Below are 57671 nucleotides of genomic sequence, written 5' to 3' on the forward strand. Positions count from 1 at the left end.
GTTGCTGGTGGCACTCCCGCGGGCCAGGACTGTCGATGACTACGAGGCCTTGCTGCCCTGGCGCATCACTGCGCTCAAGATCTGAACTGCGGGACAGCGCAAGGGGTGCGGTCTATTGACCGCTTACGGTTGTCTGACACGCTCACCCAGGGGTGAATCGTCGTCAGGAGACTCGGTATGGAACCCTCGTCACGAGACCGCATCAGCGTGGAACTACATGGCCTCAAGGCCCCGCTGATGGAGCGAGCGCAGGCCGTCGGCCTCTCGCCTTCCCACCTGGTGCGCCAGGTGCTGGCCGACGCGCTGGGGCGTCCTGCGCTGCAGAACGCCGAGGCCTGCCGCACACCTGTCCAGACTGATCAACCCTCCCGCACACGCCTGTGCCTGCGCATGCGGTCTGAAGACGCCGCAGCCACGCTGCAGGCCGCGCTCCGAGCGAGCATGGCCACCGGTGACTATGTCGCGGCCCTGGTGGCGGGTGTGCCGGTGGTCCTGGACGGAACAGGGTACGCGCAGACTTTGCAGGCGCTCACCGCATCCACGGACGAGCTGGCCCACTTCGGTCACCGCCTCTACCAGCTGAATGCACTGTTGCGCCGGGGTGATGTGGAGCCCATCCGCCCCTACGTCGGCATGCTCGAAACGCTGGCCCGTGACGTGCGCCGCCACCTTGACCATGTCTCGTGCGCCCTGGCCGACCTGCAACCGCGCCGCCCCAGCGCATCACCACTAGCCAGAAGAACCCATGCGGGCACCCGAAGGAGCCGACCATGAAAACATCCACCGGCGGCCGGCGTGCTGCCTTGTCCGTCACTTCGACCGTGCCTTCGTCCCTGGCCAGCGCTCCCCATGCACCCGACCTCGACGGCATCCTCATCACCTGGGGCGACCGCCTGTTCTATCCGGGCAACCGCATCGTCCAGGTTCGGCCCCAGCCCAAGCTGGGCGCTTCGGGCGCGCACCAGCGTGCCAACGCCATCCGCAATCGCATCGAACCCACCGTCGTTCGGCGTGCCCCGCAGGTCATGGTCAAAGTCACGGGAGGCGGGCGGAGCATTGCGGCCATTGCGGCGCACTTTCGCTACATCAGCAAAAACGGACGGTTGGAGATCGAGGACCAGCGCGGGGAAACCATGCAAGGCAAAGACAGCCTGCACCACCTGGCCGATGAGTGGCGCATGGGCGGCGCGCGCATTCCAGAAGACGCAGAGCCAGGCCAGCGGCGCCAGGCCTTCAACATCATGCTGTCGATGCCCCGCGGCACCGATCCGTTGATCGTGCAGCGCGCCGCACGGGAGTTTGCGCAGGCCGAGCTGGCTGACCACAAATACGTCATGGTGCTGCACGACCACCAGGCCAACCCACATGTGCACATCAGCGTGCGTGCCGTATCCAGGCTGGGCAAGCGCCTCAATCCGCGCAAGAACGACCTGCACCGCTGGCGCGAAACCTTCGCTGAGAAGTTGCGAGGCTATGGGGTGGAGGCAGAGGCCACGCGGCAAGTCACTCGCGCCAAATTCCACCAACCCGATCAGCTGTGGCGCCTGAAGGCACAAGAAGCTGGGCGCTTGCGCAAGGTCCGATCCAACGGGACCGAGGGGCCGAAGTTGCGTGCCTCCAGGGCCGCTGCTGTCGATGCATGGGTTCAGATCGGGCTGGCGCTCGCCGGATCGGGCCAGGCGACGGATCGACAACTGGCGAAACACATCGCCAGCTTCGTGAGGGGCATGGCGACCACTGACCAGACGGACGATCCGAAACGGAGCCCACGGATCCAAGAGCAGCAAGGGCAGCGCGACTCACGTCAAACCGATCCCCAACCTCAGCCTCCAAATTTGCCGCGAGACATTGACTATCCGCGTTGACGCAACCGCAGCAATCTGGGCAAGCCCACTGCGCAAGACGGTGACTTCAGTTCAGGCAGGGGCTCGCCCCTCGTATGCCGCTGCCAGAATCGGCTTGATCTCGTCAAACTCTTTCATTGTGGTCAAAGTGATTTCCACATCACCTGTTCCCCAATGCCCAATGGCGCTCACGTCCCTGGCGTTTTTCAACGCCTTCACCACCGGTGCAGGGTCAAGGTGCAGGTACAAAAGGACCCCCTTTTTTGCGAGCACCACGGTGGCGAAATTTTTCAGCCGTTTGAAGGCTACGTACAACTTCAGTTCTTTGGGCTGGACGTCATCACCCAGCGAAGTTGCATAGTTCACCAGTGAGGTCAACACCATCTTCAACTCTGGCGACAACGTGCTCAGGTGTTCGGCGTATGTTTTGTCGGTACCCCCGGTAACAGCCGACACCGGAGCCTTGCTGCCTTTGGTGATCTTGACTTTGCTGGCGGATGCAGTGCTTGCGTTGGCCAATTCAAACAACAGCAAGTCGTCACCAAACTTCCGGTAGCGGATCAGCTCGATGTTGCGGTTCATCTGTTGCACGGCGTGGCCATCGAACTTGGTGAAGTCTGCCGCGATGCACACCAAACGCGGGGCGCTCCAGTCGATGGCATCGGCAGCCGCTTTTTCCACCTTCTCTAGCACCAACAGCTTGAACTCGGCCTGGTGGTCCATCAGCCAGTCCAGGTAGTAAAGCCCTTGGTTGATCACGTTCTCACCCACCGAGCGCTTGTATTCGATGATCACCGGGCAGTGGTTTTCATCCAGTCCCAGTGAGTCGATGCGTCCGCCATGGGTCTTGCCGGTCCAGTACTCAGAGGCCAAGAAGCGGATGCCGAGAAAAGTTTGCAGGTTGCCCTCAATCAGGTTCTGCATCGGCTTTTCAAGGTCGGAAGCCGAGCCTTGCAGTTCAGCAGCTTGGCCTTTGGCGATTCGAAAGAGTTTGATGTCACTCATGCCACAGCCCCTGCCTGCTCCACCGGAACGCACAACTCTCCATAGCCCATGAGTCGCAGTTGTGCGCGCGCGGCTGAGGCGTACGGTCGCTGGGGTCCGGTTAGTCGTTGGAGCATGTCAATCTGTCCCGCTGCGGGCATATTGGTGGTGATAAAGGCTGAGGCGGCTTCGCTGATTTCGGCAGCTGAACGCTTCTGCTCCAACAGCTCGACAAGCTCCTGCACGAGACGCATTGCCTGCTTTCGCGCCGACACCAGTCCTGGCAGATCAAGGCTCAGTCGCTTGACTGTTTCTTCGACCCTTGTTCGGTCGGCGGCGCCCAAGCAGAGCTTAGTCGGGCCCATCCTTCCCTCCGCTGTGACCTCTATGAGCCTCACGTCGGCAAGGCGGGCAGGATCCAACAGCAGCGGACGCTCGACATCGAGACAGCGGTCATCCCATGTCGCGCGCATACTGCCCTGCATCAGAGGGAACCATGCGCCTTTGCCCACCGACTCCTCGGTGTCGTCATCACGGTTGATCTGATTCGAGCGTTGTGCCGCAAGCCGGAAGTTGTCCCACGAGAAAGAGAGCCAGGGGTAGCCGTCATCGCTCTCGGTGTCGCTGCGTTTGGCCTGCTTCTTCGGGCGGTAGTGGTCCACATCCTTAAAAGACTGGACACAGTCGCTCTCCGAGTACCAGCACTTACCGTATGACATTTTGGCCAGGTAGCGAGCGAACCCGCGCCACACATGGGACTTCTTTTCTATGAACTCCGAGCGCTTGTCCGGCGCGAGTATTTCTAACTGTGCTTGCGCGCGCTCAGCGACGCGCAACACTTTCTCGGGAATCAGGCTCGGATCTCGGCGGACGTAGATCACGGCTTGGCCTCTGAGGTAGTGAGCTTTTGGATTAGCGCCTTCATCGCACGCTGCCGTACTTCGACATCGGCGGGGCTCAGGGGCGGCCTGTCTGCGTAGCGCAGGTCATGCCAGGTGCGCAGGAAGTCTTGGTACAGCGGCTCCCGGTCTTCATTCAGGAACCCAAGTCGGGCAAGTTGGTCGTTCAATGCGATCAGCCTGCGCTGCTGCTCGTCGGTGCTGTCGGCCAACTGCACCAGCTCGTTGCGTTCGTCCACCAAGCGCTGGGTTTCTATGTCCAAGCTGCTCGCAAGGCCGAAGATCTCGGTCAGCGTGGCTGTGAAGCCCATGCCCCGCGGGTCGGCATAGGGCGCGGTTGCGGTCACGCAGCCATCGTCGGTTTGGGCAATCACGCGCACCTCATCCCGCGACAACGCCGAAATCGTCAGCGGGTTGTGCGAGGTCAGGATGATGTGGCAGTTGTCGGCTTCGGCAGCGATGCCAGTCCAGTCTTCAATCAGTTTGAGGTAGCTGTGTTGCCAGTGCGGGTTGAGGTGTGTGTCAGGCTCGTCTAGGAGGAACAATGCGCGCTTGCCGCGCGACACCCGAATCAAACCCAGCACCATCAGCAGCTGGCGCTCTCCGTCGGACAGATCGGCAAATCCCACATCGCCTGTTGCGTCGTTGTTGCGGGTCACCCAGACTTGCACTTCACGAATGAGATCGGAAATATCTACAGCCTCCAAGGCGTAAAACATCTCGCGCTCGTCAGCGAACAGCTCTGCTAGTTGCGTCAGGTGATCCAGCGTTGGCAAAAATGTTGCGTACTGTGCCTCCACCTGCCTCTTGTCCCGGTAGTCATCGATTGCGTCACCCTGCAGCGGGAACGGGTGAAATGCCAGACCCTTGAGTCGGCGAGCCGCACTGCCCGCCGGACCGGCAGCACCCCATAGCTCTTCAGGTTGGAGTTTCTGGCTTTTGTCGTACCAAGAAGGCTCCCTAAATAAAGCCAGAAGTGAATGAAAACCTGTAATCCCCAGCTTGCTAGCCAGCTCCTGCTTCACCTTGGGAGCGGGAAATGCAAACAATGCCATTAGCGCTAGGACTCCATGGATTGGGCGGCAATAGAACAATCGCCTTTTCTCTTGTGCTTCCGCGACTTTCGCTACAACGTCTTGCCGTTTGATCGCGTCGTAGTAGCGCCGCTGGTGCGCATCAAATAGTGTCTCCAAGCGACGGCTTCCCCCAGAGTAGTAGCCGAAGACCAAGTCAGGAAACCAATCGCGCTTCCTTGCTTCAAAGACCGACTTTGCGACTTTTACCCCGTCGACCAAGACTGTGAGTGTTTCCGTCTCGTTTGACGCGTTAACTGTGACACCACCAATCCTGTAGGTAATACGAAACTTGAAGTTTGGTTTGAACTGGCTCAGACCTCCCACCTTGGGAGTGGTGTGTACGAAATCTACCCATCGAAAAATCTGGGTGATGGCTTCAATCAGGTTTGACTTTCCCGCGCCGTTTTGGCCGATCAGAACGGTGGTCAGCTTGCCCTCGTCAAAGTCCACCTCCAACTGCCTGAGGTTCTTGAAGCCGTCGATGTATACCTTATCCAGCCGCATGACCGGGCTCCAGCGAGGTGGTGTTGTCCTTCACCAGGCCCTGCTCCACTTCCCAGGCCAGTTGTTTGTAGAAATCGGCCACAGGCAATTCGGAAACCTTGAACAGCACTTGGGCCGCCACCGGCTCGCCCAGGCGGCGCAGGTGCCCGGCCAGATAGGGTTTGCCTTTTACGTCGTCGTCTTGTCTGCTCTTGGTCATGTCGGCGGATTCCTTGGGGACACGCGCAGCACGCGGCGCACGCGGTTGGCGAATCTTGGCAACGAGCGTGGCACTTTCGCGTTGAGCTGCAATGCGCGCGAGCAACGCGCTGGCCGGTTCGTCGCTGGGATCTTGTGGCAACAGCTCGCCACGGAAGGCTTTGGCCAGCACCAAAGGGGTCAGGCGCTGGGCTTGGGCACAGGCTGCGTTGTAACAGGCTTCTATTCTGTCGGCCAACTTAAACAGCGCCTCAACTCGGCGAACTATTTGTGCTTGCTCAATTAGCGGCGGCAATTGAATTGGAATGCCTTTAACCTTGGAGAGGTTCAAGTTGGGCTGATTGCCACCTTCAGCCAGTGCACGCATCTGCTCGTACTGAACCAATAATGCCAACTTCACAAACGCTGTGCTTGCTTGAGACTCATCAACGCTTACAGCTGCACACGCTTGATTGATCGTGGCGTGAATTCGAAGCTCTGTGATCTGACCTCGCGTTTTCCCCTCGCCATACATAGCCACCAACAGTGTTCCCGGCGCATACACCTTGAGACGATGAGCAGTAATGGCTGCGGGTGTCACATACTCTCGCGCCTCATCCACATATGGTCGCCCCGTCGCGGCACTCGTGATCCAAGGTGTTCCCGAATCCGCAAAGTAGCTGCTGTTTGATCGCAGAGGCGTTGACCCCGTACCTACATCCGCAATATTTCCGAGCGTCGTCGACTGCGAAGCATTCATCTCAATGGCAGCACCATCACGCCACTCAGCAGTGAGCTCTCCCGTCAAAGCAAGCTCCAATACAGCTTGCCGAAACCGTTTGAGAAGACTAGGGATGGTGTCGAGGCGGTGATGGCAAGCGTTGATCCGGGCCAGCAGAGAGTCGAGTTGGTCGGCGATGCGGGTTTGTTCTGCAGACGGTGCTATGGGGGCGACATATGCGCGGACATCCTTTGTTCGGATCGCTGGGTACAGAGCACCCTGAACAAGTTCGGACATTGCGGATACGAAATGCTCCGTCCGCACTTGGTAGGCCAGCCACCGTGGATCAATTCCGTCGAGAGGCCTCAAAACGTCGAAACCTGTTGAGGCGATTTGTCCATCCAACGATGGTGGTACCAAAGCCACCGTATTCAAGTTGGGCCGTGTCATTGATACTAGGGTGTCGCCCTTTGCGACTTGCTTGCGAGCCCTGCTTGGTGCATCTTTGCCAAGCAGCACCTGTGGTGTAGTGATGGTTTTCGTGTCCCGATCAACAGACCCGATGTCGATGTAGGTGAATGTTTCAGTCTCGCCAGGGACGCGCTGAGGTACTTCGCTTGAAATGGCAGACAGCGGCGCTGTGGTCCAGCTTTCTGGCAGTTCATTCATCGTTGCCACCTTCCAGCAGCAACCCGCGCCGCGCCAGTCGCTCACGTGCTTCCACCAGCGCCTCGTGCAACCGCTGTTCCAGTTCGGCCTTCGGAGGCAGCTCGGTCCAGTACTCGGCCACGGTGATGCCGTCTTTGTGCATCTGCAGCAGCTCCACCTGTTCGCGGCTGGATTCGGCGCAGAGGATGAGGCCGATGGGCGCTTCTTCCCCGGCCTGGCGCTCGTGTTTGTCCAGCCACTTCAGGTACAGCTCCATCTGGCCTTTGTGCGCGGCTTTGAAGCGGCCGAGCTTGAGCTCGATGGCCACCAGCCGGCGCAGCCGGCGGTGAAAGAACAGCAGGTCAAGGTAGAAGTCTTCACCGTCGATGACCATGCGCTTTTGCCGTTCGACAAAGGCAAAACCCCGGCCCAGTTCCAGGATGAAGGCTTCGAGCTGGCGCAGGATGGCGGCTTCGAGGTCGGCCTCGTCGTGGCCCTGGCGCAGGCCCAGGAAGTCCAGAAAGTAGGGGTCTTTGAAGACGAGGGCAGGGGGCGTGTCGGTCGGTGCCGGTAGCGGCGCTGCCTGGGTGCTGGCAATCTCGCTGCGCTCGTAGGCTTTGCGTTCGATCTGGCGGCGCAGCTCGCGCACGCTCCAGGCTTGCTGGGCGCACTGCTGGGCGTAGAACGCGCGCGCCTCGGCGGTTTTGAGCGGCAGCAGGTCCACCACGTGGCTCCAGCTCAATTGTCGCGACAGTGTCGCGACAATCTCCGGGTCGGGGAACGTCTGCGCAAACTGCACCATGCGGCGCAGGTTCTTGGTTTCGAAACCACGGCCAAATTCCTGGGCCAGCTGCTGGCCGAGCCGGGTCATGACCTGGCTGCCGTACTGGGCGCGTTCGCCGCCCAGTACGGCAGCCAGGCGGAGACCAACGCTCCAGTACAGGCGGGTGAGTTCGGCGTTGACGGCGCTGGCCAGGCGCTGGCGGCTGCTGGCGATGAGCGCACGCAGCTCCGCGTGCAGGCTGTCGGCGGGCGTGGGCGTCAGCTTGCTCATGCCTGGGCCTCTTGCCCGGTTTCGTCGATCAACAGGTCGTCCAGCGCGGCGTCGGGGTCTTCGCCCAGTTCTTCGAGCAGGGCACGCAGTTCCGCCATGGCGCCGCCCAGCTCGCGCTGCAGCAGCCGGGCCACCAGGGCGGGGTCGTCGCGCTGGGCTTCGGCGGTTTCGGCGCTGTCGTCTTTGAGCCAGGCGATGTCGAGGTTGTCGCCACGGGCGGCAATCTGTTCGCGGGTGAACTTGCGCCAGCGGCCGGTTTCGCCCGTGTCCACGCGTTTGGCCAGTGCTGCGGGGCCACCCTTCGGGTCGTCGCCAAACACGTTTTCAAACTTGTCGCTCGGCTGGCTGTCTGGCGCGCCCTTTGGGGTGCGGAAGTAGTCGCGCGTGAACGGGGTGCGCTTGCCGAACTGGGGCATGTTGGCGCGCATGTCGTACACCCAGACCTCTTTGGTATTGCCCTTGTCCTTTTCCCCCTTGGTGAAGAAGAGCACGTTGGTCTTGACGCCTTGCGCGTAAAAGATACCGGTAGGCAGGCGCAGGATGGTGTGGAGGTTGCACTTCTCCATCAAGTCACGGCGGATGTCGGTGCCCACGTTGCTTTCAAAGAGCACGTTGTCGGGCAGTACCACGGCGGCGCGGCCGCCCGGCTTGAGGCTGCGGTAGATGTGCTGCAGGAAGGCGAACTGCTTGTTGCTGGTGATGTAGGTGAGGTCGGTCCGGGTGGGGAGGCCGCCGCCTTTTTTTGTGCCAAAGGGCGGGTTGGAGAGGATCAGCGTGGCCGGAGGCAACTGCCTGTGGTCGTCGCTCAGGGTGTCGCCGTAGTCCACGCCTCCTTCAATGCCGTGCAGCAGCATGTTCATCAGCGCCAGGCGGTGGGTGTCTTGCACCAGCTCCATGCCGTAGAAGGTGTGGTGGCGATATGTCTTTTGCTGTGCTTCCGTGCGCCCCTCATCCGGGTACTTGGTCTTCAGGTAGCTATGTGCGGCGATGAGAAAACCGGCTGTTCCAGCTGCAGGGTCCTGGATTACATCTCCGAGCCTGGGTTTGAGCACTTCGACAATGCTTTCGATCAGATGCCGAGGCGTGAAGTACTGACCTGCGCCGCTTTTCTTTTCAGTGGCGTTGCGCTCCAGCAGGTTTTCGTAAAGTTCGCCAAGGTCGTCGCGCTGGATGCTGTACCAGTCGAGCGCGTCAATTTCGGTGACGAGCTTGCTCAGCGTGGCTGGCTTGGTGATGAAAGTATTGGAGTTGACATAGATCGCGTGCACGGCGCCCTGACCATGCAGGCCGTAGTCCAGCAGCATTTCCTTGTAGGTGTCGAGCCGGTCGGGCGCGGAGGCGCTAATCAGGTCGGCCCAGCGCACGCCGGGCTGCAACAGCTTTGGCTCGCCTTTCTTGGGCGACTTGAACACGGTCAGGCGTTCTTCCTGCCCGGTCTCCTGCATCATTTTCAGGAATAGCAGGTAGGTGAGTTCGCTCAGGTACTGGTGGTAGGTGACACCGTCGTCGCGCAGCACGTTGCAGAGCGACCAGAGCTTGGCGCCGATATCGAGCGCAGCATTGGGGTTGGACATGGGGTTCGGGTTCAGCGTTGTGCAGACTGGGGCGGCGGTGCCCACAGCGCATCGTTAAAGGCTTCCAGCACGGGCTGGAGTTGGCCATTGAAGATTTTGTCGAGGCGGTTGAAGCCGCCGCCTTCGCGTTTGAAGATGAGGTCGGGGTCGTCGAGCGAGGCGCGGTCCACCAGCAGGTTGGCTTTGGTCTGAGCGGCGATGCGTTTGAGCCAGTCGCGCTGCGGGTTGGTCCAGGCAACGCCGCCGGGTGGTTTCGCCAGCAGGGTTTGCAGGGCGTGGTCCACACGCTCGGCGTAGGGGAGCAGGGCATCGCCCACGGCGGCCTGGCGAATATAGCCAATGATGCGGGCGGCAATGTCCTGGTTGCTGAGTTCGCGCCAGGCAGTGGCGAGGCGGGCCTCGGTGTAGCCGGCCTTGTCCAGCGCCAGCACCAGCTCTTTGAGCTGCTGGCGGGTGAGGTCGCGCGGGCGTGTGAGCACGGTGAGCAGCGCGGGCAGTTCGTTTCCGTGGCTATCGATGAAGGCTTTAAATTCCTTGAGGTAGTCCTCGGGGCGGGTGGCCTTTCCGTAGCCGCGTTCGACGTTTTTCAGCTGGTCAGGGTGGTCCGAGACGTACATGCCCTGGCCACTGCCTTCGTGCTTGCGGTCGAGAATTTCGCCCAGATCGGGGTGCTGCGCAAACCACTTGGCCAGTTCGTTCAAGGGGAGGGCACGGACCTTTTTGACGAAGTCATCTGGCGACATGCCGGCCTTGACTTCAAAGTCCTGGATGTCTTTGCCTTTGAGGTGGCGCTTCTTGACCTGGAACTTGGCGAGGAACTGATCGCGAACAAGTTCGCGGGCCGCGTCGTCGGCGACGGTGAGCAGTTCGCCTTCGAGTTGCGAGAAGCTGATGTTGGGGTTGACCACCACGGGTTTCATGGCGGTCATGTTCCCGATGTTCTCAAAAACGCGGACGGCATCGATGACTCTGAAGCTGTCTTTGGCTTCTCCGTCAAAGTCGCAGAGACGGGTGGCACGGCCGAGCATTTGGTCAAAAAGAATGCGGCTGTTCACCTGGCGCAGGAAGACGAGGTTGCAGATTTCAGGAACGTCGATACCGGTGGTGAGCAGGTCCACCGTGACCGCCACATTGGGGAGGCGTTCGTTTTTGTAGCGGCGGATGAGTTCCAGGGGTTTGTCGGCATCGCCGGTGATCTTGATGACGGCGTCGTCTTCCACCGCGCCGTATTGGGTTTCAAACGCCTTTTTGAGGACTTCAACCACCAGATCGGCGTGGCTGCTGCTGACGCAGAAGATCAGGGTCTTGCGGCGCCCGCTCGGGTCCAGTTCCTGTGCCAGGTATTGGCACACCACCTCGTTGAATGGGCGGGTGATGACTTTGCGGTTGAAGTCTTCAACCTGGAGCTTGATTTCGTCCGGCGCCTTGAACAGGTCGATCTGGTTCTTGGTGACGTCGTAGACCTTGACGTCTTCGCCCACGCGCCACGTCATGCCGTGGGTAGACAGCTCGGTGTAGAGCTGAATGGGTGGCTCGTAGTCCACCAGGAAGCCATCGACCACGGCCTCGCGGTAGGTGTACGAGTACACCGGTGCGCCAAAGATTTCTGTGGTGTGCAGCGCCGGGGTGGCGGTCAGGCCGATCTTGGTGGCATCGAAGTAGTCGAGTACCCGGCGGTATTTGGAGATGTAGTCGTCGAACCCACGAAAGGCCATTTCGGTGTCGGACATTTCGCGGTCCAGCGTGTAGCCGCGGTGGCATTCGTCGATGACGATGCAGTCGAACTGGTCCACGGTGGGGGGCGCCACGCCATCGGCTGGAAACAGCACCCGTTTCATCATGCCTTGCACGGTGGCCACCTGGACGCCCGTGTCCTCGTCGGGCATCTGTTCGTCCAGTTCCTTGATACCGAACACGTCAGCAAAGGTCTGCAGACGTTCCATGCGGGTGTCTTTGAAAGCGTTGGCGGCCTGGATGCCCAACGCTGAACGATCCACCAGGAACAGGATGCGACGGAAGCGCTTGGCCTTGAGCAGGCGGTAGATGAGCGCGACGCAGGTTTTGGTTTTGCCGGTGCCGGTGGCCATGGCCAGCAGGATTTCGCGCTGGCCCTGGCTGATGCGGCGCTCGGTTTCCTGGATGGCAGTTTGCTGGTAGTGCCGCAGCGGGAAGCCGTAGTGGAAGGCGGTGTTGCTCAGTTCCTGGTCTGCGCGGGCCTCGTCACGGGCGAGCAGGACCTGCAGACCCTGCGGCGAGTACCAGCCGTCCAAGGCATGGGCGAGGTTCTCCGGGCGACGCAGGTCGCAGAACCAGATGCCGCTTTTGGTGGCCAGCTGGCGCAGGTAAGGGCGCCCGTTGGTGGCGAAGACAAAGGGGATGCGGTACTCGCCACGTTCGCCCCAGTTTTCTTCGTGGAGAAAGGTCTCCGAGCTGGCGCCGAAAGTGCGGCTGTAGCGCTTGCTTTGCTGTAACGCGGCCGAAACGTCTTTGGCTTCGCGTTTCGCTTCCACCACCGCCAGAGGTGTGAGGCCTTGAAAAAGCACGTAGTCGGCCGAGTAGCCCTCGCAGGGCCATTCGGCGATAGCGATGTTGCGGCCTCGCTCCGGACGGGTGCCTTTGCTGTAGCGCAAGATTTCGGTGTCGGCTTCCCAGCCGGCCTGGCGCAGCTGTTCATCGACCAGTCGCCGGGTCTGGGATTCGTCCAGAACCACCTGCGAGGCGGCGGCGGTGGCAAACGACAGCAGCTGGGTCTTGTTGAACTGAGGTGCCGCCTTGACTTCGGTCTGCAGGGCTTCAAGGCGCTGGCCGAGTTGTGCTTTGGCTTCTTCGGCTTCGGTGGCGACCTGTTCCCACACCGTGCGCTCTTCGGCCATGGTGGAAAGTTGCGACTGGGCCTGGGTCAGCTGGTTCTGAACCTGCTGGTGCTTGGATTGGTACTCGACCACCGCCTGGCGAAGCTCATCCAGCTGGCTTTTAAGTTCGGCGCCCTCGTCGGCGGGCGGTGTCGGCGGTAGGAACGGGCCGGAGCGGTATTCAGGATCTTTGAACGTACGGTGAAACCAGAGCACCAATTGCCAGGCGAACCGAAGGGAAGTCAGGGCTTTGGCGTGGTTGCCTTCAAGCGCGTGGTTGGCGGCGTTGCCCGCCACACGAATCTGGTCCAGCAGCTGCTTGATTTCCCGAGGCAGGAAACCATCGGCCTGAAGACGCCGGATCAGGTCGTATTGGGACTCATCGGCCGAGGTGTACAGGCCGATCCGGGCGGCGACCGTCTGGGTCAGCAGTTCGGCGAGCTGGCGAAGCTTCAGCAGACTGGTGTTCGGGTCGTCTGAAAAGTACCGCTCCGCCAGGGCGCCGAGACGCCAGAGCTGCTGCTCATAGGGTTTGAGCAGATCGAAATTGGAACGCTTACTCCCTTGCATGTTCAGCCGTCGTTTTGTTGGTGAATTCTGCAGACGTTGCAAAACAGATTGCGTCTGAGTTTAGTGGACTCGGCATCGGCGCAATGGGCTGGCGGGCGTGGGGTGAATTCGCCCAGATTGCCGGCGGCTTCTGAGATGCGCGGGAGCAATCCAGCGCAATTCGATTGCGCTGCATCCAATCAGGCGAGGGCTTCCGTTCTGACGGTTGGGAACGGGGGAAGAGGTTGCTGGGATGGGTGCCATACCCAGTGGCGGGCTGGCGAGTCTTGCGCTGAAGGTGGCTCCACAGAGCGCTCTTCGAGGGAGCCGCTTTCTGTTGCGATGTACAGCGCGAACGGATCGCCCAGATCGGTGAGCACGGCGCTGGCCATGCTGGTGCCTGCGCACAGGTTGTAGCGAAGGGTCTTCACAAAGCTTCGCCGACAGCTGACTAATGCCCGGACGAGGTGGGCTTCATGGGGGCTGTCCACCGGAATCCACTCCGGGGTGAAAGTGACCAACGAAAGGGAATCGATCGTGGGCAGCCTTGAATAGCTGACGCAAAAGGTTCCGATCATGACCAGATGGATGGAATCGAAGGCGCCCCAAAGCGCCAGCTCGCCTGCAAAGCGGCGCTCCAGCTGGCGGAACAAGCGCTCGTCGATGGCGAAGGCTTGATCGGGGACATGTTTGATGACCGCCCTGAAACCGTACCGTGACGGCACGATCTCCTTGACTTCGCCAATCAGAAGCATGAGTTGGCTGGGTTTGCCGGGTTGTGCCAAGGCGCTGGTCCATCCGGCGAGGCGGCGCGCGTTGATGGGGTCGCGATGCTCTACAGAGAACACTTCGGGCACGTACAGGCGGTTCTGCAGTGCGCTGCCACGCGCGAACTTGTGCGTTGCGGCTAAAAGCAGATGCCGACGGACGATGGCCCAGTTTCGCTTGCCCGTGAAACCCGGGTGCCAGTGGGTCAGTTCGGCCTGGTCCCACAGGTAGTGGAGCAGGGCTCGCAGACTGAGCTTCTGACCTTGGGATGAGATGTTGGGCGATGTGCTGGCGGCGGGAGGTTGGGACGATCTGCCGGGCAGTTTGGACAGGGGGAAATCGAGCTTCAATGCCGTTTCACCCGTGGCGGGGTTTTCCACGATGGCGGTGCCGACCAGTTGGCCCAGGCCAGACAGTTCGGCAGGCAGTTCATAGGAGGGGCATAAGGTGGCATGCTGACTCCCTGTATTGGGCATGCGCTTGACGATGTAGCCATTCATCAAGCGGACCACGTACATCTCGATGCCGTCTCCGTCTGGGCGACACAAACAGCGGGGGCGCTGGTGGTTCGCGTAGGCCTCGGCAATGGCATCGGCGAAATCCGGCGCGTCTTTCACCCTGCGCTGACCACCGATGTCGTACACCACGTGTGGCACACAGTCGCTGTGCATGGTGGCACCCTCACCGAACGGGCGATACCCGCTCGCGGGTGCGCTGCTGTTCCTGCTTGGGTACCACGGCCGGGCGCTGGGACGGTGCGTTCTTGTCGTAGACCTTGACCTTGAGCGTGTGACCGTCGCGGATGCGTTGAGCCAGCTTTTCGGTGGCGGCGGCCATGATGGCCATGCGCTGCTTATCTGGCACGCGATTGGCCACCAGAATGGCCTCGACAGCTGCCAACACGGCTTTGCGTCCACCGCTTCCACGGCCAGCAGGCTTGTCGCCGAGTGAGCTACCCTGGCTGGCGTTCGATTCCCGGCCAGGTTCGATGCGGTTGACTTGCCGCAGTTCGCGTTCCACCTTTAGGCGTTCCAGATCGGCTGGGTTGGGTTCGTAGCCCAGTGTTTTCACACCACGAGCGGCGGCCTCCAGCCACACCAGGCGTTTGAAGTCCTCATTGCCAGACACCCGCAGGGAATGCCAGTTGCGGGCCTCCGCCACGTCCAACATGGACCGGGCCACAGACGGGCTGTTGGTTTCCGTTGCCAGTCGGAAGGTGGATTCGGTGAAAGCGACACGCGAGGTGTCGCCTTTGAACCGGTACTCGGTCAGGCCTATCTTGACGTCACCCACGGTGACTGGTGCCCGTTTGATGAGGTAGCGGTCCAGCAAGGAGGCTTCGAGCTTGGCCACCAAGGCGGCGCGTTCGGACTGGGCATCCATTCGCGCCGTGGCTTGGGGATCGGTGGTCTCTTGAATCAGTGGCTCCTTCAGCGTCGAAGGCAGGGGGATGACGTTGGTGGGCGCCTGCTGTGTATTGGGCTCTGGGCTGGATGTAGCCCGTGGGATGGCTTGCTCGCCGCGTTGTGGATTGCGCGGTTCTTCGCGCTGCCACTGGCCATCTACCTTGTGTATGAACGACCTTTGGTCTCTTGCATCCAGCACCACGAAGCGGTTGGCCCCGAGCTGATCGGCTTTGGCCACCATGTCTTGGAGACGGTCACTGCGGTAGGTGAGGTCGGCGAAGGGGTCGCGCAATTCGTAGCGCTCGCCTGGCTCTGGTTCGGGCGCCTGGAACGTCCGGATGGCCACCGGGGCGCGGTTGGCGGGTTCCACCGTGCCGCCCTGGGATATAGGGGCATCCGAAGTGGACAGGTTCACACGTCGGGCGGGAGTATTGCTGTCGTCCATGGAAACCTCCTGTGGTTGGAGCTTGCTGGCGGATAGGTCAGGGCTGGTGCGGAGTTGCTTGTTGGGCTACTGGCAGCGTCCGGTACACCTCGATTTCGACCCGACGGTTGAGGTTGCGACCCTGGGGGTTGCGGTTGTCGGCCAGGTGGTCGCCACTGGGTTGATGGGTGGTGCGGATTCGGGTGGGGTCTACGCCGGAGGCAACCAGGTAGTCGCGAACCGCGTTGGCTCGGGCCTGTGCGATGCGGCTTTCGACGGATGAGTCCGCAGTTCCATCGGTGCGCCCTCGCAGCAACACCAGCGGTGCGACTTTGGCTTCCTCCACCAGCGCCGAGGCTTCAGCCGTTGGGATGGATACCTGCGTGCTGTTGAAAGCGAAGTGGACGATGCGCAGGCTGTTGGCCGTTGCTTTCACCTGGATCGACGCCAGCAGTTGTTGACGAGCCGCCATATGGGCCAACGTGGCGGCCGTGGTCTCGGCCAGGCGGCTGGATTCGGTGGCCAGGATGCGTGTGTTTTGCAGGTCGTTCTTGCAGACCTGCAACTCGACGGCCATTTGGGCGTTGGCGGGTCGCTTCTGGGATTCGTCCACTGTGGGTGGCTTGGGCGGCGAGCTGCATGCAACCAGCGCCAAGCTTAGAAGGCCGGTCCATACGAAACGATTGAATGGGGCGGTCATTGGCGTTCTCCTGTGATCTCCAATTGAGGTCCACCTTCCTCAGCAGGCAGGGGTGGGGCTTTGGTGCTTTCATCGGCTGCGTCTTCGTCGGCGGGCTCGATCGAGCCACCTCCGTCTTGAACGGCCTTGCTCTGTTCAAAGCGGTCCAGCAAGATGTCTGCCGCTTTTCCGGGGGGGCCGTTCAAAACCTCGGGTGCCAACTGGATGTCGTGGGCCAGCGCTTCAAGGTCCAGGGTGTGCATGTCGGGTGGAAGATCGTCGTCGGCGTAACACCAGCGTTGCTGGACCTTGGCCTGGTGTAGGTCCATGTTCATCCGGGGCACCGCTTGGGCAGGGCGTAGGCGAGCTTGAAACACCTTGTCTCGGTGGTAGCGGATCTTTTCACCGAGGATCGGTTTGCAGTTCTCGAAGATCACCACCAGGCGGTCCTTGCCCAGTTCCTTGAACTCCTGCGGCAGCAGCAGGGCGCGGCGTTGCTCGCTTTCGTTGCGGCTGACGGTGCTGTGGCCGTGTCCGCTGAAAGAACGGCTGCGCCCGCGTGAGGTGGCGCGCTCGGTGAAGTGTCCGAGCATGGCGCTGTATTCGTCGGCGTCGCGCTGTTCGCGTGGGGCGTAGAGGATCTGCAGGCCATGGTTGGTAGCGAAGGTGCGGGCTTCCTTGTCGCCATAGACCGCGTCCAGCTGCGACATGGCTTGCACCACCGTGAGCAGGCGCAGGTTGTAGCCTGCCAGGAAGGCCGCTGAGTGGGTGATGACGCCCACGCGGCCCATTGCGGTGAACTCGTCGTTGACCAGCAGGCATTGATACCGGAGGCTGGGGTCTTGTTCGGGCAGGTGCTGGGTGTTGAGGCTGACCAGTTGCGAGAAGAACAGGTTGAGCAAGGGGCGGGCATTGGCCAGCCGGTGCGGCGGAATGCGCACATAGACCGACATGCGCTGGCGCCGAAGGTCTTCGAGCCGAAAGTCGTCTGCGTTGGTGGCGGCATCGACTACCGCATCGGCAAAGATCGTGAGCGGCGCGTGGAAGGTGGCGACCACGCTGGACAGTGTGTTCTCGGAATTGCTCAGCAAGCGCTGCAGCGCATCGACGCATTCGTCGGTGAGCGGATTGCCTTGCTCACGGCGCTGGGTGATCTGACTGCCCAGGTGGTCTTTCAGCGGCTGACCTTTGCCCGAAGACTGGCGCAACAGCTCACCCACGGTGCGTGGCAGCTCGGGCGTTTCCAGCAGCAAAAGGCCCAGACCCAGAAACAGGTTGCGCGCCTGGTCGTTGAAGAAGGCTTCGGACGAGGTTCCGCTGCCGTCGTTGGGGAAGAAGACCTGGCCGATACCCAGCAAATCGCCGACCCGGTGCAGCGGGCTGGTGCGAACCGCCGTCAGCGGGTTCCAGCGGTGGCTACGGGCCTGTTCGTCGAACGGTGAGAAGGCGTAGACCGCCTGGCCGTGGGCGGCGCGGTAGCCCGCCGTGATGGCGTGGTTTTCGCCCTTGATGTCGAGCACGACCACGGAGTCGGGCCAGTTGAGCAGGTTGGGAATCACCACGCCCACACCCTTGCCGCTGCGGGTGGGGGCGGACAACATCACGGACAGTTGACCGGGCAGGGCGAGGTACCGGCCTTTGAATCGCCCGATGAGGATGCTCGGGGTTTCAGGGTTCTTGGCCGAATCAACAAGCCCAGCGCGGGCTACTTCGCCAGCCGAGGCGAAACGCGCTTCGCCATGCAGGGCCCGGCGTGGCCGGGCTGCTGCGATGAAGGCGCCTGGCAGGATGACCAGCAAGCCAGCGCCGGACATGCCCATGGCGGTGAACAGTCGCTGGCGCAAAACAGCATCTTCGGCATAGAGCTGCCAGTAGGTGGTGATGCTGCTCCACCGGGCCTGCCTGGGGTCGGCCTTGCTGAGCAGCAGAAACAACACCCCCGAGACATAGACCGCCGCACAGACCAGGGCAGTAGCCACGACCGCTGCAAAGGCGCCTGCGGCAACCCGCCGGCCCACGGACCAGGCGGTGAAGGGCAAGGCCAATGCCTGGCTCATGATGGCAACCCCTCGCTTGCAGCAGCGCCGGGCTCTGGCAGGGTGCTGGCGCGCAGCGGGTTGTGGCTGGCGGCGTGGTGCCTGCGCCGGGGTTCGTAGGCCACATCGGCAACGAAGCGGCCCCTTTCGTCCCGGTCGAACTGCACGATGACATCGATCACGATGCGCAGCAGACCTTTGATCTCGTCCATGCGCAGGCCGCCACCCGCGCCGCTTTCGCGGATCATCAGCGACAACTGTTCCAGCGCCAGATCGCAACTGCCGGCGTGCACGCTGGTGATGCTGCCCGGGTGGCCTGAGGCGGCCAGCCGGATGAAGGAGAAACACTCTTCACCGCGCAACTCGGCCAGGAAGATGCGGTCGGGCTTCATGCGCAAGCAGGCTTCCAACAAAGACTTGGCGGTGACCCGCGCCGTGCCCTGGGCGTCCTTGCTGTAGAACAGGTGGACCACGTTGGGGTGGTTGGGCAAGGTCAGTTCGGCCGTGTCTTGGATGGTGATCAAGCGCTCGTGTTTCGGCACTTCTTCGACCAGGCCTTTCATGAAGGTGGTCTTCCCCGAGCCGGTTTTGCCGCTGACCACGATGGTGCGGTGGTGGCGCACGGCCAGGCGCATGAAGTCGGCGTATCGGCCAGCGGCTTTCAAGGCCAGCAGCTCGCGCTCAAAGGGCTGCAGGCCGTCGTTGTGTTCCGGGTTCGGAGCAGCGGCTCTTTCACCCACGCGACCGAACAGGCCGTCCTGCTCGAAGTCGCTCAGCCGGAGCACCACATTCGAGGGCTTGCGGATGGTGATGGACACGGTGCCGCGTGGCACAGCGGGCGGTATGGCGAACTGGATGCGTTCACCGGTGGGCAGCGTGGCCGACAGCAGCGGGCGTTCCTGGTTGATCTGCTGGTCGCAGTAGGTGGCCAGCGCCGTGGCCAGGGACAAGCAACGCTCCTGTGTCATGGCCGGTGCGTTGACCGCTTGCCAACCATGGACCGTTTCCACCTGCAGCTCGCCGGGGCGGTTCACGCAGACCTCCAGCACGCCTGGAGCGTCCAGCTGTTCGCGCAATGGGCGCAAGAATTCCACCACCGAGGTGGCGTCGCCGCACCAGTCGTCGAGCGGGTCTTCTTCAATGCCGGGCAGGGTGTTCATCGCTTTCACCTTTCCCGCGGCTGGAGTTCGTAGACCGGGGAAAAGTCCACGTCGCGGGCGACGTAGATGCCGACGATGCCGCCTTGGTTCTGGTACAGCAGGGGCGAGATGTTGATGGTGCTGTCCAGCACCTTTTCGGCCAGCTTGCTGGTGTTGTCGGTGGTGGATGGCAGGACGATGGTGTCGGCCTGCTGGTCTTGCGTCTGGTTCTGGATCACCAGCTTGACCGAGTCGTCGATCAGCGAGAGCAGCATGGCGGCGCCGATGCGTTCGCCCCAGCGGTTGTCCACGAAACCATCAATCCCGGACTCGCCGAGCTGGCCGGTGCCTGGCGACTCGATGTCCACCGTCACGCCGTGCGGCGTTCGAACACGCGTCCACAACACCGGGATGCGAACCATGCCGGGCCGAACCGACGAGATGCGGTACTCGCCGTCCAGGTGCGAGCCGCGTTCGATCAGCAGTACGCGCCCGTTGTCGCCGTACACGTTGCGCTGGACCTGGCAGCCCACCAGGCCTGAGGTGGCACTGATCACCCTGGTTTTGAGTGCACAGGTGAAGGCCGTGCCCTTGGGCAGGGTGAGGCTGCGGTCGCCCAGCGTGCGGGCTGCGACCTTGGGGGTAGCCGAGCCCTGCAGTTGACCGCCGAACAGGCCCGCAGAAGGCGCAGGCAGACCCGTGCCCGATGAGGCACCTGCCATCGAGCTCAGGGCGCCAAGGTTGGTCGTGTCGCCACCCTGGCCACTGGTCATGGCCGTGCTTTGGGTCAGGTTGTCGAGCAGGCCCTGCAGTTGTCTCTGGTAGGCCTGCAGGTTGCGGCCGGTGTTGGCCACCGGATCGTCCGGGTTGGCCGAAGCGTCGCCGGAAACCGTTGCGTTGGGCATGCCCGCTGAGCTGGAGTGCCCGCCAGGACGCGAAGACACGATCAGAACCGGGGCATCGTCGGCCGAGAGGCCTTTGGGCGAAGCAGGCCCGTCGTTTCGTACCCCGATGGGCTCAGCCACCTCGTTTGTGGGCAGCAAAGCAGGCACACGCGGCGTGGGAGGGGCCGTCATGTCCAGTGCGCGCGTCCCGGCGCTGGCGGCGGAGGGTTTGTCGCGCACCAGCTTGGCGTCTTCGTCCGTTGCCGGTCCGCTGGTGAGGTAGCGGTTGATGGCAAAGCACGCAAAAAGCACCAGGGTCAACACCATCATGCCGAGCCCCAGCGCGCCCTTGCGCGACCAGTTGGCACTGCGTGCAGCCGTCACCTGGGGGATGCCGGGTTCACCCGGGAGCGGGGAGATGGTGTTGCCGTCCGCAGGCTCTGCAATCGACGGGTTGGGGGCGTTGGCTTGATCGTTCATGGCCTGACTCCGGTGGGGCGGTTGTCGAGAGACACGTTGGCTGCTTTGAGCACACGCTGCACACCCGGGACGGTGGTCGCCCCTTCCGCTGGGACGCCGTCCTGATCAAAGGCCTCGTTCCAGACGCCCACGACCGCGTTGCCCGCTCGCAGCATCAGTTGACGGCTGACGCGGTCCACCACCAGCAGGTCGTCTTCCATGCGGGCGTTGACCAGGGTTTCGCTGCCATCGCCGAGCACATGGAAGACCGCTGGAACTTCGCGGTTGCCCGGGAAGCGCAAGTAGGTGAATCGCCCGTCGTCGTAGACCAGGGTTGGCGCGATATCTTTCGAGTCCCCGCCTTCGGCCAGCGAATACTGGGTGTTCATCAACGAGGGAATGGCCTGCAGTCGTTCAGCCACCACCTGTTGGGGTGTCGGATGGGACGGCAGCGGAGGCAGGGCGGCGAGTGCCGCGAGGTCTTTCGCTGAAAGGCCCGAGGCGTGCTTGGTTTGTGCTGGCGCCTTGACGGTCAAGCGGTAGACGGGCTGTTGCCGATCGTGGTCGGGCAGCACCACGAAACGTAACGCATGCGTGCGACGGTCCGTGACCACGGCCAGGTTGTTGGGCACGTCCGCGCCGGACTTGGCTTTGACGAACAGGTTGCGGCCCCCTGGCTGAGCGGTCACGCACCAGACGGCATCGGCCTTGCTGCAATCGCCGCCCTGGCCTGCGGCCACCTCGGTGATCACTTCGTCTTGGGCGAGCACCACCAGGGTCACCATGCCCCGTTTGACGGGGACGGTCACCACCGCCGCTGGGTCGTAGACCACGTCGCGCAGGCGCGGGTCGGCTGTCTTCGGATTCGCTTGAGCGAACAGGCTTGTAGCCATGGAGCAGGCAACCAACAGCGTCAAGACAGTGCGCTTCATGGCCGTGCTCCCTGAGTCTGGGTGTTGATCTCCGGGTCGGACCGGTAGGCCGTCACCACGAAGCCGAACGGGTTCTCCAGCCGGTCGGCTTCTTTGGCGAGCACCTTGGGCTGGTACTGGTAGACGATGCTGGCCACGTGGCGGGTCGTGACGTCTGGCAGGTTGCGGTCGGTCAGCCGGACCACCTTGTCGTAAGTGACCGTAGCGTCGCTCAGGTTGCCGCTGCGTCCAGAAGCCCGCAGGCGCACACCCACGATGTTGATGCGCCATTCCTCAGCGGCGCCGATCTTCTTCTGCAACGCGCCGTCGCCCTCGAACTGCCGGTTGTATTCGGCGAAGACACCCGGTACGGCCATGCGCGCCACCTGGTCAAAGTCGCGTTGCAAGAACATCCAGCTGTAGCTTTCGCGTGCCCGCACAAAGGCCGCCAAATTGTGTTTGTCCAGGACCTCCATGGCGGGGATGGTTTCCTCGCTCAGCCGCTGCTGGATAGTGGTTTCGCCGGTCACTCGGTCCACCACGATGGGAATCTCCACCACGCGGCGCAGTGGTCCCTGCACGAACACGGCAGCGATACCGATCAGGCCCAGAATCAAACCGGCCACCGCGACCCGCCAGGCCCTTCGTTCCGAGCGTTCGAGCATCAGCGCGCGGTCGATTTCCCAGTCGCGGTTCGCGTTGAATGGCGCCGATTCGGCCTCGTTCGACGGTTCAGGGGGCCGTTTTGGCCATGCGGCGGCTTTACCTGACAACAGGATGGCACTCATGGGGTTCTCCGGTGGGTCTGGGTGGCGGCGGGACTCAGGCGGGGTTACGGCAGAAAGTCAGCCACCTTGCCAGTGCGGCCCAGCATCTCGTACTGCCGTTCACGCTCGCGCGAGCGAGCGATGCGCTCTTCGCTGTCGGCCATGCCTTGCAGCATCTGCACCTGCGACACCTCGTGGGCGAGTAGGGCATTTTCTGCGCCGATGCGGGCCTGGATTTCGAGCACCGACTTCTGGTCGGTGGTGGCGTTGATCTGGGTCATCAGCGACTGGATCTGGGTGAGGCGGCCAGCAGCGGTTTGCATGGCGTCTTGCAGCAGCCCCTTTTGTTGATAGGGCTGCGCCAGAGCGGCCTGGCACTGGGTTCGGGCGTCGCCTGTGAGGTCCATGCAGTTGTAGATCATGCTCACGTCGCGCAGCACCTTGGCCGTGGCGTTGAGCCCGCTGTAGCCCGACGTGTTGACCGCGTTGAGGTAGGTGAAGGCCTCGGCCGGGATGTAGTTCTTCAACAGCGGGTTGTTGAACACATCGCCCAGGTTCCTGATGCCGTTGATGCTCTCGATCTGGGTTTGCAGTTGTCGAATCTGCTGAATCTGGTTGTTGATTTTGGTGATGTCGTTGATAACCTGCTGCACGGTCTGGACAAGGTTGGCCATGTCGATTACGGGGATGCCGGTGGCTCGCGCTTGGGTGGCGCCCAGAGCAATGAGGACGGCAGCGGCAACTTTGAGGCGGGTGTGCATGGTGAACTCCTTGGTGGGTGGGTTGGTCAGGACCGGCCGCGTTGGGCGGCGAGTTTGTAAGCGGCGGAGCGCGCAGCGCCGACGCCTCGGCGGGCAATGGACGCAGCGGTGTGTGGAAGACCGGCGCCTGCGCGGATGACGCCGCCAGCGCTAGCGACGGCGCTGGTGCTCCGAGCGGACGAAGCGGAACGCAGGCCCGAAACCATCATGGCGTTCTGGATCATCTGGATGCCTTGCTGGATGGCGGCACCGCCGGTGAGCGCCGAGGCCAGGCTGGGTGCCTGGAAGCAGATGATGGCCATGAGGACCATGACGACGCAGTACTTCAGGCTTTCCCCGACGACGTTGAACGTCGAGCCCTGGAAGCCACCGTTGACCTGGACGGTTTGCACAATCGCATCGCCCATGAACGCGCTGATGCCCAAGGCGAAAAATGCGAACCAGGTCAGTACGACGGCGTTCAGCACCATCGACAACCAGCTGTCGAAAAAGCGTGCCGTGGGGCGCCACGCCAGGCACAAGATGAACAGTGGGCCCACGGCGATCACGAACGTCAGGAAGAGCTTGGCCAGCGTGACGACGAAGAGGGCGATGCAAAGAAAGACGACGTTCCCGATGGAGCAGACCACGGCGGCGAAGAGCAGGTCCAGACGCATGATTCCCGCGTCCTTCAGCAGATCGAGCACCAGTTGGCTGGCGCTGTCGTTGAACCTGTCCAGAAGGGCGTAGGGTGAAGAAATCGTGGTGGGATCTGCGGCTGCCGGTAGAAACGTGGTGGTCACTCCCGTTGCCAGCGCATTGGCGGTGTCGGCCACATTCGCGACGTAGAAACCCGATTGCAGAGCAAACGCCAGCACCAGGCCGATCTTGAATACCTTCCAGAGAAAAGTGGGCACCGTCTCTGGAACCTCATTGCGCAGAACAGCCCACCCATACAGCGCCACCCAGATCGTCATCGCCGTCAGTGCGATCGGTGCGATCCCGGTCATGAGCGAACTCACGACGCCGAGCACATACGTGCTCAGGACCGCATCGAACTGTGAGCCGACCCAGGCAAACATGGGATTTCTCCTCGGCTATTGAACAGCGCTGACAGGGAGGCTTTTCAGGCTGACGCACTTCCCCGAACTATCCGGTTGCGCGCACTGCACCCACTGGCCGTTGACTTTCACGATCCAAGCGCGTGATCGCTTTTCAACGCCGTAGGTCGAGGGCCTGCAGGTCGTGGGTCGCGCAAAGACCTCGGTGCACTCGACCAGACCCGAATCGCTCTCCAGCATCTTCCAGCCACCGCCAGCGCAGCCAGGCTTGGCTGCTGGGCATGGCGAGCCCAAGGCCACCGACGGGAGTGGCGGAACCTCCACCTTCTTGGTGCCATCGGTCATGACACGGACCGCCTCATTGCCTTGGACGAACTGGGCGGAGGCGGCGCTGGTGGCCAGTACCAAAGCGATCATCGCAATCCATTGAATTTGGGATTTCATGGGGTTCTCCTTGCAGTACGGGATTTGCGATCCTGAACCTCGCGCAGCAACGCTGGAAGCCACAGAAACGGATCGTTACCGTGCCGTTCACGAACGGTGTCGAGCAGGGCCACGTTGTCGGTGGTGGCCGAGAGCACGGTGATGAAATCGTCCATGCCGCTGAGGTCCAGTTCGCAGATGGCGCTGCTGTGGCCTTGTTTGACGAGGAAGCGGCGCCCGCCCTGCGCGCCGAGGCTGCGCACGATGCCGAATTCGGCCTCGCTGAGCCCAAAGCCTTCGACATACTCCTCGCGCACCGCTTCCGGGTTGGCCAGGAAGATCTTGGTCACGCTCTGTTCGACCATGGTCCGCCCGATGGGGTGGCGCAGCACATCAGACGGGCTCTGGGTGTCGAAAATGCCCAGACCGTTTTGCTTGCGGATGGTCTTCTGCTTCTGCTTGGCGAAGTCGCTGAAGATCTCGTGATCCAGCGCTTTCCAGAACTCCGAGATCACATAGATCAGGCGTTCGCCGTTGACCAGCTCTTCCATCACCTGCAGCAGGTAGAGCATGACCGGAGTCCGCACCTCGGGCAGGTCCAGAAACTCCGTGGTGTCAAAGGCGATCACCGATGCCGCGTCCAGGTTCGCCAACTGGTCGTTGGCTTGGTCGAACACCCAGCCCAGGGCGCCACCTTCACACCAACGCCCGAGCCGCTCGTACAGGCTGTTTTCACCCGACTTCGGCAGGTTCTGGCGAACCGTCGAGAAGCGGCGCAGGGCGGTTGGCATGGTGGCCACCGTCTTGACGGCGTCGGCAATCGCTCGCTCATCGGCCGGTAACAAGGGCAGGGCGGGCGTGGCGATGCAGATGCGGACCAGCTGTTCCCAGAACTGGATACGCGCAGGTGTCGGGTCGCGCTGCAGCGGGTTCAGGTGGGTGGGCTTGCCCGCTTCGAGGGTGAAGTAGCGGCCGTTGAGGGCGCGGATCGCGATCTCGCAGCCTCGGTCCAGGTCGAACAGCACCAGGCGAGGCGCCGGGTTCCATTTGCGGGTGAGCGTGAGCAGGAACATCTCCAGCGTGGTTTTGCCAACGCCGGTGGATCCGATGATGATGGTGTTGCCCGGCAGCTTTTTGTCGGCAGAGTCTTCGCCTTCTGGGCTGCTGTGCAGGTTCAGGTAGAAGGGCTGGCCCGATGGGGTGCGCAGCAAGGCCAGCGCTTCTCCCCATGGGTTTCCGTCGCGCTTTCCACGGGCGAAGTTGTGCCCGCTGGCCAGCGCGGCGAAGGCGCGGGAAGATAACTTGGCATCGCGCGGGCGCCACTGCCAGTTGCCCGGCATCTGGGCAAACCAGGCGGCATCGGCCACCAGATCCACCGGCGACATCTGCAGGCTGGAAGCTTCGCCCACCGCGCCGATGGCTTGCGCAGCCCGCCGCCCGGCATCGGCCAGACTGTCTTCGCCGGGCTGACCGAACACCACCAGGCTGTAGTGGTACTCGCCCATGCAGAACTGCCCATCGCCCAGCTCGTTGAGCGCTTCGTCCATATCGGCGATCTGGCTGGCCACCACGTCGTCGCTGGCGATCAGCTGGTCGCGTTGCAGCTCCAGCGCACGCATGGCCTCGCGCCGGGGCAGTATCGAAAAGCTCTGGGTTTCGATGAATTCGCTGTCTTCGTAGAGCAAGGCGTTCAGGATGCCGGGCTCCACCGCATCGGCGTATTCCTTGATGTCTACCAGGGCCGCGCAACGGCGCTGTTCGCCATGGCGCAGTTCCAGTTTGTCTCCACCGAACGAAAGGCGGGTGGTGGGCAGGGTTCGATACAGCGGCCCTGCTGCAAGGGGCACCGGCCTCCAGCTGCCGTTGACCAGGTAACCCAGAAACTCCGCCAGTTCCGAATACCACCTTGAACCTTGCATGCGCGCCCCCAGCAGTTGAGGGCCAAAGCCGCGCAGCACCCGGTGCACGAATGCGGTCCGTTCCTCCATCACGCGCAAGGCTTCAGTGTGCGCTGCAGCAATGGCGGTTTTCGAACGCTGGGTCGATTGCAGTGCCCGGCTGAGGCGAGAGGTATTGGGCCGGTAGACAAGCGTCAGGTACAGCTCGTTGCTCATCATGGCGTGTTTGCCCAGCCTGGCCTGGTAGGCCTGTGACAGGTCGCGTGCAAAGCCAGATTGCAGCGGGTCTTCAAGTTGGTCGTGGATCTTCCGGTGCAACCGGTGGGTCCACACGGCCCATTGGCCGCCCGCCAGATTGCGCAACAGGCTGCACAGGGCTTCATGCCGTTCAGCGATCAGGTGTTCGTCGGCGCATTCAAAGGCCACGCCGTCTAGACGCCAGACTCGCATGAAATCGCCCCCACGCGTGATGACGTCGTGTTCGCTGACCAGTGAGGAGAAAGGCACAAACCGCGTGAGCGGGTTCTCCTTCAGCGCCTGTACCCAATGGCGCGGTTGTGGCTGACCTGCAGCAGGGCGCCCAGAGCGACGAGGGGCCGCGCCGACAGATCGGTCAAACATGCCAAACATCGGAGCCTCCCCGGTAGAGCGTGGGCGAGTAACTACGCGCGCACCAAAACCGCCGGTTTCGGTCGTGCAGCTTCAGCTTGAGAGCCACAAAAATCTGCCGGAACCGCTGGTCATCGCGGGCCGTCAACCAGCGCATCCAGAGCAACACCGGTGCGATGGAAAGGACCGCACACAGCGCTAGCCACCAGCTCACAAGGATGCCGCCCCACATGATCAGCAACATGCCGGTGCCAAACAGGATCACCAGCGGCACCAGCGGGATGCCCAGCTTCATGGCCGGGCGCGTGGCGCCCTTGTAGATGGCTTCGGCTTGCATGGTCTGCACCTTCAGCCGTCAGCTAACGATGTAGCTGGCGAAGGCCGCTGCCCCGCCCACCAGCGTGCCGCCAATCAGCACGTTGGCCACATCAGCCAGGCGTGCGCCTTGAAAGATCATCTTGAAGCCGGCCCAGATGATCGCGATGGTCACCACGGCAATCGAGATCGTCACCAGGATGGTGTTGACGTTGGTGACCGTGGTGTTGATCTTGTCGAAACCCTGTGCCCAGCCTTTGGAGGCTGCAGTCAACAGAAGCAGGGCCGTTGATGCGCGGCGCTGGGGAACGAAGAGGCGAAAGCGGTTCATGACGGCTCCTTCACGGGGGTGGGTTGACTGATGGGGAGAGGGTTGCTGGCTGCGGCGACCACCTTGCGCACGTAGCCATGGCGAAAGCCGGTGGTGAAGTTGCCGCTGTAGTAGCAGGAGAGGGCGGCGCGCAGCGCTGCCTGCTCTGCTGATGCCCGAGACGACTTGCGTTGCGCCCGCTCGAAACACTCGCTCAACACCGTCTGCATGGCGGCCAGGTTGGAGCAAGGTTCGAAGGCCGATTCCAGCGATAGACCCAAGCGCTGGAAGTTGCCCAGGTTGATTTGCCCAAGGCCCACGCTGAAGTTGCGGCCGGTGGCCTGCAAAGCCTGCGCGGTGGCCAGTGCCTCGGTGCGGTGGCGGGGTTGGCGTTGCAGTGAACCGCCTACGATGCCGATGGCCCAGGGGTTGAAGGCGCTTTCGACACTGACCAACGCATGTGCAGTGGTTGCGTGCACCTGCGGAGCGCAGGCCAGTGCGAGGGCTAGGAATGTGGACGCGTCCATGGTGGCGGTCCTCAATGCCTGGCTGAGGTGAAATGCCAGCACTGGGAGTCGACTGGAGATATCTGGTTCATGGTCAAGTCCTCGGTTCGACGTTGTTCGTGAGGCGGCAGTGCTTGCCTGCGCTCTGAACACCGTGAAGTCAATGTAGGACTTGAAACCCCCTGCGCCGCTGCTGGATTTGGGCTGTTTTCCAGCACATTCGCGGCGCGCGAGGCCCTGCCGCCTTGGCGCGCCAGAAAAAAGAAACCCGGCGCGAAGGCCGGGTAAATCAAAGTCGCTGTCACACGACTTTTCAGGGAGGAGGGACGGCTGTTTAGGTCGCCCCGAGTGCATTATCGATTCGGCTTGCCCGAGCCGTCTATGAAAACTTGCGCCCGGGTGCATCCGGCACCCCTCCATTTGGGCATGTCAGGTCCGTACCACCGGCATATCTTCCCATCGGGTCGTGTACTGAGGCGTGCGGCGTTCTTGCTTCATCGACCACCGCCTCTGGTCCCCTTGCAGCCCAGTGCTTCCCAGCAGGACCGTGCCCCTGCCATAGCGCCGGTTGAGCCCGTCCAGCGCACCCATCAGCCTTCCCTTGCCCCGCTCTTCCTCTGGTTCCAGGGCCAGCTCAGTCTGGTGCACTGATGCCGGTTGCAGCTCCAGAAACATGACACCTGCTTTCGCGTACAAGAAGTCGGGCTTGAAGCTGCAGTGCAGACCGGCCAGCGCTGCCTCAACGATCCGGTTTGTGTCTGATGTCGGTCGACGCAACGGAACCACTATGGAGCGGCTGTACTGCGGGTCAGCCCGAAACGGGCTGGTCCGAACGAAGGTGAGCACCTGGCTGGCATGGCCGTCCTGGCGGCGCAGCTTCTCGGCTGCTCGGCTGGCAAATTCGCTCACGGCCTCGCTCAGATCACCCAAGGCGCTCAACGTACGGCCGAGTGACTAAGCGTACGCAGCTTTCTCATCGTCGAGAGCGATCAGGTCTCCAAGGTCAATCTGTTGTGGAGGCCCATCTACCAATGTAGTGCTTTTTTCACACTCGTGATCAATTTGTTACACGAGAATGACACTTTTGAATAAAATTAGCCCAAAGAGTTAGAGAGGTTACATATGTATCGGCAATTGATTCCATTTTTCGTGAAAAAACTTCTTTAACTTGTGATTCCATTAGTGAATTCAAACTAAATCGTTGCAAGGTTTTGGATTCTCATCTTAACTCAAGAAAACTGTGTATAAAATCAAACATTGAGAATGCGTACAATGAAAAATATCGTGGCTGAATTAGTTAGGAAACACTTAAATAAAGATGGTGACCACCCTTTTACCTTTAATATTCAAGATTTCTATGTCGAATGGTTTCAGGTGCGCGGTAGGGCGTACACATTCGTGTTTAAGGAAAATCTCTCTACTACAAACATGCAGTATGCAGAAATCTTTCCGTTGATTCGACAGTTCTCGGAAACTAAAGGGGAGGTTGAAGGAGGTGCTCAAAATATACTGTTTCACAGTTCATCAGATTTTAAGCGGACCCTAAGTAGTGTTATTCAGCCATATCTTGAAGATGCCGAATCAATGGAGGATATTGATTGGGATGGTTTTGTTGAAGCATATGGATCAATGCTAGGTTATGGCATGGTGGCGGATGCTCGATTTGGCACGTTTTCCCTATATGTACCACCGACGTTAAGTGTTGCAATCAGCCAGGTGTGTGCACAGAGTGGATACATTGATTCTTGTGGGTTGCAGGTATATCTATGTGAGGTTAGCAAGGGAAGTGCGAGTGTGTTGGTTTCTTCATTAAAAAAATATTTGCTAAATAGAAGAAAGAAAAGTTCAGATAAACATCAGCATGAAAAGGTTCGGTTTGAAGTCTGGTCTCATGAGCGATCGGTGGTAAAAAAAGACTCCGATGCCGTCATTAATTCACTTCGAATCTATGCAGACAAAGTTCGCTTAGGGAGCACAAAAATCGGTGATCTTGTTGATGATTTCATCAAATCCGATGACTTTTTGAATGGCGAGATTCAATTGGAATCTTCTGGGGAAGACGCTGATGGCACGATATGGGTACTTCAAGATCGCAATGCGCATTCTAACGGGTTTCCACATCCGGGAAATAAGCGTTATATTCTTTGCTATCATCAAATTTTCAAAAACTGCAATCCACTGCATTACTTTGATGAGAACAAGCCGGCTTGGATAGCTCCAATAACATTGCCTCACAAACTTCTAGGCGCAATGTTGAACCTGACCAGGCCTTGGAATCGACAAATCAAGATTCACGATCCTTTCTGCGGAACCGGATCGCTCATATTCGAAGCTTTTAAAGATGCTCAAGTCTATGCTTCTGGCGGTGACCTGTCTCCCATGACCCACATTCTTGCGGGGGATAACGCTTCATTCTTAAGGCTTAATCAAGACGACCTAAAGGAAATAAGCGTAGCCTTACGCAATGCCGCAACCATGGCAGTTGAATTGCCCATCAATCTGCTGGACCCTAAAGTGCTTCTAGTTCTGAAGACTAGTGAAAATTCGATTCTTAGTAAATCCAACAACTACACTCGACCGTTCTTTAAGGATTTCGTTGGGGCCCTTGAGGCTTTGGTTGTTCTTAAGGGTGCTCCTGAAAACAGCCAAAGAGCCCCTGCAGATTTCCAGTATGATGCGAAATTTATAAAGTCATTTCAGGAACTACCTTTGCGCTCTAGGATGTTCTTTTATTCAATGTTGAGGACGGAAGTGCGGTTTAGAGAATCTGCTCGAACAAGCACCAATTGGGCGCAATTATTCGAAAAGAAGTGTGTTGAGTTGGCGGAGCAAATGGTAGCATTGGCAGCCTGGAAAAGCCGTGATAGAAGCATAAATCGTGCTCGCCCAAGAATGCCTGAAAGCATTATTGGATGTAGGAACGCGGATGCAGGGTACTTTGAGGTCAGCATGAATCCCTCGTCATTCGAACAATTCAATGCTAGCTATTTATTGGCCAGAATTCAATGCGTAGGTGCCGAGCAAGACTGGGATAAATTAGTTCAGTCTTCTGACCTATATGATTGTATTGTCACTGACCCTCCTTATGGATTTAACACTGAAGAGGATTCATCAACTCTTGCAAAACTTTACTATAGATTTCTTCGCAAGTGGATCGCAAGAATCAAGCCTGATGGTCATTTGGTGTTGTGCCTGCCTCAAGAGGCCTATAACGGACAGCCTCTTCCTAGCTGCACCAATCCTCAAATAGTTATTAGTCAGATTTTGGCGATTGCAATAGAACTAAATCGGACAGCATTCTTACCTGTGCGAAGCTTGGCGTCCAATTCTCCTGGATCTACAGCACCGTATTATTGGGAGTCGGCTAAAGTGCTTCGAAGAACAATATTGCATTTTCAGTTTATTGATATGAGAACAGGCTAGAAGAAGATCAATTCTAACCGCACCGTTTGAAGGTTACCTCTTTCTTTTGCGAAGTTTATGATGGCTTATTACACTCTCCAAAAGCAAAATATTCATTTCTTAAGGTTCAGGCTGTCACAAGCCTTTATTCATTAGGTGCTAGTTGGCACGCTTGAGTTCGTGAATTTGCCCATAGAACTGAGCAACTCGAAGTGTGGTTCGCCGGATCGCCGCTTCGGCGCATCCAATTTCGCATTCTGTCTCGGCGGATTCAAGTCTGAAGTGCAACACCAGCCACCAAGTAAGGTCCGTAGATGCAAAGCGCCCCGTTCAAGCGCCATCAACAGCTCCAGCCTGAAGACCGCGTGACCCTGGTCAGTCTGGCCCAGCAGAAGTACAGCGTTCGTGCCATGGCCCAGGTTCTGGGGCGTTTTCCGAGCACCATCAGCCGGGCACTGCGGCGCAACGCCCAGCCCGGAGGCTACGCCAGCACCACAGCTCGTACTTTTGCCCAACGGCACGCCCTCAGGGCCGTCCCACGGGCAAGCTTCATCGTGATGGCATCCTGTTCAGGTTGATGCGCCACTTTCTGAACGAGCGCTGGTTGCCCGAACAGATTGCCCTGACACTGGCCCGCATATTCCCCAATGGCCATGAGCACCGCGTGTCGCACGAGACCATCAACAACTGCATCTTCGCCAAGCCCGTGGGCGAGCTCAAACGCGAGCTGATCGCCACCCTGCGCCACGCGCACAACAAGCGCGTACCCGTAGCAAATGGCAAGGCCGGCGCGGTCTGATCCCAGACATGGTGAGCATCCACCTGCGCCCACCCGAGATTGAGGATCGGCAGTTCCCCGGGCACTGGGAGGGCGACCTCATAAAGGGGCGGCCAACGCCAGCGCGGTGGGCACGCTGGTTGAGCGCACGAGCTGGCTGCTCATGCTCATCAAGCTGCCTGAGTTCAAGCCTGCCAGTGCAGCCAACGTGATGTATGCGTTCTCTGACAAGCTGCTGGGGATCGCAGCGCCCATGCGCCAGAGCATGACGTACGACCAGGGCCGGGAGCTGGCGATGCACAAAGAGCTGAGCCGTCGCACGCAGATGGCGGTGTACTTCTGTGACCCGCACAGCCCCTGGCAGTGGGGCTCCAACGAAGACACCAACGGCCTGGTGCGCCAGCACCTGCCCAAGGGCACCGATCTCTCGGGCTATAGCCAGGAGCAGCTCGATGCCATTGCCGATCAGATCAGCGACCGACCCGGGAAAGGTCTGGGCGTACGATCACCCATGGCGGTTTATCGAGAACTCCTACTCATCAGCCCGCAGCATTCCACCCTCGTTCATTGAACGCCTGGGTGTTGCACTTCAGACTTGAATCCGCCCACCGTAACGTCTTCCATTCGGGTATATTCTTTCTGTTTCTGTTTACCAGTATAGAGAGGTCTATCGGCGAGTTTGTTGTTCATTTAAGAATTGAAACTCGAAAATTAGATTGTGTGCAAAGACTTAGCTGATTTCTTAGTAGGATAAAGCCATGCTCGAATACATTTCACCAAAATGGATCCCTGCTCTTTATAAAAAACTTCTCGCGATTCGAGGTGAGCGAAAGGATGAGCTTACAAAGCTCGGAGACGTATTTGGAAATGTACTAGACTTGGCAAAATTCTACATCGAACCAAACTGCTCTCATATAAATCCAGCTGATATTGACGAGGATGAGCCTGTATCTTATGTGGCAACCAAGATATCTAGCACAATTAATCAATTTCTAACTGGTGAATTTGCAGTAAAGGATGACGGTAGAAATCAGTTATTTATTTTGTCAGATGCCGGTATGGGAAAAACATCATTTCTCATGATGATGAAACTTGGATATTTAACAAGTTTTTGGCCAACAAAAGATAAATGCGTACTCACAAAAATCAATTCAGATACAGTGTCATTCATCAACAGCATTGAGGATAAAGGCAATACTATCTTGCTGTTAGATGCCTTAGATGAAGATCCCACTGCTTGGGGAAACTACAAGGGTAGAGTTCTTGAGCTGCTAAAGTCTAGTGTAAAGTTTCGACGAGTTATAATCACATGTAGGACGCAGTTCTTTCCTAACGAAGAGATCGACCCCTTCAAGCGTGTCGGACGCATCAAGATCTCGCAGTTTGTTTGCCCAATGATCTATTTGTCGCTTTTTAATGATCGCCAAGTGGATGAGTACCTTGTAAAACGATTCCGTAATAGTCCTGATTTGCTTGGGAGAGCGAGGACCATCATTGATAACATGGGCTCATTACGATTTAGGCCCCTTTTGCTTGCGCACATCGACGGATTCCTAGATTCAACAGCAACATCTTGGTCTGAATACAACATTTTAAAGATATTGATAGATACCTGGCTAATGCGGGAGGAGAGCAAGCTATATGAACAGGGTAGGGCCATTAGTCACATGTTGTTGCTGGAGGCATGTGTTACCGTCGCTGCCTTAATGCAAAAAAAACGTTCTAGAGAAATATGTGAAAAGGACCTGTTGGCTGCGATTGAGATATACCCTGTCCTTAACGATCTCCAATACATCGAGTTTGGTGGCAGATCTCTATTGAATCGAACCTGTGAGGGAGATTATCGGTTCTCTCATTACGCCATTCAGGAATTCATAATGGCATATGGCCTAATCGAAAATTTAATCGCCAATCGCTTAAGGCCGTTGCCATACTCAGAGAATCTGTTGTCATTCATATTAAATGGGTCTGATAAGACTTTCAAGCTACTGAGTATCGACTTTTCAAATGTAGAGTATCAAGGGGCCAAATTTGAAGGGATTGATTTTTCCAGCGTGAGTTTTTCAGGTGCTACACTGTTTCATACCACATTTAAGAACTGCACGCTCGCAGGATGCAATTTCTCTAGATCTGTATTTTCAGGCTCAATTGATAATACATGTTATGAAAATCTGGATTTTAGTGGGTGCGACTTCACTGAATCTAGTTTGGCCCTTACGCATTTCAAGAATTGCAATTTCAAGAATTGTAGATTCGCAAATGCAAAGCTGGAGGGGGGTGCATTTATTAACTGTAATTTTGATTATTCTGATTTTACGTCATCAAGTTTAACGGCTTCGAATATGTCCTATTCTTCATTTAGGCAGTGTACTTTTGTTAAAGCAAACGTGCTCGGATTAAAGGTGGACAAAAGCTTGATGCAGTCAGACTATTCGAAGGCGGATAATGCTGATAAAATTTGCATCATGGTTAGGTATTGATTTAACATTTATTTCAGCAACGCAGACATTTGAATTGATGCCACTGCCTTTAGTTGGTTTTTGCACGCACTTTTTCCTGGTCATTGGATAAATCCACCGCACTTGCGGGCCATTGAGAAATTCCTTTGACCTTCGCTGGGGTCACTACCTCAGGTTTGGAGTGCTTTAGAACAGTTGGTACCGATAGTCGAACGGTCGCTTAAGGGTTAGTGTGATGCACGACATGTTGCTGCGTTTGTATGAGCCAAGTCGAAACAGGCCAATCTACGTACCCAGCCTAAAGCAGTCCGTAAAGGCGCGCGATCCGTACAGCAGTGCGTCTGTCCGGTGCTCCCAGCTTTGCATTGACGCGCTGAAACCGGCTGTCGATAGTTTTGGCCTCAAGTTTCATGGCCGCACCGATCACTTTGCTGCTGTGGCCGGCGGCCTCGCAGCGCAGGAGCTGCAGGTCGGCTTCTGTGAGGCGCACCCCTTGGAGCAGTTCCTCACGCATGGACTTTGCAATCGAGTGATGCAACTCCATGGAGAGTGCGCGCGCCAGCACTCGCACCTGTGGATATTTTTCGCCCGCGAACCTTTCGAGGTCAGTTGATCCCAGGCACAGGACCCCCACCCTTGACAGGCCAACCGAGCTGGGGGAAGGTGCGATCAGAGCAAAGGCGAAGCCATGCTCTGCAGCTGCTCGGATGAACGCGACTTCTTTTTGTGATGAACAGACCAGGTTGCTGGAGCGTGCGGGTTCCGCGTTGCTCGATGCATACCGCAACCAGGGATCATGTTCGAACCAACGTTGAGCAGCGTATTCGGCCGGCCATGCTGGATCGCATGCCCAAAGGGACCGAACAGAGGTTCGGGTTGCATGGTCCCGAAGGCAGCTCAGGAAGAAGCCTGCATCCGCACCAAGGCCCGCAACGGCCTCGCGAAACAGTGAGAGCACTTCGCCCGAGGACCTCGCATCTGTGATCAATGAGAGGATCTGAAGTACGCGCGCGTTGTCGACCATCGCAGGTCCGCCTGAAGCAAGCTCGATGCGATCAGACGTGGAATGCAAAGGCCGCATGACCCTCTCGCCCCAGTTTGCTAAACAGCAACCCATCATCAAAACGCAGCGGCTCAACCGCACACCAGAGGTCGAAGCTCTTGACGTCGTGAAAGACCATGGTCTGCACCAGCCGCATGCCCGAAGCTTGGCGTTGGGTGCGCTCCATCAGCAGACCGTAGCTGGTTGCGCGCAGGAGGATGGTCACGCTGCCATCGTGATTTGCCAGCAAGGTATCGCCCGCAGCGATGCGCTCTGAACTGCGAGCTGACGTCGATGCGGCAGCGTTGGTGCGCTTTGCAATCAGCGCCAAACGTTTGGAGCCCAGTGGGCGTGCGAGCGCGTCGATAGGGTCGACACGGCGTTTGACCGAACGGCGTGTCACAACCGCAGATGTCGACGGCGTCACCTCGGGAAGTTGAAGGTTGTTCATCCCCACTCCAGTAGGTCTGGTTGACCGACAGGCCACGCAGTGCTGACACCGCGTAACCCAAGCACCAAGTCTCAAGAGACTGGATGGAGGGTAGGGTAGACAAGCGCGTCGCGCGATGTCAAAGGAAATCAGGGCAGGGCGACCAAATCTGCAGCCGGTTCAGTCGAGCTAAACGACGAAAACTCTGCGTACGCAGCGCGTCAACTCGCTGCCGGTGCGCTGCTGTGGCTCAAAGCGTTGAGCAAAGAGAACGCGTCATCGGCTCGCTCAACCGGGATGAACAGGTGATCGTGGTGGAAGGCGGCGACCGCATTGCATGGGATGCCTGCTTTGGCCAGGGCTGTGGCGATCATGGCCAGAAAGCCGATGGCTTCCAGCGACGAGTGCACGGTGAGCGTGATGAGTTTGGCCTCAAAGATGTAGGGCACCTTGGCCTGAATGGCTTGAGAGCGCTCCACGATGGCCGTCAATCCTTCGGTCTCCCTGAACGTGCAGATGGGAGAGAGGTCAACAGGGAGGCGATGGTCCTGGAAGGTGCAGTAGACGTAGGTCTCTGGCCGAAGATCAGGGGCCATCATTTGCTGCAGCCGAACTTGGTCTTTTTCTCCGCTCACTCCGATGTCCTCCAGCACAGGGAAATGGTGTTGGCTTTCGGCGTTGATTATGGGCGGCTGGCGTTGACCCAGCGTGTGCACAAGTGCGCAGGTGCAACGCAGAAGGGACTGGTTTAGCTGAATTGACGCGAGGCCAAAGTTCCTAAACCACCGCGCGCTGCTGGCATATCCTGCTACCGTTTGGCGCGGCCTGGGCCTTGTGCTCCGACAAACGCTACTGTGCGCTGCGAGGCCGTCCGCAGCCGCACGCCGTGAAGAAGGAGTGTCCATCATGACAACGACTTCGCATGTCCTTTCGGACATGGCCGCGCTTCGATCAGAGCTGCGCCAACAGGGTGATCCGCACTGTGAGCTGTTTCGGCTGGCGCCTTGGCGCGCCGTGCTGGACATTGTCTTCGACTGGCTCATCGTTCTCAGCGCTGTGGCGCTGGTCGTGTGGTGGAGCGAGCTGTTCGCGCCACTGGCTTTTGTGCTGATCGCCAACCGACAACGCGCGCTCGGCAATATTCTTCACGACGCGGGGCATCGCAATCTGTGGAGGGACCGACGGCGAAACGACCTGGTGGCCCGCCTTTTCATCGCGCCCTTGTTGTTCGCCAGCCTGACCCGCTACCGCGAAACGCACTTCAAACACCACATGGAACTCGGGACCGATGGGGGTGACCCCGATCTCCTGTTTTTCGCTCGAAGTGGACCAACGAACTGGTTCTTGAACTACCTGGACCAGATCTTTTCTTTGAGCGCTTGGCTGTCGTCGATGGGTGGGCACCTGTTCTCGCGCCAGATTCGCACGGCCAGTCAGCTCTACATCCTTGGGTGGTGGTCTGTGGCTGTGGCATTGATGTTGGCTGTAGGCGGCCCCGGCTTCACGATCACCTTCCTGGTGCTGTGGCTGCTGGCCAGGGCGACAGCATTCCATGTGATCACCACGTTCCGCGAGATGTGTGACCACTTCGGCCTTCGGCCGGGTGGCGTGTTCACCTTTACGCGTGACATGGCTTGCAACGGTTTCTGGCGCTGGCTGATCCACCCGCGCAACAACGGCTACCACCTCACCCATCACCTTCTGCCGGCGGTGCCCTACTACCGACTGCCCGAGGCGCACCGGTTGCTGAAAGGGCAAGATGTCTTTCGGGATCGCGGCAAGGTCTGCTCTGCCTACTTCAGCGGCACCGATCCAGTCACCGGCGCCTGGCAGACGCAAGGGTGTGTTCTATGAACAGGGCGCTGGGGAGCTTGCAGGTTGCGGCACTACTGGTCTCGGCCAGCTATGGGATCGGATTCCTTTTCGGTTCGGGTGAACTGGCGCTCTCACACGGCATGGCAGGCAGCATCTATGGGGTGGCCACCGCCTTAGGCATGTTGGTGTTGGCCGTGTTCGCACGGCAACTGTGGGCAACCGGGCTTCCGGTCTGGGATTTGTTTGGCCGTGCCTACGGCAAGCAGCTTCAAGGCGTGGTGGCGTTGCTGTCGTTGATCTGGATGTCGGGCGTACTGGCTGCCCAGATTCAAGGCGGCGTTGCGGTGCTGGAGTTGTTGGGCCTTGAACAGGTACACAGCTACATCACGATCTTGTTGCTGATCTACGGCGCATCGAGATTGAGCCTGCGTTTCGCATCGGCGCTGTTCGCCATGTGTCTGCTTGCGAGCGCCGCCGTCCTGGTTTACGCGCTGGTCGTGGCCAACGGCATGGGCGTCTACCTGCAGGCGATCCCCGCTTTTGCCGAAGACCTGACCACTTTCAGTCCATCTCGCGTGGTGGCCATTTCTTTGGCCGTCGGCTTGTTGGTGTGTACCGGTGCCGACTACCAGCAGTTCGTATTGGCCGCGCGCTCACCCATGGCCGCAGTGGGCGGCTGCGTTCTTGCAGGGCTGTTGCTCTTTGTGATCGCATTTTTGCCGTCGGCCGTGGTGGTCGCCATGCTGAGTGGTGGCATGTTGGGCGACTGGGCGGACGCCAAGCAGGTGGTTCCCTGGGTGCTGGGGCATGTCGCTGGATCGGTGGGGCAGGGCGCAGACAAGTTGATGCTCATCGCGTTGTCGGTGGCAGCGTTGGGTGCGGGCGCAGCGATCTTGCGTGCCATGACGGAAGCGCTGGCTTGTGCCGCTTCTGGCAGTCGTTCTGCAGGTCACCCGATATTCGCGCTGATTGCCTTGGGTTTGAGCGCGTTGCTGGCTTCACGTGACCAGGGCATTGTGGACACCATGGTGTCTGTCAACGTGGTTTACATCGCCAGCATCGGCGTTTGTTTTGCCACCATGGTCACAGGCATCGTCGTATCGCCGCGGCAAGCACGGTGGATTGTGACGGTTGGCTTTACCGCTTCAGTCGCCGTGCATCTGGCGGGCCGGCTGGGCCAATATGGTGAAGACACCGACGTGGTGTCACTGCTGCTCGGATGCTTCTTGTCCGCTGGCACCGCCTTGTGGCTCCGCTTTGTGGCCGGAGGGTGGGCTCGGCGATGGTCCAGTGTGCGCCGTTGATGGCTCGAACCCGACCGAAGGCTCCAGGCTGTTTCTGGCCACCTTGACGATCAGTGCAGTGATGTCACTGGCCATTGGTGGTTCGAGGTCCCAGTGGTGCCAGAACAGGTCAACCATCTCCCGCTCATTAGGGCAGACGTCCACGAGCTGTCCCGCTTCCACCAAGGGAGCTGCCTGCCAGCTGGGAATCAGGCCATAACCAGCTCCCATGGCAACTCCTTCGAGCAAGGCAACAGGGGAGGGCAGGTAGTGTCTGGCGTACCGCTCAACGGAAAACCCAAAATGCCTTTTCAGGAAGTCGTCGTGCAGCGAGTCCTTGCGGTTGAACAACACAGCCGGTGTTGACAACACTGCTGGCACCGTGAGTCCGCTCGGAAAGTGCGTGGAGGCGAAGGCCGGCGTCGCATAGCAGCGGTATTCCATGGCGCCCAGGCATTCGGCCAAGAAACCATCGGCGGGTTTGGCCGATGTCGATATGCACCCGATCACATCGCCGCGAGCCAGCAGGGCAGAGGTGTGATCTTGATCGTCTGCGATCACCTCCAGGGCCACCAGCTGACCCAACAGCAACTCCCTGAGAACTTCAGGAAACCAGGTGGCCAGGGAATCGGCATTCACCGCAATGGCCAGCGAAACAGGTGCGTGTGGCTTGGCGGTTGGCGAAAGCTCTTGGAGTGCCGATCCCTCAAGGATGCGCAGTGCCTTCACATGGCGCAGCAGCACCTCACCGGCATGCGTAGCCGCTACCGGCCGTTCACGCTTGACCAGCACGGTGGACAGCGATTCTTCCAGCGCCTTGATGCGCTGGGAAACAGCGCCCCGCGTGATGCTGAGCACGCTGGCCGCGCGGTCAAAGCTCTGCTGCTCGACCACAGTGGCGAACGTTTCCAACTGGTCACGATCCAGCATATAAGGCTGCTCCAGCAGTGCCAGCAACGGCAGATTGCTGACTGCATCCATTTAGAAGGGAGCTGTGAAATCCTGTCTAGACAGTGCGGGTATCGTGCGCGTCTCAATGGTTTCCAGTCGTATCCGTCCATCAGAGCCTGTTGGAACGAATTGATGGCGCGCGGCATTGCTCAAATCGAGATCCATGGAGCCGAGCGCTAGCTGTGTGAACGGTCCCACCAGCGATCTCCCAAAGGTGCCTCCCCTGAAACTTCGCCGCTCGCCTTACTGCGCACCATAGCGCTGCCGGCGCAAACGCCAAAGCCTTTCGCGGCATATACGGCCGCCTTCCCACCTCCGTTTCACTCTGGTGGGCCCCTTCCATTTATTCCACGGTGCCCAGGCGCTCGCGCCTGGCTGCAGCGCTTTGGGTGTCGCACGGCGACCGACGAATGCGGGGCAGGGCGCGCACCTGACCAGACTCGATGACCGAGGGACGGATTCCCAATCCAGCTCCCTCGGAAATTAGGGCAGTGTTCCGTGGGGAGCAGACGACACTCTTTCGTGGCTAGCTGGGCAGGCCATGGACCCGCGAGCGATGAAACATCTTTTACGGTTGTTTGCCGTGTGGAATCAACCCCCGGGTGGGATCTGGCACTCTTTGAACGTTTGTCGGTTGCCTTTCCGTTATGGGCAAAACCGTGGTCCGAATGGACGAGAAGCACAGTGGATTGGATCTGTGAAGCATGAAGTGACTGGAGGTTGGTATGTGGCTGCTCGTTGCGCGTGAACCCCGGGCCAATGCACCGCACTGGACCGGTCGACGATGGCTGGCGGCCATCGATGCGGCGGCCTGGCCGCTGTTCTGGGTATTCCTCTTGAGCCACATCGATGCGTCCGTCGGAATCGTCGGCCCCATGGTCGTTGCGTTTGCGCTCCTGGTTTCAGCAGAGCGAATCCACCGCGCGGTGTGGGTCAATCATCGTTACTGGTTCACCACCTGGCGATGGGGGCGGATTGCCGTCTCGCTGTTCGTGATCGGGGTGGTGCTGAAGCTCGCGACGGGACAGGGAGCTTGACACTGATCGAGGCAGGTCAACTGTGTCTCTGATGTACCCCAGGAGCACAGAACTCAGTTGTCGGCATGAACCTGCACCCCATACCGCACACTGGCCGGCGGCTTAAGGCTGCTTGCTTCCGGTCAGGTTTTGGGGAGCCGGTCACTAGGCGGAGCGACTGAAAAACCGCTCCCGATTCAGGGCAGCCTCCTTTGTCTGAAGGCTATGCTCGTCCAAGAACCGAGTGGCGTGGTGGTCGAACAACGACAACAGCCCCTTTGTCTACTTATTCATCTCGGTTCTGATGTACTGGCATGTCAACTTATACGAAGTGCTAACAATGGACTACTGCCCTACCTACATATCCCAGTGTGACGAGTCAAGAAAATACCCTCTGGGAAATTTCGAGAGCCCCAATTGCCTCTCCATGGTTGACTTGCTGATCAAGGAGGGGCGCGATGCGGTCCTTCAAGCACTACGTGAATTGGCCACTACCGCCCAAAGTGACCTCCATGTCCATCCGAAAAATGCTGAACTCGAAGCCTATGCCTATTCCATCACCTGGCACTATTCCTGCCTTTGGCGTGGAAAAAAGTTGCACCGCCTAGTTGAAAAAGCAACCGACAATGAGGCGCAGGCCACTAAGCTCAAGCAAGAAATGGTGAACTTCAGAAGTCGCTTCGACGCCGCAATGAGTGAGCTCCGAGCGCTGCAGAAATACGTAAAGCTTCACGGTATGCATGCGAACTCCCTCATTCCGCCTTGGCCGACAATTGACGAACCTGTGCCTGGTGGCCTGGCTCCGGAAGCTCTCGCGAGGAACTCCGCGTCTTATCGGTCGGACCTATTGCTCGAAGGTGTTGCTGCGATGTTGCGTGGGGCTCCATGGACTCGCGCGGGATTTGTCGGCGAGTATCACGCTGATCCCCTGCAAAGGCTCGAATTCCTGGATGCCTGCCAGGCGTTGCTGCTAAAAATTGAAGCCCTGAAACGTTCCGGCACGAAGAGTGTGTGCATGGAAAAGCGCCTCAAAGAGACCGAGGCCGAAGCTGTGGTGGCCAGAGGCAAGGCTGTGGCTGAATGGGACAAAATCCGTCAGGGTCAGCCGATCCCACCGACGCTATGGAACCTTGCTAGGGAGGCCATCGACCGGCGTCGTGCAAACGCAGCGGGTGACACCGAGTGTCAGGTCAACTCGTCTCTTGTTAAGGCCACTGAATAAGAGGGCAATGCCGGCTTCGCCACAGAGGTGGTCTAGTTTCTGCCTTGTATCTGTTCGCGCTGCGCCAGTGACTGCCTCTGTACGGCTCGCACTCTCGGCACCGACCTGAAAACGTCTGTGGAAAGCCCAAATCGACCGCCTTGAAGAGCTTAGTTGAGAGGCTGCTGAGATTGCGGGCAGTCAGCCTGATCGCCTGTTGCCCTATATTCTTCATCGACCAAAGCAATGCAGTCACAAAGGGGCGAGCGATGACAGTGAGTTCCGGGGAGCCGAAACAAGCGTACAGCGATAGCGACGTTCTCGACGCCGCATTCCGCATCGAACACACCACTAACAACGGCCAGCAGGCCCTGGACCTGTTCCTGAAAACGTTCAAACTCGTTGATCGGGATGCACGAATTTGGCACGCCCACCCGGAAAGCGCATGGCCGCTGTTGGCGACGGTCACGCCAACCAGGATCATCATGCGGCCGATCCATGCGAACCCGCATCAGGTGCAGTATCTCAATCAGAAGAATGGTAAGTTTGGAATCGTCATCTATGAAGACGGCCACGAGAATGCCTTCCCGAATGAGGCGAAGGAGGCTGCGCCGAGTATTGCGGTGCGCTTACCTTATGGGCTGTTCGATCCTCTCGGAGAGGGCCTTGGCTTGCCCAAGGATCTTGATACGGTCTGGCAGACCCTTTCGCGGGTCCAGGGCACTGAAATTCTGGTTGTCAGCCGCAAACAAGCGACGGCACTCACCGAAGGTGTAATTTGCATTCGCGAAGACGAGCTGGACAAGCTCCGTCGCAAGCTCAATCGGGTCAAGAAGGCTGGCCGGAAGCTGGTTCGGCAGACCAGACAAAGCGTGGTGCATGACGACGTGCTCACGAAGCTTGATCCTGAGAAGTTCAGGCGCGCGATCCAAGTCAACCAACCGTTGTTGGAGGTCCGGCGCGAAACAGTGGTCGAGGCCAAACGCCGTGTCCAAGGTGACGGTTGGGGGACCGAAACCGTTCGCGAGATCGCTCAACGATTACCGAACCTGGCCAAGCAAGCGCCTCGCGATTTGATGATGCTGCACGCCGAAATCGAGCGTGCAACCCTCGCCACGGTGATTGAGAAGTACGACGAGCTGCTCGGAAAGACAACAAAAGAGAGGCATTGGCAATCGTTCTTTGAACAGAACAAGCTCGTGCTCAGCATGGTTTTTGCGCGCCCGGTAGAGCTATTGCATACACAGTTCCACGCGAAGCCATCGACTATCACCGGTGCAGGCGCACAGATTGGCGACTTCCTGTTTGGTGAGCTTGGGCAGGCACTCGCAATCGTGGAAATTAAGAGACCCGGAACCGAGCTTGTTCATGTCAAGGCTTACAGGGGCAAAGAGGTATTTGGACCAAGTGCTGAGTTGAGCGGCGCAATGACGCAGGTGTTGTACCAACAGAGCGAGCTGCGCCAACGCTGGACGCAGCACACCAGTGACACTGAAGGATTGAGGTCCTGGAAGCCGGATGTCATCAAGTGCGTCGTGATTGCTGGATCAACGCCGACGGAGCCGGTCAAGCGCCGGAGCTTTGAGGTCTTTCGCAACTCCTGCAAGGACGTTGAGGTCGTGACGTTTGATGAGCTGTTGAACAAGCTCAAGCTTCTGCACAAGTACCTGACACCACCTGAGAACCCAGCTGATGATGTACCGTTTTAGTTAGCGAGTCCAAGATTTCGGCCGGTGAATCGAGCTTGACGAGCCTAGAAGCGGGATCGAGGCGCCACTATCGAAGAATTCTGTCCACCCGGTCTCGGGTGCGCAGCAGTCATACGAGCCACTGCCGGTCTAAGGGCCGGTACTAATTGCAGCCGACGTGCAGGCCGCCAACCGTGACTGACTCACATCAGCCTTGCCCCGACCTTGAGCAGCCAGATCCCAGAGGCTGTTCGTGGCCGAAAGCACCGCTCCTGACCGTCCCCACATAGCTGCCATTGAAGGCGGTCGCCCCGGTGTCGGAACAGTGGCCGCCTCCGATCACCATCTCAGATTTCCGTCTGCTCGGAGATTTCAAGAGCGTCGTCGACCTCGATACCCAAGTACCTTACGGTCGACTCCAGCTTGGAGTGGCCGTGAAGTCCCCTCGAATTCCTGAGCCAGTCAGAAGCAGAGGTTGGGGAACAGTTTGACACGGTACTCGACCGGGGGGATTCGGCCGAGGGCTTCATGAGGGCGTTGATGGTTGTAGCGGTGCAGCCAGTCGGCCGCTATGTCACGCACGTCCTGCAGTGACTCGAAGACGTAGCAATCGAGCACCTCGGTGCGGTAGGTCTTGTTGAACCGTTCGACATAGGCGTTCTGCGTCGGCTTTCCAGGCTGGATGTGATTGAGGGCGATTCCTTTGGATTTCGCCCATTCGGCCAAGGTGTGAGCGATGAACTCCGGGCCGTTATCCAGGCGAATCGACAGCGGCGCACCGCGCACCTCCACCAGTTCGTTCAAGGCTCGGATGACACGCGCAGCCGGCAGGCTGGTGTCGACCTCGATGCGCAGGCCCTCGCGGTTGAACTCATCGATGACGTTGAAGGTCCTGAAGCGACGACCTGACCACAGCGCATCGGCCATGAAGTCGCAGCTCCAGCCGTGGTTGGGTTGACCAGCAGCCTCCAAGGGTTGCTTGATGCGCGCAGGCAGCCGCTTCTTGCCGCGCCGTGGCAGGTTCAGCCGAAGCTCGCAGTACACGCGCCAGAGCACCGTCTTGCCCCAGGGCTTGCCTTGATGGCGGGCGCTGTCGTACAGCAGGCCAAAGCCGTGGCGTGGGTTGAGCGCCATGTGCGTCTGGATGAAGGTGATGACCCCGGAGTCGTCGCGTGCAGCGGGCCGGTAGCGCAGCGTGGAGCGGGCAATGCCGCTGGCTTGGCAGGCACGTCGCTCGCTCATGCCGTGCTCGTCCACGAGGGCACGCACGACCAGCTCACGACGCTCCGGGGTCAGAGCTTTCGGTCAACGACATCCTTGAGCGCGTGGTGCATCAGCGCCAGGTCGGCGTACATGCGCTTGAGCTTGGCGTTCTCGTCCTGCAGTTGGCGAAGCTGCGACAGGTGCGAGACAGTCATACCCGAGAACTGGCTCTTCCACTTGTAGTACGTCGGCTCGCTGATGCCGTGCTTCCTGCACGTCTCACCGACCTTGGCACCCATCTCGACTTCCTTGAGGATGCCCACTATCTGCGCTTCGCTGAATCTGGATTTCTTCATGTAGAGACTCCGTCTGGGGGAATTCTCTACCTCCGGCTGGTTCAGGTTTTCAAGGGGACTTCACGTTCTCTGCCTTCATAAAAAGACCTCCTTTAGTGGCACGAAGCGTAAAAGGCGGCTGAACCCTAAGCGGCCGCAGCGGTGTGTAGACGCGTCTCGTTCTGACATGTCTTCCCTAAAATTAGGGAGACTTGTTCCGTGTGAGCCAGTGAAGAACACGATCCGCACTGCTGTTTGGAGGAAAGTCCGGGTAGAACACATGTTGAACGCGACCCTCGCCGATGATCCAACTCATCCGTTTGATCAGCACATGTCCTGCGATTGTGAACGTTGGGAGTGACATCGCGCGCGTAAGCTTCAGGCGTTCATCGCTCAAGAATTCAAATGTCACCCCAAGTCGCTTCACCATCTCTCTCTGGTACACCGCGTCTTGAGTTGAGACCCCAGCCGCCCTCGAGCATCTTGCCTTGCGCATGGGCCACGCGCCACCAGACCCGCAGGCGCTCCAGCAACACGGGCGAGAGCATGGCGTAGCGGTCCTTGCTGCCCTTGCCTTGCTCCACGCGCAGCGTCATGCGTTGGCTGTCGATATCGCCGATCTTGAGCGACACCACTTCACTGGCGCGCAGACCCGTGCCGTAGGCCAGCGACAACGCGGTCTGGTGCTTGAGGTTGGCCGCTGCGGCAATCAGGCGCGCCACTTCCTCGCGGCTGAGCACCACCGGCAAGGTGCGAGGCACATGAACGGGCTGCATCTTGGCCGTCAACTCTGCGCGATCCAGGGTGATCTCGCAGAAGAACTTCAGCCCTGTGATGGTGGCGTTGAGGGTGGTGGGAGAGGTGCCCTGGTCAACCAGGTAGAGCTGGAAATTGCGCAGGTCCTCGATGGTGGCGGTGTCCGGAGGCCGGTGAAGGTACGCGGCAAGCCGGCGTACGGCTCGGATGTGGGCAGTCTGCGTCTTGGTGGCCAGCCTGCGCATTCGCATGTCTTCGAGCATGCGTTGGCGCAAAGGTGAAACCGTCGGATGGGGTGCATTCATGATGGTGCTCCTGTCGTGACCGAGGCCAATTGCCTCGGCTCACAACATCGGCACGTGCGCCATCGACGTCAACCAACCTCTCAGCTCGGGGACTACCGCGCGAGCGGTTTAGTCCTCAGGCTGATTGCTGTCAGCCAACTTGAAGAAATGACCGTCAGATAGCCGCCATTGGGTGGTAGCCATTCAACAGTTGATGCAACGGGATGTTATGTCAAGTTGGCAGTTTGGCCGTTCGGCCAATGACTCCAACGCAGCGAAGGAACCGTTGAAGTTTTGACTATGAAGGATTTGTGAAGAAACTTGGTGGTAGTAGCGTTCGCCAAACTGCTTCTCTAAAGGCGGGACTGGCGACGAACGAGTCCTAGCATTTGGGCCACAGCTGTGGGGGGGTATTGCGATGCGCAGGCGGGCAAGGCTGTCGATGTCGAACCAGACTAGAACCTTGCGGCGCAGCCCGCTTTAGACTACAAGGTCGATCCGCGAGTCAACTGGTGACAGGTCAATGCAGCAACTCTGACTTGCTGTTGGGTAGGCCTGCGGCTGGCGGGTGTCGCCCACCGGAACTCACACTGCTGGCCAGAGCTTATGACGGTGAACCTCCAAACAGGGCAGCAATTTGAGGATCTTCACGCGAACCGAGGGCTGTTCCACGGTGCGATACTTCGCCTCATGCGATTGAAATACCTATGCGTCGCCAGCCAGACCGCGGAGTCCCAGGCTGGCGGGGAGTTGGAGGAGTCGCAAACCGCATGAACCCCCTACACACTGTTGCCCCAGCATTAAATATTAGCACCTTCGACGGCACCAAGTTCCTTCTGCCATAAATCCTGACCGACTTCGCCAAAGGTACGCTTCGGTGTGCCTTCAGCTGCAGCCCCGGATTTCATTTCTGATAGACCCAATATTCGACGAGGACCAAATTGAACATCGATCAGTTCTCTACGTATTTCCAAGAAAACGAATGGAAGGTAGTGTCTCAGGAAGAACGGCCAGCGCGAGAACCAGTGTTCCTTCCATTCGATGATCTGGGTCTTTGCTCCGCGTCGCTGAATGCGCTAGAAGGATTTGATGGTGGTATTTACAGGCATCAGCATGAGGGCATCCGACGGTACTTGAGCGGTGAGAACCTTGCGATTACAACGCCAACGGCTTCTGGTAAGACACTGATATTCAACGTATGCGCGCTTGAGGAGCTTGCTGCTAAGCCGAAAACGCGGATTGCAGCGATATATCCGCTCAAGGCGTTAGCAGCGGAACAGACTGCCCGCTGGAAAAAACTGGCCCAAGAGTCCGGTCTGCCTATTCGCGTGGGGCGGATTGATGGTGGCGTACAGATGCAGGAGCGGCTTCGAATTTTGGCAGAAAGCCGAATCGTTGTGATGACCCCGGACATCATCCACGCGTGGCTGTTGTCGTCAATTGCAATGCCAGCGGTGCTGGATTTTCTCAGAGGCTTGACCCTGGTTATTGCGGATGAAGCTCATACTTACTCAGGCGTTTTTGGTAGCAATTCTGCCTTTCTTTTCAGGCGGCTGATACATGCCAATAAGAAGCTCGGCGGCAATTTCCGTTTCATCGCCTCATCTGCGACGATGCAGGATGCTAAATCTCATCTTTTGCAGCTAACTGGTGTGCCTTTTGGGGTTGTCGGGCCCGAAAGCGACACATCGCCGCAGTCCGCGCTATGTACTTTGTTGGTGGCGCCAAATAATCCCAAGGATCTTTTGGCGAGCGTGTCTGACCTTGTCGCTTTTGCTGCGACCAAGACTGATCATCAGTCAATTACGTTTGCTGATAGTCGGAAACAAACAGAGTACCTGGCATCCATCATCGAACGAAAAATTATCGAGGATGCAGATGTGGATGCGGATGAAGTTGACTTTGATCGACTGCGAGATCTCCAGATCTATCCTTACCGTTCTGGTTACGAAGAAGACGACCGACAACGTATTCAAAATCGACTTGCGGCAGGCTCATTAAAAGGTGTCGTCAGCACGAGCGCTTTGGAGATGGGGATCGATTTGCCTTACCTAAGTTTGGGGATTCTGGTTGGTATCCCTCGGTCGGCGACCAGTCTGTATCAGCGAATAGGACGGGTTGGTCGTCGAAAAGCGGGCCTGGTCATTATTGTCAACAATGGCTCCGTCGTCTCGGAAAGCATCTTCAGGGAGCCAGAACGACTAACGCAATTGCCGCTATTGCAGAGCGCACTTTATTTGCACAACCAGCGGATTCAATACATCCATGCCATGTGCTTGGCACGGCAGGGCGGGGAAGATGCAACGGTTTGTCATAGAGCTGGCATTGAGGAGGATGTCTTTACGTCGCCGATCGAGTTGCCTCCGGACTATGCTGAGTTGTGCGAGGCCGAGCGCGTTGGTGAGATCAGTGCTGAACTGCAATCGATGAAGGCGCAGGCGGGAGACGACCCTAACCATACATTCCCATTGCGTGATCTCGATACACAATTCAAGGTCGAATTTCGGCAGGGCCCTAATCTCCATAGCTTGGGATCGCTATCTCAGGCTCAGGTGATGCGCGAGGCTTACCCAGGCGCCGTTTATTTCTATCAGACCCGAACGTATCGCGTTGTCAGCATAAAGAAAAATCAGCGCCTCATCAACGTACGTCCTGAAAAACGTTACTTCACGAGTCCGATTGCGCTTCCCACTTTGATTTTGCCGAACTTGGCTGTTGATAACGTCTTCCAAGCGCACCGGTACGGTGAACTGATTGTGGTCGAGTGCGCTATGCAAGTCGGAGAGGCCGTAGTCGGATTCAAGGAGCGACGCGGCAACAACGAGTTCAATGTGAACTACCCCCTAGACCCTAGTCTGGGTCTGTTTTATGACGCTGCGAAATATGCGAGGTACTCTTTCACCTCTGGCGTAGTCATTACGCACCCGGCATTAAACCGCGACCAAGTCAAAGGCTCATCTATTGCCGAGCTCATTGACGAAGCGTTTCTCATGTCACTACCTTTTGAGCGACAGGACATCAATGCCGGTGCTGACAAGCACAGGGCTACGCGTAAGCCGGTGGCCGCTGGTGATCGTTTTGTATGCATCTATGACCAGACGTACGGGAGTTTGCGACTGACCAGCCACCTCATGAAGACGGATGTCCTCCGCGATGTTTTTACCCGCGCTACCGAAATCGCAACGAAGGACCCAAACTTTCAGCTAGGTGTTGAGACCTTGGTAGCATTGCAGGAGATGGCAAACTGCGTCCTTGAAGAGCCGACCGAAGTTGATCAAGCAGATTCATCGATGCCCGTAAGCGAAAAATATGCTTCGGTAATCATGCCCGGTTCACTTGGCATTGATACCCATAAGGACAACGAAGAATTTGAAATCGAAGGTGTCTTCTACAGCCCCATGTTCTCAGCGGTCGCATATCGTGGGCATTACAGCGGTACCAAGAAAAAAACTCAACACGCTACCGTCAGGCATTCTGCAACCACTGTCACCGTGCGTGCAGACCACATATGCCCACTCGACGGAGAGAGCAAGACGGGATATTTCAATCTGGAAACTGGCGAAATGGTAGCCTCTGATCCGCTGCCGGGCGAATTTTGATGAGTGATCATCATAGAGAGATCGTCACTTTCGCTGTCAAATGTCTTGATTTTGAAGGGGCGATTGAGGCTGCGCGTGACTTGTGGAGGTTGCCAACTGGTGTTGATTATTTGATCGACTTTGGGCCTCTTAAATGGCTTGAGCCATTTGGCATGTTGTACTTTGCACGTCAGTTGCGAACCTTTGCCAACGAGAGAAAGCCGTCGCGATGCCAGGCAAAAAACCATGAAGGTCATGGCTACGCTGCACACATGGGGTTCTTCCAATCCTTTGGGCTGAACTTTGGGAAAGAAGCTGGCGCCGCAAACGGTAGCGTGGTCTACATCCCAATTACGGAAGTAAATATCCGCAAACTGCACATTGAAGCGGGGCAGAGCCAGGTTCAGGTCCAGGAAATCATCGAGCGGCACTGCGCGAAGCTTGCTGCAGTGCTCGCCCGGAATGATGGTGGTCCACTCCAGCACACTTTGGGTTTTTCTCTTCGGGAAATTCTACGCAATGTCACTGAGCATAGCAATGCTGACTCGATATGGTACGCCGCGCAATATTGGCCCAACAAGCAACTCGTTGAATTGTCGATCCTTGACCAGGGGCGAGGCATAAGGACAACATTGTCCAGAAATCCGCATCTGATCATTAATAGTGATGAGGATGCAATTCGACTTGCGTTGAAGCCTGGAATTTCAGGCAGAGCCTACGAAGGTGCACCGCAACTGCGCGACGATGCTTGGGCTAACTCGGGTTACGGCCTCTTCATGACTAGTCAAATCTGTGCGAGGGGTGGTAGCTTCGCACTATGCAGCGGGGATCGAGGTCTGCTCTTGAATGGTGAAGCCGAGAAAGTCCTAGACGCGGGATTTTCTGGCACTGCAATCCGTATGTGCATCTACGTCCCAGAGGTTCTCGCACTTAATGAGGCGCTCAAAGAGTTTAGTAGTCGAGGTGAGTATCTGGCTGGACAGGCAGGCAAATCAGCCAGCATGAGGGCATCCGTGTCTTCACGAATGCTTACGAAAGACTTTTCGTCAGAATAGAAAATTGGTACTCTTTGTTGCTTATTCAAAGCGGAGAGATGTTCGGCCGCCATTTAATTAATTCGAATAGCAAATCGTTGACAGCTAGTTTGGGCGATGAACGAGCGGCCCGCCAAAATCCTGAACGGCTTGTGTTTCGCAATGAAGTCTCCAACCAGAAAGCAGCCAGTGGCGACTGGCAGTTTGCGCTGCCTAGACGCCACTCAGAATACGGTTTCTACTTCCGCAGTAAGCCATCTTTGGGCTGTCCCTTGGATGGCTGTAAACCCGATGGATTTCAAGGCTGAGCTTGTTCGCATCAGTGTGATATTGCTGGGCGTGTCTGGCTCCACACATCAAGTTCGCTGCGGCGCCAGGCCACTGCGCGCACACCGAGGCGAACCGGGCAGGGGAACTGTTGTCGGGCCATGAGCCTGTAGATCGTGGATCGACCCAGGCCCGTCATTTGCATGACGGATGGCATTCGCATGAACACGGTCGGTACCTGATCGTGTGTGTCGGATGGTGGGGCGGAGGTCTGTTGCACGGCATTCTCCCGGTGGAGGCATGTTGGCAACTGTAGGGCACGGCAGGCAGCTTGGTCATGCTGGATTCGCCGTCAAATCTTGTGCACAAGGCTCTCGCTGTCAGAACAGCGCGTTTGCCGACGAAGTTTCGACGGTTGGGGCTCTGCGATGGTGTGGGCCGAAGGCTTGATGCAGCTCGCACGCAACACATCGGGCGCGATTCTCTGGTCTACGTTCATCAACTCTGAAACTGGCACCAGACTGGCACCAGCCAAACCCAGAAAGCAAAAAAGTCAGCAGGCGCTAACCTGCTGACTCTCGTGTTTCTTGGCTCCCCGACCTGGACTCGAACCAGGGACCTGCGGATTAACAGTCCGTTGACCGACTTCTTCGCCGGTGGTACGGATTCGATCCATTTCCATCCGACCACAAGACGATCCGAATGCTATGCCCGCTTTCCCGTCAGGGGCACCACGTTGCCTGACACGCAGGCGTCCAGGTAGTTGCTCCAGGCCTGCATCATCTTTGCCCGAGGTTGCAGGTAGAGCGCATGGTTGTATGAAGCGCTGACTTGATTGCGCTCCTGGTGCGCCAGCTGCAGCTCGATGTGCTCGTGCGGCCAGCCTTGCTCGTGCAGCAGAGTGGAGGCAATTCCACGGAAACCATGACCTGTCATGCGCCCCGCATACCCCATGCGGTCCAAGGCACCCAGGATGGTGTTGTTGCTCATCGACTTTTGATGGTCGCGCTCACCCGGGAAGAGCAGGGCGCTGTGACCCGTCAGAGTGTGCAGACTTCTCAATAGCGTGATGGCCTGGGTGGAGAGCGGAACGATGTGCGGCGTCTTCATCTTCATGCGAGAAGCGGGGATGTCCCATCGCGCACCATCAAGATCGAACTCCTCCCAGCGTGCACCGATCAATTCGCTGGTGCGCACGAAGGTCATTGCCATGAGCTTGATGGCAACGCGTGTGATGGTGCTGCCGATGTAGACCTCGATCTTGCGTAGCAGTTCGGGCAGATCCTTGTTGTCCACCCGTGCGTAGTTCTGCTTCTTGCGTGAGGCCAGCACATCACTTGGACGAATCTCGATGGCCGGATTGCGTTTGGCCACGCCGTGGGCAATGGCGTAGCGAAAAATCTGTGAGCAGGTCTGAAGGGAACGTTTGGCAATGTCGAGAGCGCCACGCTTTTCGATAGCCTTCATCATGGCGACCAGCTCGAGGGCCTCGATCTCCGCGATAGGGCGTGTTCCTATGGCCGGAAACACGTCGGCCTCCAAGCGTCGCCAGACGTAGACCGTGTGACTGTCGCTGCGAGCAGCCTTCCAGCTTTCCCACCATTTCTTTGCCACTGCAGCAAAGGTGTCTTCGATGGCCAGGCGGCGGGCGATCTTCTCGAACTTGCGGGCGGCCATCGGGTCCGCCCCCGTTGCCAGAAGCTTTCTGGCCAAGTCCGCTTTGTCGCGGGCTTGTGCAAGTGAGACATCTGGGTAGACGCCCAAGGCCATGAGCTTTTGTTTGCCGTCGAAGCGATAGGCCCACCGCCACAATTTTGAACCAAGCGGCGTTACGTGCAACTGCAAGCCCCGACCATCGGTGAGCTTGAAGGCCGACTCCCGTGGCTTGGTCGACTTGATGGCGATGTCGCTCAGGGCCATGCTCCCCTCCGTTGGTACAGGAAATACCAACACGGCACCTCCTACGTACCACAAACGATACCAACAAAATCTCTTGGATGGCAAGAACCGTTGTGGGACGTCCGGAAACAAAAAAGCCCCGGAACACGAGGTAAACCGGGGCTTTCAGGGTGTCTTTTGAGACGTCCTGGGACGCTCTGGGACTCAATTTTGGCGGAGGAGGCGGGATTCGAACCCGCGGTGGGGATTAGCCCACACACGCTTTCCAGGCGTGCGACTTAAACCACTCATCCACCCCTCCGCGAAGCCCTCAATTATAGCAGGCTGAGTTGTTGATTTTTCAGTTGCCGACTTTGGTGGTGCCAATCATTTTCATGGCCGAGCCGATCAATGCAGAGACTTCGCTCATGTTGCCTGGAATGATGAGCGTGGTGGTCGCATCTGCGGCCACCTTGCCGTAGGCGTCCACTGCGCGCTCAGCCACCTTCAACTGCACGGCCTGCTCACCGCCGGGTTGTCGGATCGCAATGGCGATGCGTTCGATGGCCTGCGCGGTGGCGTCGGCCACCGCAGTGATGGCGGCCGCTTCACCCTGGGCGCTGTTGATGGCGGCCTGCTTTTCACCTTCCGAGCGGGCAATGAAGGCCTCACGCTCGCCGGTAGCGATGTTGATCTGCTCCTGACGACGCCCTTCGGACGCAGCGATCAGGGCACGCTTTTCGCGCTCGGCCGTGATCTGGGCCTGCATGGCGTGCAGGATTTCTTTCGGCGGCGTCAGGTCCTTGATCTCGTAGCGCAGCACTTTCACCCCCCAGTTGAGCGCCGCTTCGTCGATGGCCTGCACGATCTGTGCGTTGATGATGTCGCGCTCTTCGAAGGTCTTGTCCAGCTCCAGCTTGCCGATCACCGAGCGCAGCGAGGTTTGTGCCAGTTGGGTCACCGCCACGATGTAATTGGACGAGCCGTAGCTGGCGCGCATCGGGTCGGTCACCTGAAAATACAGGATGCCATCGACCTGCAGCTGCGTGTTGTCGCGGGTGATGCAGACCTGGCTGGGCACGTCCAGGGGAATCTCTTTCAGGCTGTGTTTGTAGGCGACCTTGTCAACGAATGGCACCAGAAAGTTCAGGCCGGGGGCGAGCGTGGAGTGGTATTTTCCCAGGCGCTCGACCACCCACGCGTTTTGCTGGGGGACCACCTTGATGGCGCGAACGATGAAGATGGCCGCGATGATGAAAAGGAAGAGTGCGATTTCCATGGGAACCTTTCGGCTTGTTCGTTGATAAGTGAGATCGGGCAATTGCCTGACATCAAAACGGGGGGAGGCTTTAGGCTTTGGCGACCATCAGGCGATTGCCGATCAGCTCGCTTACCTTGTACAGGCCGGGCTCGGGCGGTGTGCCAGGTGCGCGGATCACGGTCCATTGTGCGCCGCGGTATTTGACGCTGGCGGTACCGTCTGACTGCCACGCGTCCACCTGGATGGTTTCACCAACATCGAGGTTGACGCTGCGCAGCGAACGGACCGACGGGTCACCGGGATGCCGGCGCTTGTTGAGATGGAGGCCGACCACGGCGGCCGAACCGATCAGCGCCGCAGCCACCAGCTGACCCGTGGGGCTCCAGCCCAGGTGGGCGGCCAAGGCGCCTGCGGCCGCACCCAGCGCCAGCATCAGCAGGTAAAAGCTGCCGGTGAACAACTCCAGCACGACCAGCGCGCCGCCGAGCAACCACCACAGTGTGGATTCCGCCATTCGATCTCCTCAGTTGACTGTTGCCCAGAGGGTGTCTGGGTTGCGCCACATTCTGCGACAAAAGCCGGACCTGTAAATCCAGTGCCCAGCGATTTCCGTACACTTCCCCGCTTCCCTGACCCACCAATGCGGCCGGGACCTTCCCCCTGGCTGGAGATGCCCAATGAAATTCCGCTTTCCCATCGTCATCATTGATGAAGACTTCCGCTCGGACAACTCGTCCGGCCTGGGTATCCGTGCGTTGGCGCAGGCCATCGAGACAGAGGGGTTTGAGGTAGTCGGCGTGACCAGCTATGGAGACCTGAGTTTGTTCGCGCAGCAGCAGTCGCGTGCCAGCGCCTTCATTCTCTCGATCGACGACGAAGAGTTCAGTGTCGGCCCCGATCTCGACCCGGTGGTGCTCAACCTGCGCAAATTCATCCAGGAGGTGCGTCGCAAGAATGCCGATGTGCCGATCTACATCCACGGCGAAACCAAGACGAGCCGCCACCTGCCCAACGATGTGTTACGCGAGCTGCATGGCTTCATTCACATGTTCGAGGACACGCCGGAGTTCGTGGCGCGCCACATCATCCGCGAAGCCAAGAGCTACCTCGAAGGCATTCAGCCGCCGTTCTTCAAGGCGCTGTTGGACTACGCCGAGGATGGTTCGTACTCTTGGCATTGCCCCGGGCATTCGGGTGGCGTGGCTTTTCTCAAGAGCCCGGTCGGTCAGATGTACCACCAGTTCTATGGTGAAAATATGCTGCGTGCCGACGTGTGCAACGCGGTCGAAGAGTTGGGCCAGCTGCTGGACCACAACGGCGCCATCGGCGCGAGCGAGCGCAACGCGGCGCGCATCTTCAATGCCGATCATTGCTTCTTCGTCACCAACGGCACCAGCACCAGCAACAAAATGGTGTGGCACCACACCGTGGCGCCGGGCGACGTGGTGGTCGTGGACCGCAATTGCCACAAGTCCATCCTGCACAGCATCATCATGACGGGCGCCATCCCCGTCTTCCTCAAGCCCACGCGCAACCACTACGGCATCATCGGCCCTATCCCGCAAAGCGAGTTCGAGATCGAGGCCATCCAGGCCAAGATCCGCGCCAATCCGCTGCTCAAGGGCGTCGACGCCGAGCGTGTCAAGCCGCGTGTCCTGACACTGACGCAGTCCACCTACGACGGCGTGCTCTACAACACCGAAACCATCAAGCAGATGCTCGACGGCTACGTGGAGAACCTGCATTTCGACGAGGCCTGGTTGCCACACGCCGCGTTTCACCCCTTCTACGGTACCTACCACGCGATGGGCAAGAAGCGTGCGCGACCGCAGCACTCGGTGGTCTATGCGACTCAATCGATCCACAAGCTACTGGCCGGCATCAGCCAAGCCAGCCATGTGCTGGTGCAGGATTCGCAGAACACCAAACTGGACCGCCACTTGTTCAATGAGGCCTACCTCATGCACACGAGTACCAGCCCGCAGTACAGCATCATTGCCAGTTGCGACGTGGCGGCCGCCATGATGGAGCCCCCTGGCGGCACCGCGCTGGTGGAAGAGAGCATCGCCGAAGCGCTTGATTTCCGTCGTGCCATGCGCAAGGTGGACGCCGAATTCGGTGCCGACGACTGGTGGTTCCAGGTGTGGGGCCCCGATGAGCTGGCCGAAGAAGGCATGGGCGAAGCCACCGACTGGGTGCTCAATCGCGAGCAGACCGACAGTGTGGGCGAACGACCGACTCAACGCGACTGGCACGGCTTTGGTGACATGGCAGCGGGCTTCAACATGCTCGACCCGATCAAAGCCACCATCGTGACCCCGGGTCTGAACATGGACGGTCGCTTTGAAGCGTCGGGCATACCGGCTTCCATCGTCACCAAGTTCTTGGCCGAGCACGGCGTGGTGGTGGAAAAAACTGGCCTGTATTCGTTCTTCATCATGTTCACCATCGGCATCACCAAGGGCCGCTGGAACACCTTGCTGACGGCGCTACAGCAGTTCAAGGACGACTACGCCAAGAACCAGCCCATGTGGCGCATCCTTCCCGAGTTCTGTCAGAAGCATCCGCGCTACGAGCAGATGGGCCTGCGCGACTTGTGTCAGCACGTGCACCAGCTGTACGCTCGCTACGACATCGCACGCCTGACCACCGAGATGTACCTGAGCGACCTCACGCCGGCCATGAAGCCGAGCGACGCCTTTGCCCACATCGCTCAGCGCACCACCGAGCGCGTGCCGATCGACGACCTGATCGGACGCATTACCACCAGCCTGGTGACGCCTTACCCGCCTG

45 protein-coding genes, 2 tRNA genes and 4 pseudogenes (1 of these 51 running past the window's edge) are annotated in these 57671 nt (G+C 58.8%); 13 read left to right on the forward strand and 38 right to left on the reverse strand.

Features of this window, described 5'->3' with window-relative positions; translation table 11 throughout:
- Window positions 1–177 precede the first annotated feature (177 nt).
- Together B0E41_RS08540 and B0E41_RS08545 are read left to right on the forward strand one after the other, a co-directional pair.
- Window positions 178–774: a hypothetical protein gene (locus B0E41_RS08540; RefSeq protein WP_077330661.1), complete on the forward strand. Its 597-nt coding sequence runs from the start codon at window positions 178–180 to the stop codon at window positions 772–774.
- On the forward strand, window positions 771–1865 hold the full coding sequence (locus B0E41_RS08545) for a relaxase/mobilization nuclease domain-containing protein (protein WP_143433734.1): 1095 nt from the start codon (window positions 771–773) through the stop codon (window positions 1863–1865). Before B0E41_RS08540 ends, B0E41_RS08545 begins: the two co-directional genes overlap by 4 nt.
- A gap of 51 nt (window positions 1866–1916) precedes the next feature.
- On the opposite strand, the gene B0E41_RS08550 is transcribed toward B0E41_RS08545, so the two are convergent.
- From B0E41_RS08550 to B0E41_RS27735, 24 genes and pseudogenes are all read right to left on the reverse strand, one after another.
- Window positions 1917–2849, reverse strand: a complete 933-nt coding sequence (locus B0E41_RS08550) for a DUF5655 domain-containing protein (RefSeq protein WP_077330662.1) — start codon at window positions 2847–2849, stop codon at window positions 1917–1919.
- The gene (locus B0E41_RS08555) at window positions 2846–3709 is read right to left on the reverse strand and encodes a hypothetical protein (RefSeq protein WP_077330663.1); all 864 of its coding nucleotides are present in this window, start codon (window positions 3707–3709) and stop codon (window positions 2846–2848) included. Before B0E41_RS08555 ends, B0E41_RS08550 begins: the two co-directional genes overlap by 4 nt.
- Window positions 3706–5307 (reverse strand): AAA family ATPase, encoded by a 1602-nt coding sequence (locus B0E41_RS08560; protein WP_077330664.1) that lies wholly within the window; start codon window positions 5305–5307, stop codon window positions 3706–3708. The genes B0E41_RS08555 and B0E41_RS08560 overlap by 4 nt, the downstream gene beginning before the upstream one ends.
- Window positions 5294–6874 (reverse strand): restriction endonuclease subunit S, encoded by a 1581-nt coding sequence (locus B0E41_RS08565; protein WP_077330665.1) that lies wholly within the window; start codon window positions 6872–6874, stop codon window positions 5294–5296. The genes B0E41_RS08560 and B0E41_RS08565 overlap by 14 nt, the downstream gene beginning before the upstream one ends.
- Window positions 6867–7907 (reverse strand): PDDEXK nuclease domain-containing protein, encoded by a 1041-nt coding sequence (locus B0E41_RS08570; RefSeq protein ID WP_077330666.1) that lies wholly within the window; start codon window positions 7905–7907, stop codon window positions 6867–6869. The genes B0E41_RS08565 and B0E41_RS08570 overlap by 8 nt, the downstream gene beginning before the upstream one ends.
- Window positions 7904–9481 carry an N-6 DNA methylase gene (locus tag B0E41_RS08575; protein ID WP_077330667.1) on the reverse strand — a complete coding sequence of 526 codons (1578 nt, stop codon included), beginning with the start codon at window positions 9479–9481 and terminating at the stop codon, window positions 7904–7906. The genes B0E41_RS08570 and B0E41_RS08575 overlap by 4 nt, the downstream gene beginning before the upstream one ends.
- Window positions 9482–9492: 11 nt before the next feature.
- Window positions 9493–12903, reverse strand: a complete 3411-nt coding sequence (gene hsdR / locus B0E41_RS08580; RefSeq protein ID WP_077330668.1) for a type I restriction-modification system endonuclease — start codon at window positions 12901–12903, stop codon at window positions 9493–9495.
- 179 nt (window positions 12904–13082) lie between these two features.
- Window positions 13083–14321: a DUF1173 domain-containing protein gene (locus B0E41_RS08585; RefSeq protein ID WP_077330669.1), complete on the reverse strand. Its 1239-nt coding sequence runs from the start codon at window positions 14319–14321 to the stop codon at window positions 13083–13085.
- 10 nt (window positions 14322–14331) lie between these two features.
- On the reverse strand, window positions 14332–15501 hold the full coding sequence (locus B0E41_RS08590; protein ID WP_077330670.1) for an LPD7 domain-containing protein: 1170 nt from the start codon (window positions 15499–15501) through the stop codon (window positions 14332–14334).
- A 37-nt stretch (window positions 15502–15538) separates the two neighbouring features.
- Window positions 15539–16180, reverse strand: a complete 642-nt coding sequence (locus tag B0E41_RS08595) for an OmpA family protein (RefSeq protein ID WP_077330671.1) — start codon at window positions 16178–16180, stop codon at window positions 15539–15541.
- Window positions 16177–18216, reverse strand: a complete 2040-nt coding sequence (locus B0E41_RS08600) for a type IV secretory system conjugative DNA transfer family protein (RefSeq protein WP_077330672.1) — start codon at window positions 18214–18216, stop codon at window positions 16177–16179. The genes B0E41_RS08595 and B0E41_RS08600 overlap by 4 nt, the downstream gene beginning before the upstream one ends.
- Complete coding sequence (gene virB11, locus B0E41_RS08605; protein ID WP_077330673.1) at window positions 18213–19355, reverse strand: P-type DNA transfer ATPase VirB11; 1143 nt, start codon at window positions 19353–19355, stop codon at window positions 18213–18215. Before virB11 ends, B0E41_RS08600 begins: the two co-directional genes overlap by 4 nt.
- A gap of 5 nt (window positions 19356–19360) precedes the next feature.
- Entirely contained in the window at window positions 19361–20698 is a 1338-nt protein-coding gene (gene virB10, locus B0E41_RS08610; RefSeq protein ID WP_077330674.1) for a type IV secretion system protein VirB10, read from the reverse strand.
- The gene (locus B0E41_RS08615; protein WP_077330675.1) at window positions 20695–21609 is read right to left on the reverse strand and encodes a TrbG/VirB9 family P-type conjugative transfer protein; all 915 of its coding nucleotides are present in this window, start codon (window positions 21607–21609) and stop codon (window positions 20695–20697) included. The genes virB10 and B0E41_RS08615 overlap by 4 nt, the downstream gene beginning before the upstream one ends.
- Complete coding sequence (locus B0E41_RS08620; protein ID WP_077330676.1) at window positions 21606–22376, reverse strand: type IV secretion system protein; 771 nt, start codon at window positions 22374–22376, stop codon at window positions 21606–21608. The genes B0E41_RS08615 and B0E41_RS08620 overlap by 4 nt, the downstream gene beginning before the upstream one ends.
- Window positions 22377–22420: 44 nt before the next feature.
- Entirely contained in the window at window positions 22421–23116 is a 696-nt protein-coding gene (locus tag B0E41_RS08625) for a type IV secretion system protein (protein ID WP_077330677.1), read from the reverse strand.
- 26 nt (window positions 23117–23142) lie between these two features.
- Window positions 23143–24177 (reverse strand): type IV secretion system protein, encoded by a 1035-nt coding sequence (locus tag B0E41_RS08630; RefSeq protein ID WP_077330678.1) that lies wholly within the window; start codon window positions 24175–24177, stop codon window positions 23143–23145.
- 15 nt (window positions 24178–24192) lie between these two features.
- Window positions 24193–24600: a hypothetical protein gene (locus tag B0E41_RS08635; RefSeq protein ID WP_077330679.1), complete on the reverse strand. Its 408-nt coding sequence runs from the start codon at window positions 24598–24600 to the stop codon at window positions 24193–24195.
- Window positions 24597–27107, reverse strand: coding sequence for a VirB4 family type IV secretion/conjugal transfer ATPase (locus tag B0E41_RS08640; protein ID WP_077330680.1), 2511 nt, complete (start codon window positions 27105–27107; stop codon window positions 24597–24599). Before B0E41_RS08640 ends, B0E41_RS08635 begins: the two co-directional genes overlap by 4 nt.
- Window positions 27091–27423: a VirB3 family type IV secretion system protein gene (locus tag B0E41_RS08645; RefSeq protein WP_077330681.1), complete on the reverse strand. Its 333-nt coding sequence runs from the start codon at window positions 27421–27423 to the stop codon at window positions 27091–27093. Before B0E41_RS08645 ends, B0E41_RS08640 begins: the two co-directional genes overlap by 17 nt.
- Window positions 27424–27441: 18 nt before the next feature.
- On the reverse strand, window positions 27442–27732 hold the full coding sequence (locus B0E41_RS08650) for a TrbC/VirB2 family protein (protein ID WP_077330682.1): 291 nt from the start codon (window positions 27730–27732) through the stop codon (window positions 27442–27444).
- Window positions 27729–28238 (reverse strand): lytic transglycosylase domain-containing protein, encoded by a 510-nt coding sequence (locus B0E41_RS08655; RefSeq protein ID WP_077330683.1) that lies wholly within the window; start codon window positions 28236–28238, stop codon window positions 27729–27731. Before B0E41_RS08655 ends, B0E41_RS08650 begins: the two co-directional genes overlap by 4 nt.
- A 408-nt stretch (window positions 28239–28646) precedes the next feature.
- Window positions 28647–28808, reverse strand: coding sequence for a DUF4113 domain-containing protein (locus tag B0E41_RS27730; RefSeq protein WP_290440845.1), 162 nt, complete (start codon window positions 28806–28808; stop codon window positions 28647–28649).
- A gap of 51 nt (window positions 28809–28859) precedes the next feature.
- Window positions 28860–29159: pseudogene (locus B0E41_RS27735) on the reverse strand (DNA polymerase V subunit UmuC); the annotation flags it as partial.
- Between the two features lie 330 nt (window positions 29160–29489).
- Here B0E41_RS27735 and B0E41_RS26525 point away from each other — a divergent pair.
- The 3 genes and pseudogenes from B0E41_RS26525 to B0E41_RS08675 all read left to right on the forward strand — a co-directional run bounded on the left by B0E41_RS26525 (window position 29490) and on the right by B0E41_RS08675 (window position 34877).
- Window positions 29490–31640, forward strand: a complete 2151-nt coding sequence (locus tag B0E41_RS26525; protein ID WP_171984711.1) for a hypothetical protein — start codon at window positions 29490–29492, stop codon at window positions 31638–31640.
- Window positions 31641–31933: 293 nt separating this feature from the next.
- Window positions 31934–32968 (forward strand): annotated as a pseudogene (locus B0E41_RS27820) (IS30 family transposase).
- A gap of 187 nt (window positions 32969–33155) precedes the next feature.
- Window positions 33156–34877 (forward strand): pentapeptide repeat-containing protein, encoded by a 1722-nt coding sequence (locus B0E41_RS08675; RefSeq protein WP_077330686.1) that lies wholly within the window; start codon window positions 33156–33158, stop codon window positions 34875–34877.
- A gap of 277 nt (window positions 34878–35154) precedes the next feature.
- Here B0E41_RS08675 and B0E41_RS08680 read toward each other — a convergent pair whose 3' ends face one another.
- From B0E41_RS08680 to B0E41_RS08690, 3 genes are all read right to left on the reverse strand, one after another.
- The gene (locus tag B0E41_RS08680; RefSeq protein ID WP_171984712.1) at window positions 35155–35880 is read right to left on the reverse strand and encodes an autoinducer binding domain-containing protein; all 726 of its coding nucleotides are present in this window, start codon (window positions 35878–35880) and stop codon (window positions 35155–35157) included.
- A 31-nt stretch (window positions 35881–35911) separates the two neighbouring features.
- On the reverse strand, window positions 35912–36349 hold the full coding sequence (locus B0E41_RS08685; RefSeq protein WP_077330688.1) for a hypothetical protein: 438 nt from the start codon (window positions 36347–36349) through the stop codon (window positions 35912–35914).
- Window positions 36350–36549: 200 nt separating this feature from the next.
- The gene (locus B0E41_RS08690) at window positions 36550–36981 is read right to left on the reverse strand and encodes an ACT domain-containing protein (RefSeq protein WP_253194711.1); all 432 of its coding nucleotides are present in this window, start codon (window positions 36979–36981) and stop codon (window positions 36550–36552) included.
- A gap of 253 nt (window positions 36982–37234) precedes the next feature.
- On the opposite strand from B0E41_RS08690, the gene B0E41_RS08695 reads away from it, so the two are divergent.
- Together B0E41_RS08695 and B0E41_RS08700 are read left to right on the forward strand one after the other, a co-directional pair.
- The gene (locus tag B0E41_RS08695) at window positions 37235–38182 is read left to right on the forward strand and encodes a fatty acid desaturase family protein (protein ID WP_077330689.1); all 948 of its coding nucleotides are present in this window, start codon (window positions 37235–37237) and stop codon (window positions 38180–38182) included.
- Entirely contained in the window at window positions 38179–39447 is a 1269-nt protein-coding gene (locus B0E41_RS08700; RefSeq protein WP_077330690.1) for a hypothetical protein, read from the forward strand. Before B0E41_RS08695 ends, B0E41_RS08700 begins: the two co-directional genes overlap by 4 nt.
- On the opposite strand, the gene B0E41_RS08705 is transcribed toward B0E41_RS08700, so the two are convergent.
- The gene (locus B0E41_RS08705) at window positions 39349–40407 is read right to left on the reverse strand and encodes an HTH-type transcriptional regulator ArgP (protein WP_077330691.1); all 1059 of its coding nucleotides are present in this window, start codon (window positions 40405–40407) and stop codon (window positions 39349–39351) included. The genes B0E41_RS08700 and B0E41_RS08705 overlap by 99 nt on opposite strands.
- Before the next feature lie 695 nt (window positions 40408–41102).
- Between B0E41_RS08705 and B0E41_RS08710 the strand changes: the two genes are divergently transcribed.
- From B0E41_RS08710 to B0E41_RS08720, 3 genes are all read left to right on the forward strand, one after another.
- Window positions 41103–41414 (forward strand): hypothetical protein, encoded by a 312-nt coding sequence (locus B0E41_RS08710; RefSeq protein WP_077330692.1) that lies wholly within the window; start codon window positions 41103–41105, stop codon window positions 41412–41414.
- Between the two features lie 406 nt (window positions 41415–41820).
- Window positions 41821–42615, forward strand: coding sequence for a hypothetical protein (locus B0E41_RS08715; protein WP_143433737.1), 795 nt, complete (start codon window positions 41821–41823; stop codon window positions 42613–42615).
- A 140-nt stretch (window positions 42616–42755) separates the two neighbouring features.
- Complete coding sequence (locus B0E41_RS08720) at window positions 42756–44303, forward strand: Shedu immune nuclease family protein (RefSeq protein ID WP_077330694.1); 1548 nt, start codon at window positions 42756–42758, stop codon at window positions 44301–44303.
- Between the two features lie 326 nt (window positions 44304–44629).
- Here the strand turns inward: B0E41_RS08720 and B0E41_RS27525 are convergent.
- The 4 genes and pseudogenes from B0E41_RS27525 to B0E41_RS08735 all read right to left on the reverse strand — a co-directional run.
- Window positions 44630–44722 (reverse strand): annotated as a pseudogene (locus B0E41_RS27525) (integrase); the annotation flags it as partial.
- A 22-nt stretch (window positions 44723–44744) separates the two neighbouring features.
- A protein-coding gene (locus tag B0E41_RS08725) for an IS3 family transposase (protein ID WP_253194713.1) occupies window positions 44745–45841 on the reverse strand; the annotation gives its coding sequence in 2 pieces (ribosomal slippage) (window positions 44745–45589 and window positions 45589–45841; 1098 coding nt in all).
- A gap of 181 nt (window positions 45842–46022) precedes the next feature.
- The gene (locus B0E41_RS27825) at window positions 46023–46316 is read right to left on the reverse strand and encodes a redoxin family protein (protein WP_077330695.1); all 294 of its coding nucleotides are present in this window, start codon (window positions 46314–46316) and stop codon (window positions 46023–46025) included.
- Window positions 46285–46881: pseudogene (locus B0E41_RS08735) on the reverse strand (tyrosine-type recombinase/integrase); the annotation flags it as partial. The pseudogene B0E41_RS08735 and the gene B0E41_RS27825, both read right to left, overlap by 32 nt.
- 920 nt (window positions 46882–47801) lie before the next feature.
- Between B0E41_RS08735 and B0E41_RS08740 the strand changes: the two are divergent.
- Together B0E41_RS08740 and B0E41_RS26535 are read left to right on the forward strand one after the other, a co-directional pair.
- The gene (locus B0E41_RS08740; protein ID WP_077330697.1) at window positions 47802–50459 is read left to right on the forward strand and encodes a DEAD/DEAH box helicase; all 2658 of its coding nucleotides are present in this window, start codon (window positions 47802–47804) and stop codon (window positions 50457–50459) included.
- Entirely contained in the window at window positions 50459–51493 is a 1035-nt protein-coding gene (locus B0E41_RS26535; RefSeq protein WP_143433740.1) for a hypothetical protein, read from the forward strand. Before B0E41_RS08740 ends, B0E41_RS26535 begins: the two co-directional genes overlap by 1 nt.
- Window positions 51494–51791: 298 nt before the next feature.
- Here B0E41_RS26535 and B0E41_RS08745 read toward each other — a convergent pair whose 3' ends face one another.
- The 6 genes from B0E41_RS08745 to B0E41_RS08770 all read right to left on the reverse strand — a co-directional run bounded on the left by B0E41_RS08745 (window position 51792) and on the right by B0E41_RS08770 (window position 55392).
- Window positions 51792–51962 carry an AlpA family phage regulatory protein gene (locus B0E41_RS08745; protein WP_077330698.1) on the reverse strand — a complete coding sequence of 57 codons (171 nt, stop codon included), beginning with the start codon at window positions 51960–51962 and terminating at the stop codon, window positions 51792–51794.
- Between the two features lie 365 nt (window positions 51963–52327).
- A tRNA-Ser gene (locus tag B0E41_RS08750) sits at window positions 52328–52399 on the reverse strand.
- Window positions 52400–52444: 45 nt separating this feature from the next.
- Entirely contained in the window at window positions 52445–53659 is a 1215-nt protein-coding gene (locus B0E41_RS08755; protein WP_077330699.1) for an integrase arm-type DNA-binding domain-containing protein, read from the reverse strand.
- 190 nt (window positions 53660–53849) lie between these two features.
- Window positions 53850–53939, reverse strand: a tRNA-Ser gene (locus B0E41_RS08760).
- Window positions 53940–53978: 39 nt separating this feature from the next.
- The gene (locus B0E41_RS08765; RefSeq protein ID WP_077330700.1) at window positions 53979–54896 is read right to left on the reverse strand and encodes a stomatin-like protein; all 918 of its coding nucleotides are present in this window, start codon (window positions 54894–54896) and stop codon (window positions 53979–53981) included.
- A 70-nt stretch (window positions 54897–54966) separates the two neighbouring features.
- A complete protein-coding gene (locus tag B0E41_RS08770) occupies window positions 54967–55392 on the reverse strand; it encodes an NfeD family protein (protein ID WP_077330701.1) in 426 nt (141 codons plus the stop codon).
- 163 nt (window positions 55393–55555) lie between these two features.
- On the opposite strand from B0E41_RS08770, the gene B0E41_RS08775 reads away from it, so the two are divergent.
- A protein-coding gene (locus tag B0E41_RS08775) for an arginine/lysine/ornithine decarboxylase (protein WP_077330702.1) crosses the window boundary here: on the forward strand, window positions 55556–57671 show its 5' portion. Its footprint extends 179 nt past the window's final position; the window shows 2116 of its 2295 coding nt (coding positions 1–2116); the start codon lies at window positions 55556–55558; its stop codon lies beyond the right edge, outside the window.

Origin of the sequence: Hydrogenophaga sp. A37 (assembly GCF_002001205.1) — a bacterium.
Lineage (GTDB): Bacteria > Pseudomonadota > Gammaproteobacteria > Burkholderiales > Burkholderiaceae_C > Hydrogenophaga.

Bases quoted from the DNA above. Each gene is read 5' to 3' on its own strand.
- B0E41_RS08540 (WP_077330661.1), top strand. From the start codon at position 178: ATGGAACCCTCGTCACGAGACCGCATCAGCGTGGAACTACATGGCCTC.
- B0E41_RS08545 (WP_143433734.1), top strand. From the start codon at position 771: ATGAAAACATCCACCGGCGGCCGGCGTGCTGCCTTGTCCGTCACTTCG.
- B0E41_RS08550 (WP_077330662.1), bottom strand. From the start codon at position 2,849: ATGAGTGACATCAAACTCTTTCGAATCGCCAAAGGCCAAGCTGCTGAA.
- B0E41_RS08560 (WP_077330664.1), bottom strand. From the start codon at position 5,307: ATGCGGCTGGATAAGGTATACATCGACGGCTTCAAGAACCTCAGGCAG.
- B0E41_RS08565 (WP_077330665.1), bottom strand. From the start codon at position 6,874: ATGAATGAACTGCCAGAAAGCTGGACCACAGCGCCGCTGTCTGCCATT.
- B0E41_RS08570 (WP_077330666.1), bottom strand. From the start codon at position 7,907: ATGAGCAAGCTGACGCCCACGCCCGCCGACAGCCTGCACGCGGAGCTG.
- B0E41_RS08575 (WP_077330667.1), bottom strand. From the start codon at position 9,481: ATGTCCAACCCCAATGCTGCGCTCGATATCGGCGCCAAGCTCTGGTCG.
- hsdR (WP_077330668.1), bottom strand. From the start codon at position 12,903: ATGCAAGGGAGTAAGCGTTCCAATTTCGATCTGCTCAAACCCTATGAG.
- B0E41_RS08585 (WP_077330669.1), bottom strand. From the start codon at position 14,321: ATGCACAGCGACTGTGTGCCACACGTGGTGTACGACATCGGTGGTCAG.
- B0E41_RS08590 (WP_077330670.1), bottom strand. From the start codon at position 15,501: ATGGACGACAGCAATACTCCCGCCCGACGTGTGAACCTGTCCACTTCG.
- B0E41_RS08595 (WP_077330671.1), bottom strand. From the start codon at position 16,180: ATGACCGCCCCATTCAATCGTTTCGTATGGACCGGCCTTCTAAGCTTG.
- B0E41_RS08600 (WP_077330672.1), bottom strand. From the start codon at position 18,216: ATGAGCCAGGCATTGGCCTTGCCCTTCACCGCCTGGTCCGTGGGCCGG.
- virB11 (WP_077330673.1), bottom strand. From the start codon at position 19,355: ATGAACACCCTGCCCGGCATTGAAGAAGACCCGCTCGACGACTGGTGC.
- virB10 (WP_077330674.1), bottom strand. From the start codon at position 20,698: ATGAACGATCAAGCCAACGCCCCCAACCCGTCGATTGCAGAGCCTGCG.
- B0E41_RS08615 (WP_077330675.1), bottom strand. From the start codon at position 21,609: ATGAAGCGCACTGTCTTGACGCTGTTGGTTGCCTGCTCCATGGCTACA.
- B0E41_RS08620 (WP_077330676.1), bottom strand. From the start codon at position 22,376: ATGAGTGCCATCCTGTTGTCAGGTAAAGCCGCCGCATGGCCAAAACGG.
- B0E41_RS08625 (WP_077330677.1), bottom strand. From the start codon at position 23,116: ATGCACACCCGCCTCAAAGTTGCCGCTGCCGTCCTCATTGCTCTGGGC.
- B0E41_RS08630 (WP_077330678.1), bottom strand. From the start codon at position 24,177: ATGTTTGCCTGGGTCGGCTCACAGTTCGATGCGGTCCTGAGCACGTAT.
- B0E41_RS08635 (WP_077330679.1), bottom strand. From the start codon at position 24,600: ATGAAATCCCAAATTCAATGGATTGCGATGATCGCTTTGGTACTGGCC.
- B0E41_RS08640 (WP_077330680.1), bottom strand. From the start codon at position 27,107: ATGTTTGGCATGTTTGACCGATCTGTCGGCGCGGCCCCTCGTCGCTCT.
- B0E41_RS08645 (WP_077330681.1), bottom strand. From the start codon at position 27,423: ATGCAAGCCGAAGCCATCTACAAGGGCGCCACGCGCCCGGCCATGAAG.
- B0E41_RS08650 (WP_077330682.1), bottom strand. From the start codon at position 27,732: ATGAACCGCTTTCGCCTCTTCGTTCCCCAGCGCCGCGCATCAACGGCC.
- B0E41_RS08655 (WP_077330683.1), bottom strand. From the start codon at position 28,238: ATGGACGCGTCCACATTCCTAGCCCTCGCACTGGCCTGCGCTCCGCAG.
- B0E41_RS27730 (WP_290440845.1), bottom strand. From the start codon at position 28,808: ATGGGTGCGCTGGACGGGCTCAACCGGCGCTATGGCAGGGGCACGGTC.
- B0E41_RS26525 (WP_171984711.1), top strand. From the start codon at position 29,490: ATGAAAAATATCGTGGCTGAATTAGTTAGGAAACACTTAAATAAAGAT.
- B0E41_RS08675 (WP_077330686.1), top strand. From the start codon at position 33,156: ATGCTCGAATACATTTCACCAAAATGGATCCCTGCTCTTTATAAAAAA.
- B0E41_RS08680 (WP_171984712.1), bottom strand. From the start codon at position 35,880: ATGGTCGACAACGCGCGCGTACTTCAGATCCTCTCATTGATCACAGAT.
- B0E41_RS08685 (WP_077330688.1), bottom strand. From the start codon at position 36,349: ATGAACAACCTTCAACTTCCCGAGGTGACGCCGTCGACATCTGCGGTT.
- B0E41_RS08695 (WP_077330689.1), top strand. From the start codon at position 37,235: ATGACAACGACTTCGCATGTCCTTTCGGACATGGCCGCGCTTCGATCA.
- B0E41_RS08700 (WP_077330690.1), top strand. From the start codon at position 38,179: ATGAACAGGGCGCTGGGGAGCTTGCAGGTTGCGGCACTACTGGTCTCG.
- B0E41_RS08705 (WP_077330691.1), bottom strand. From the start codon at position 40,407: ATGGATGCAGTCAGCAATCTGCCGTTGCTGGCACTGCTGGAGCAGCCT.
- B0E41_RS08710 (WP_077330692.1), top strand. From the start codon at position 41,103: ATGTGGCTGCTCGTTGCGCGTGAACCCCGGGCCAATGCACCGCACTGG.
- B0E41_RS08715 (WP_143433737.1), top strand. From the start codon at position 41,821: ATGGTTGACTTGCTGATCAAGGAGGGGCGCGATGCGGTCCTTCAAGCA.
- B0E41_RS27825 (WP_077330695.1), bottom strand. From the start codon at position 46,316: ATGCGCAAGGCAAGATGCTCGAGGGCGGCTGGGGTCTCAACTCAAGAC.
- B0E41_RS26535 (WP_143433740.1), top strand. From the start codon at position 50,459: ATGAGTGATCATCATAGAGAGATCGTCACTTTCGCTGTCAAATGTCTT.
- B0E41_RS08745 (WP_077330698.1), bottom strand. From the start codon at position 51,962: ATGCGAATGCCATCCGTCATGCAAATGACGGGCCTGGGTCGATCCACG.
- B0E41_RS08755 (WP_077330699.1), bottom strand. From the start codon at position 53,659: ATGGCCCTGAGCGACATCGCCATCAAGTCGACCAAGCCACGGGAGTCG.
- B0E41_RS08765 (WP_077330700.1), bottom strand. From the start codon at position 54,896: ATGGAAATCGCACTCTTCCTTTTCATCATCGCGGCCATCTTCATCGTT.
- B0E41_RS08770 (WP_077330701.1), bottom strand. From the start codon at position 55,392: ATGGCGGAATCCACACTGTGGTGGTTGCTCGGCGGCGCGCTGGTCGTG.